Consider the following 53178-nt stretch of genomic DNA (forward strand, 5'->3'; position numbering starts at 1 on the left):
TCGAAGAACGCCAACGACGACGGCACCTTCAAGTCCGACGAGGAGCTCAAGGCCCTCTACGAGGACGAGCAGGTCGACCTCGCCAAGGACACGATCGCCTACTGCCGCATCGGTGAGCGTTCGGCCCTGACCTGGTTCGTCCTGCACGAGCTGCTCGGCCAGACCAACGTCAAGAACTACGACGGCTCCTGGACCGAGTACGGCTCGCTCGTCGGCGTGCCGATCGAGCTCGGCGCCGACAAGTAGGCCCCGCCCTCCCCCTTCCTCCCCCTCCCTTCCCCTTTCAGGCCCCTCAGGAGTACCCATGTGTGGAGCAAAGGCCGGCGGCCCCGACGCTTCGACGATCAAGCCCGGTGAGACCACGATCCAGGGCCAGGTGACCCGCGACGGCGAGCCCGTCACCGGTTACGTGCGCCTGCTCGACTCGACCGGCGAGTTCACCGCCGAGGTCCCCACCTCGGCCACCGGACAGTTCCGCTTCTACGCCGCCGAGGGCACGTGGACCCTCCGGGCGCTGATCCCCGGCGGCACGGCCGACCGTACGGTCGTCGCCCGGACGGGCGGTCTCGCGGAGGTCGCGATCGCGGTCTGAGGGATCCGGGACCGCGCGACGGACGGCTGAAGGGCCGCACCCCAGGGGGTTGGACGCCACTGGAACGGGGTGCGGCCCTTCGGCTACCGCCGGGGGCGCCCTGCGCGTCACCGCTTGCGTTTGCCGTCCAGCTCGTCCCACCACTCGTCGGACTTCGCGTCCCCGCTGGGATCGTCCCACCAGCGGTCGTCCGGGCCGCGCCGGTTCGCCGTCATCGCGGCCAGCGGCGGGATCACCATCGCCACGACGCACATCCCGACGGCCACGGGGACCGACCACAGCCGCACGACGCCCCAGGCCAGGACGAAGAGTCCGATGCAGGTCCCCATCATGGCGAAGTACACATGGCGCCTCCGCGCGTACATACACCCAGCGTACGCCGCGAGGGACCTCACAGAGAGGGACGGGCGCCGCCCGACTACAGTGGGAGCGGCTCTGATACCCGCCCCACCGCTCACCGAGGAGCACCCCGTGCTTGAGACCTTCTTCTCCGTCCTGCTGGTCCTCGTCTGCCTCGGCGTTCTCGCCTTCGCCGGCCTGACCGTGAAGAAGCTTTACCAGGGTCAGCGCTGAGCCCCGTACACTCCCGAGAGATCGCCTGAGCTTCCCATGATCGAGATTCCGTCCGACCTGAACCCCGACCTCGTCCCCCTCGCCTTCCTCCTCGGCAACTGGGCGGGCGCGGGCGTCACCGACTTCCCCGGCGCCGAGAAGGCGAATTTCGGCCAGGAGGTTTCCTTCACGCACGACGGCCGGGACTTCATCGAGTACCGCTCGTACACCTGGGTGCTCGACGCCGAGGGCAACAAGGTGAAGCCCCTGGAGTCCGAGTCCGGCTTCTGGCGGATCGACAAGGACCGCAAGGTCGAGGTCGTGATGGTCCGCGACGACGGTGTCGTCGAGGTCTGGTACGGCGAGCTGGCCGACAAGAAGCCGCAGATCGACCTGGCCACCGACGCCGTCGCCCGCACCGCCGCCTCCGGCCCCTACACCGGCGGCAAGCGTCTCTACGGCTATGTGAAGGGCGACCTGATGTGGGTCGGCGAGAAGCAGACCCCCGAGGTGCCGCTGCGGCCGTACATGTCGGCCCAGCTGAAGAAGGTCGTCACCCCCGAGGAGGTCGCCGACATGGCGCGCAACCTCGGCGATCTGCCCGACGACGGCATCGCTTTCTTCAAGTAGACCTAGACTTCTGGGTGTGGCGAGCACCGACTCCGACTGGAAGAGCGACCTGCGTCAGCGCGGCTACCGGCTGACGCCGCAGCGTCAGCTTGTCCTGGAGGCCGTCGACGCCCTGGAGCACGCGACCCCCGACGACATCCTCTGCCAGGTGCGGAAGACGGCGTCGGGGGTCAACATCTCCACGGTCTACCGCACCCTGGAGCTCCTGGAGGAGCTGGGCCTGGTCAGCCACGCCCACCTCGGGCACGGCGCGCCCACGTACCACCTGGCCGACCGCCACCACCACATCCACCTCGTCTGCCGGGACTGCACGGACGTCATCGAGGCGGACACCTCGATCGCGGCGGAGTTCACCGGCAAGCTGCGCGAGACCTTCGGCTTCGACACCGATCTCAAGCATTTCGCGATCTTCGGGCAGTGCGCGAAGTGCCGCGGCGCCGCGAGCGCCTCGGGCGGCGGGGACGGCGCGGACGGCGCGTCCCAGGAATAAGCGGGGCCGCGCGCAGGTCGTAGTCTTTGTGAACATGAAGAGCCCCCTGTTGTCCCTGCCCGGCGCCGTCCCCGCCGAGGGCGTGGACGAAGGCGTCGCCGCCCACTACGGCGAACTGTTCCGTGAGCAGCGCGCCCTCGCCGACGGTACCGGTTTCGTCGACCTCTCGCACCGCGGCGTGCTCACCGTGACCGGGTCCGACCGGCTGAGCTGGCTGCACCTGCTGATCACCCAGCACGTCAGCGAGCTGCCGACCGGCCAGGCCACCGAGGCGCTGATCCTCTCCGCCAACGGCCACATCGAACACGCCCTGTACCTCGTCGACGACGGCGAGACCGTCTGGGCACACGTCGAGCCCGGCACCCAGGACGCGCTCATCGCGTACCTGGAGAGCATGAAGTTCTTCTACCGCGTGGAAGTCGCCGACCGCACCGACGAGTTCGCCGTCGTCCACCTGCCGGCCGGTTCGATCGCCGCGGTCCCGGACGGTGTCGTCGTACGCGAGACCGCGCACGGCCGCGACCTGTTCCTGCCGCGCATCGACCTCGCCTCGTACGCCGCCGAGAACGGCCCCGCCGCCGGGCTCCTCGCCTACGAGGCGCTGCGCGTCGAGGCCCACCGGCCGCGCCTCGGCTTCGAGACCGACCACCGCACCATCCCGCACGAGCTGGGCTGGATCGGCACCGCGGTGCACCTGCAGAAGGGCTGCTACCGCGGCCAGGAGACGGTCGCCCGCGTCCACAACCTGGGGAAGCCGCCGCGCCGCCTGGTCTTCCTGCACCTGGACGGCAGCGAGGTGCACCTGCCGGTGCCCGGGACGCCGCTGCACCTGGCGAGCGAGGGGGCCGAGGGGCGCAAGCTCGGGTTCGTCACCACGGCCGTGCGCCACCACGAGCTGGGGCCGATCGCGCTGGGCCTGGTCAAGCGGAACGTACCGCTGGACGCCGAGCTGGTCGCCGGTGACACGGCGGCCGCGCAGGAGGTCGTGGTCGAGCCCTGAGACGGGCCCTGAGGGGTGGCGTGGGGGGTTGCGTGGGGGCCGGTCCCGGCCCCCGGGTTCCGGCTCCGGCCCCCGGGTTCCCGGCCCCGGTCACATCTCCAGGAGCACCGTGAAGGGGCCGTCGTTCGTCAGGCCCACCCGCATCTGCGCCCCGAACCGGCCCGTCGCCACCGTCGCGCCCAGCGCGCGCAGCTGGGCCACCACCTCGTCGACCAGGGGTTCGGCCACGTCGCCGGGGGCCGCCGCGTTCCAGGTGGGGCGGCGGCCCTTGCGGGCGTCGCCGTAGAGCGTGAACTGGCTGACGACCAGGAGCGGCGCGTCGATGTCGCTGCACGACTTCTCGTCGGCCAGTATGCGCAACGACCACAGTTTGCGGGCCAGTTGGGCCGCCTTCTCCTTGGTGTCGTCGTGCGTGACGCCCACCAGGACGCACAGTCCCTCGCCGCTGATCTCGCCGACGGTCTCGCCCGCGACCTCGACGCTCGCGCCGTCGACCCGCTGTACCACTGCTCGCATACGGCCCATCATGCCGTGACGCGTGGGGCGCCCGGGACGCGGCCCCGATCCCCCCATCTGGGGCCGATTCCGGGCACTCGCTCACATAGCGGCCACTCGGGGTGGCACCATGCTCACACGCGACGCACTCACGCGGTGCGCCGCGTCGGCCGGTCGAGGGGACGGTAGAGGCAGATGAGCACACCAAGTACGGGGCAGTCGCCCGGCCGTATCTCGCTGCGGCGCGCACAGGTCCCGCGGCCACCGACGCAGCGCACGGGGGCCCGGCCGCTCTCCGACGCGCCCGAGCACGACCTGACGGCGTTGCGCCTGCCCGAGCTCCGCGAGCTGCGCAGGGCGGCGCAGCAGGACGAGGCGGACCTCAGCTATCTGCGGCGGCTGCTGCAGGGGCGGATCGACATCCTGCGCGCGGAGCTCGCCGCGCGCTCGGCGGGGGCAGGTGGTGCCGGTGAAGCCGGTGCTGGTGCCGGCACCGGTGCCCGTACCAATGCGGTTGGTACGGGCGGCTCCCCCGACTCCTCCGACTCCCTCGGCTCTTCCGGCTCTTCCGGCTCCCCCGGCTCCCCCGGATCCGTCGGCTCCGCGGGGAAGGTCGTGAGCCGTCTTTCGGAGATCCTGACGGACGCCCCGGCCCGCCACCGCTCGTCCGCCCGGCACGTCACGCTGGGCACGCCGCACGGCGAGGAGTACCGCCTGCTGGCCACGGAGATGCTCGCCGAGGTGGAGCTCTCCGACCTGGCGGCGCGCACGGACGACGAACTGCACACGGCCATGGGCCGCCTGGTCCGCTACGAACAGCAGGTGTCGCGCCGCCGCCAGCTCCTGCAGCGCACCACGGACGAGTGCAGCGCGGAGATCGCCCGCCGCTACCGGGTGGGCGAGGCCCAGGTCGACGACCTGCTGTCGTAGACGCGGCGCCGCATGGCGAGCCCCGGCCCCCCGCAGCCGGGGACCGGGGCTCTTTTTGCGGCGACTGACCGGACTCCCGGCTCCCCTCCGGATGGGAGCCCGGTCAGCCGGGCCTGTGGGTGGGCCGGGCCTGCGTGCGGTCCGGGCCCGTGGGCCGGGCGGGTCAGCCCGACTGGGCGAGGAGGAGGACGAGGAGTCCGGCTCCCACCCCGCTGAGCTTCACGTTCTGCGCCTTGATGCCGACGGTCAGCAGGATGAAGGCGACGATCCCGAGCGGGCCGTACTTCCACTGGACGAGCTGCTCGAAACCGATGGCGAGGGCGGCTATGGCGATGGCGATGAGCGGCATGACGTTCCCTCCTTCGGGATCGGGGTGGCGGACCCCGTTCAGTCGGTGCCAACTGGCTTCCCCTGAGCGGTGGATCGTGGGGAAGCCGACGGCTGGTGGCCAACCCCGGGAGGGTCTGACCATGTCGCCGAAGTTGGCTACCAACTTCAACTGAGTTATCTCCGCAAGGAGTCGACTCATAACCACCTTTCTTACAACTCCCGTAAGATGGCGCGAAGTTGTACTGTTTGGTTGTGAGCACCGAACACGCCGCAGTCGACGGGCGCAAGCGGACGCAGCCGTCCCACCGCGAGGTGGCCGACGTGCTGCGCGACCGGATCAGGTCCGGATCGCTGCGGGCGGGGCAGCGCATGCCCACCCAGGCCGAGCTGGCCGACGAGTTCGGTGTGGAGCGAGGGGCGGTGCGGGAAGCGCTGCGCATCCTGCAGCGCGAGCATCTGCTGTCCAATGTGTCCAAGGGCAGCCCCGCCACGGTCGCGGAGGCCTCGGCGCGCGCGTCGGCCCGTCCCGGCGAGGTGCGCCCGCAGCCCACGATGGTCGGCCTGGCCCCACGCATCGCGGCCGCCTTCGACGTCCCGCACGTCGAGATAGACGCCCTGTGCCTGACGTCCATCTCCCTCACCATGGCCATCGGTGAACCGCTGCGGCAGATCCACGCGGGACAGCGGAAACCGGCCAAGGTCGATGTGCGGGTGCTGCTGCCCAGCCGGAACATCGACCTGGCCTTCCCCGCGCCGGTCGGTGGCGGCGAGGACGAGGCCGGCCAGGTGCACCGGCGCTGGCTCGCGCAGCGCAACGCGCAGGGCCAGGTGCTGCGCCACAACCTCCTCGCGCTGCGGTCCTCGCACGGCATCGACGTGTCGGTGCAGTTCCGCGCGCTGCCGTTCACGCCGCCGGTGAAGCTGTATCTGATCAATGGCGCGGAGGCGCTCTTCGCCTACTACACGCTCACCAAGCGGGACGAGGAGATCGGCCAGGAATCCCTGGAGATGTACGACGCGCAGGGCGCGCAGTCCATGCTGTTCCCGTTCCACCAGGGGGACGGGTTGCGGGACACGACCTTCGTGGAACAGTCCCACCTGTGGTTCAACGCGCTCTGGAACACGATCAGTCAGGACCTGGAGCTGGCGGCGGTCTGAGGTCCGCGAAGCGGGGCGGGCCCCGGTCCGCCGCCGGTTCGGTGCGCGGCCGTGTTCATGTGCGGCCGTGTCCGTGCGCGGCCGTCCGCCGGTCCGGTCAGCCGGCCGGGCCCGTCACCATCAGGGCGAGGACGACGGCACCGATGGAGCTGCAGGTGGGGTTCTTCGCCTTCAGTCCCACGGTCAGCAGGAGGAGGCCCACGATGCCCATCGGACCGTACTTCCACTGCACCAGCTGTTCCAGGGAGACGGCGACCACGGCTGCGAGGAGGGCTATGGCGGGCATGGTGGTTCCTCCTTCTGCCATCTTGAGTCAGTTGGCAACCAACTCTGCTTATGTTGTCCCCACTTGGTCGGAGAACTAAAACAACTTCCCATCAACTGCCCAGAGATGGCTGTCAGTTGTATCGTCTGGTCGTGACCCAGGAGAACGTGGCAGTGAACGGCAGCAGAAAACTCTCACCCCAGGACATCGCCGACACCCTCCGGGACCGCATCCGGGCGGGTGAGCTCAGAGCGGGAGAGCGCCTGCCGACCCAGGCCGAGCTGGCCGAGGAGTTCGGCGTCGAGCGCGGAGCGGTCCGGCAGGCGATGAAGAAGCTCCAGAGCGAGGGCCTCCTGTCCAACGTCAGCAAGGGCAGCCCGCCCCGGGTGGCCGAGGCGGGCCCCGCGGCGGCGAGCGTGGGGCCGCAGCCGTCGATGGTGGCGCTGGGCCCGCGCCTCGCGGACGCGTTCGCGAGGCCGCACGTAACCATCGACGTGGTGTCGTACACCGCGGAGACGCTGATGATCGCGATCGGCGAGCCGGTGCGGCTGATCCACGAGGGCCGGCTCCAGCCGCAGTCCATCAAGGTCCGCATCCTGCTGCCCAGCAGCGACATCAAGCTGGCGTTCCCGGTGCCGAGGGGGGACGGCGGGGCCGACGGGGACGACGACGAGGCGAACCGGGACCGTCTCCACCGGCGCTGGCTCGCGCAGCGCAACGCGCAGGGCCAGGTCCTGCGCCACAACCTCCGCGCCCTGCGCTCCTCGCACGGCATCGACGTCGACGTCACCTTCCGCGCGCTGCCGTTCACCACGCCGGTCAAGCTGTACCTCCTGAACGGCAGCGAGGCGCTGTTGGCGTACTACACGCTGACGGCCAACTCGGTGGAGCTGGGCGAGAACGGGAACGATCCGGAGGTGATGGACATCTGGGACGCGGGCGGCATCAAGGCCCCCGTCTTCTCCTTCGAGCGGGCCGGCGCCGGGTCCCGCGACACCCTGTTCGTCGACGAGTCGCAGAAGTGGTTCGACGCCCTCTGGGAAACCATCACGACTGACCTGACACTCTCTTAAATGACTCCAGACACGGATGAGAACGAGTGCATACGGAGAACGGTCGAGCGCGCTCGTTTTGTTCTGCTCGACTTCGACGGGCCCATCTGCCGGCTCTTCGCGGGCCTCTCCGCCGCGAAGATCGCCGACGAGCAGGTGCGCTGGCTGGCGGCCCAGGGCCTGCACGGCCTGCTCACCGACGACGTGCGCGAGGAGACGGACCCGTTCGCCGTCCTGCGCGCCGTCGCGGACCGGCATCCCAGCAGTGACCTGGTCACGGAGCTGGAGGAGCGGCTCACCCAGCACGAGCTGAGCGCGGTCCCGAGCGCCTGGCCCACCCCGTACGCCGACGCGGTCGTCCGCACCTGGACGGCCGTCGGCGTCCGGCTCGCCATCACGACGAACAACTCGGCCCGCACGGCCGAGCGTTACCTCACCTCCCGCGACCTGACGGCCTGCTTCGCCCCGCACATCTACGGCCGCACCCACGACCTCCACCTGCTGAAACCGCACCCGCACTGCCTGACGAGGGCCCTGCACGCGATGGGTGCGGCCCCGTCCGAGACGGTGATGGTCGGCGACGCCCCGACGGACTACTGGGCGGCCGAGGCGGCGGGCGTCGGCTTCCTGGGCTTCGCGCGCAACGAACGCAAGGCGAAGTCGCTGCGGGAGGCGGGGGTGCCGGACGCATATGTGGTCGCGTCATGGGAGAAGGTATTGCGGCTCCTGCGAAGCAAGGGGATGCCCGCAAAAGCGTAAATCTGTGCACAAAGCGACAACGGATGGAAGGTGACCTTCCATCGGATACCCTCAGCGCTCATGCCGTCACCTCCGCCTCGCACTTCCCACGAGGCGCCGAAGAGCGGTCGCCGCGAGTCGTGGATCCGACGCCTCGCCGACTCGCACCGGAACCACCCCGACCGCCAGGTCGTGGCCGGTCACCACAACATCAACTACGTCGTGCCGCTCGGCTGGTCGCTCGCCCTGCTGCTGCGCACGATGCCGTTCCGGGCCCGGGTGAAGTGCCGGATGCCCCGTGACGTGGTGGAGGTCGTGCCCCGCATCTGGCCGAGCGAGACCGAACTGCTCGCGGTGGTGAGCCGGCATCTTCAGGAAGTCCCGCGCTGTCTGCGCGACTTCGGCGACTGGGCGCTGCACTCCTACCGGGCCGGGCAGGCGCTCTCCGAGGAGCAGCCCACCGGGCCGGTAGGGGAGCGGATGCTGCGCTCGTTCGCCGAGTTCTTCGCCCGGGCCGCGTCCGTACCGGCGCAGGAGCTGCCCGCGCGGCCCGCCGGCTGGCCCGAGTCGGGGCAGAGCCGGGAGTTCCTCCACTGGCTGATCGACTACACCGACGGCCGGGTGCACGGACCCAACCGCTGGCGGTTCGAGGACCTCTTCACCGCCGTGGGGGTCCGCCGCGACGCCATAACGGCCTTCCGCGACGATCCGCGCTGCCACGACCTCGCCCCCCGGCCCTTCTGCCTCCTCCACACCGACGTGCACCGCGCCAATGTCGTCGTCGACCGCAAGCAGATCGCCGTCATCGACTGGGAGTTGGCGATGTACGGCGATCCGCTGCACGACCTCGCCACGCATCTCGTCCGGATGGAGTACGACAAGGACGAGCATCTGCGGATGCGGGAGTTGTGGACCGAGGCGATGGAGCAGGCCGGGCACGGTGCGATGACGCGGGGGGCGGAGGAGGACCTGCCCGTCTACCTGGACTTCGAGTACGCCCAGTCGGTCTTCCCCGACATCATGCGGGCGGCCCTCGACCTGGCCGAGGCACCGGAGGAGGCCGACGCCCCCGCCTTCGCGGGCGCGGCCGTCCGGGTCTGCCGCGCGCTGCGGCGCGCGGCCGAGCCGTTGCGGCTCGCGGAGGTGCCGGAGGAGGGGCGGGCTGAGGAGGCTCTGCGCGCCTGGTACGCGGGGCCGTTCGGCCGGGCACTGAGCCTGGCGGAGCGCCGCGGACCGCTCCCCGCCACCCGAACCGACCCCGCTGTCCGAGCCGCTTCGGCCGCTCCCGGAGCTCTCGTCGTCGACGAGGCCCGCGAACCGGACCGGGCCCGCGAAGGAACGTACACCCCGCCGGCGCACGAGCACGGAGCGCACGAGCCCGGCGCACGCGAACTGAGGCCGGTCGCCGACCTGTTGAGGGCGGCGCCCGACTGCTGTGTGCTCGTCGGCTTCGACGGCCCCCTCTGCCGTCTCTTCCCGGACGGGGCGTCGGAGCGCGTGGCCGACGAGCTCAGGAAGCACGTGCGAGCGAGCGGCTTCGAGGCCCTCCTCACACCGCAGGAAGAACGGACCTGCGACCCGCATGACGTGCTGCGCGCCCTGGACCGCGCCCGCCCGGGCAGCGAGGTGGTCGCCCGTCTCGAGGAACTCCTGACCGTGGGTGAGGCACGAGCGGCTCTCAGGGCGCCACGCACGCCGGGCGCCGCCGAGCTGGTGCGAGCGCTGCGCGGGCGGCAGGCGCGGATCGCCGTCGTCACCGACACCTCTCCCCGCGCCGTGGCGGCCCACCTCCACCGAGCCGGCCTGTCCACCGCCTTCGGACCGCACATCTACGGCAGGACGGACCGCCCGGGCCTCCTCAAGCCGCACCCCGACAGCCTGGAGCGGGCGCTGGGCGCGCTGGGTGTCGAGCCCGCCGACGCCCTCATGATCGGGGACACGGCGGCCGATGTGCTGGCAGCACGGAACGCCAAGGTCTTCTTCGTCGGATACGCCCACGACGAGGAGAGCGGGCGGGCGTTGCGCGAAGCCGGTGCCGAGGTGGTCGTCCCGTCCCTGGAGCCGCTGCTCGCACTGCTGGGGGCGGACCTCTCCTGACCGGATGAGGCGGCCCGACGGCCCCATGTGGTGGCTCGGCCGTCCTCGTGCCGCGGCTTGGCCCGTCCGTGCTCTTCCTGACCGGTGGGGCGCGAGGGAACATGTTCTCGCCGTTGCGCCGCCGGGCCAACGCACGGGATGTCAGGGGGGCTTGGTGATACCGAGCGTTCGTCGTACGGCACGGCAGCGGGCCGCGGAGCGGTGGGCGAACGCGGAAGGGACGGTGACCAAGGCGCTGCTGCTCGGGGTGGCCGTCCTGGGCCTGGTCGCGCAGTTCGTGCGGCCGGTCGGCGACGCGCTGGAGGACAAGACGTATCTGGGCGGCGCCATCCTCGGCCTCGTCGGGTTCGTGCTGTACAGCGAGGTGCGGAGGCTGAACGACGCGTTGCGGCCCGAGGTGCGGGACGAGGTGGCGACGGCTGATCTGGAGCCGTACTTCGATCAGGCTCTGCGGAGGACCAAGAGGCGGCCGCAGGTCCGGATCGATGCCATCGGCTTCACCGGCGAAACCGTGCTGTACCCGCTCGGCCGCAAGCTGGAGGGGCTCGACGAAGGGGCGCGGCGGGTGGTGCGCCTGCGCATCCTCGTCCCCGACTTCACCGCCCCGATGGCGATCCCCGGAATGCTGGACGGACGCGGGCGGGCCGTCGACGACCCCGGCTTCCGGGGCGAGTTGTTGCGCAAGGTCCAGGAGTACGAGGACGAGTGGCGGGCCCTGGCCCGGCGGCTGCGGCAGCACGAACAGGCCGAGCTCGACGCTCGGTTCCGCGTGCTGCGCATCACGCCGCTGCTGAAGTTCTGCCTGATCAACGGCGAGGAGCTGTTCGACGGCATCTACGACAAGGTCGAGCAGCGCCCGGCCCGGACGCCCCCGGAACGGCAGGTCCTGGACCTCATGGGCTACCAGGCGGTCCTCACGCGCTGGCGTGCCGAGACGGGTGCTGTGGGGCGGGCGAAGGTCGCCCAGCGCCAGGACCTCTTCGACACGCTGTGGCGGGTGGCCTCGCCGTCGAGTGACGGGCCGAACCCCTGACGTGGCGGCTAGGCGGAGGTCCGCCGTGCGAACAGGGTGCCGCTCAATGCCGCCGACGCCGTCAGGATTCCGGCGCACCACGCCAGCGCGATCCACGGAGTGTGCCCCACGGGCTGGTCCAGGAGGAGGCCGCGCAGCGACTCGATGACCGGGGTCACCGGCTGGTGGTCGGAGAAGGAGCGGAGCCAGGACGGCATCGTTCCGGTGGGGACGAAGGCGCTGCTGGGGTAGGGCAGGAAGCCGATGAAGAAGGTGAAGCCGCCCGCCGCCTCGGGGGACCGGGCGAGCAGGCCCACCGTCGCGGAGAGCCAGGACAGGGCGAGGATGTAGGCCAGGAGCAGGGCGAGAGCGGCGAGCGCACCCGCCGGGGTCGCCGCAGGGCGGAACCCGAGCGCCAGGGCGAGGCACAGGACCAGGGCCGTCGCGAGGAGGTTGCGCGCCGCGGAGGCCAGGACGTGGCCGGTCAGGATCGGGGTGCCGCCGATGTCCAGGGAGCGGAAGCGGTCGATGATGCCGCCCCTGAGGTCCTCCGTGACGGCGACGGCCGTGTTCGCCGAGCCGAAGCCGGCGCAGAGCAGCAGGACACCGGGGACGACGTAAGTGACGTACTCCGTGCCGGTGTTGATCGCTCCGCCGAAGAAGTACACGAAGATCAGCAGGAGCATGACCGGCAGCGCGAGCGCCGTGATCAGCGCGTCGGTGTTGCGGCGGCTCAGCCGCAGGGAGCGGCCGGTCAGGGTCAGCGCCAGAGCTCTGGGAGGTGTGCGGGGCAGGGCGTCAGAGGTGGGCATGGGTGGGGGCCTCCGTGGGATGCGGTTGGTCCGTCGTCGGCCGGGTCAGGGCGAGGAAGACGTCGTCGAGGGACGTCGTGCGCAGGGCGAACGTCGCCACGTCCGTGCGGTGCGGGTCGAGTCCGTCGAGGAGTTCCCGCACGTGCCGGGCCGTGCCGTCCGTCGGGATGCCGAGGGAGAGCGTCTCGGGGGAGCGGTGGACCGCCCGGTCCGTCAGGCGGAGGTAGGCGGCCCGCGTGGTGAGCGTCAGGTCCAGGCGGTGGCCCGCCACGCGTGACTTGAGCGTGGCCGCCGTGCCCTCGGCGACCACCCGGCCCTCGTGCAACACCGCGACCCGGTCGGCCAGTTGATCGGCCTCCTCCAGGTACTGGGTGGTGAGGAACACCGTCGTGCCGCGCTCCGCGAGGCCGCGGACGACCTCCCACATCTGACGCCGACCGCGCGGGTCGAGCCCCGTCGTCGGCTCGTCCAGGAAGATCACCTCGGGGTCGCCGACGAGACCCGCGGCCAGGTCGACGCGGCGGCGCATGCCTCCCGAGTACGTGGCGACCAGGCGGTGCGCGGCGTCGGTGAGCCCGAAGGCGTCGAGGAGCTCGGCAGCCCGGGCCCGGGCGGCGCGTCGGGACAGGCCCGTGAGGCGCGCCATCATCCGCAGGTTCTCCGCACCCGTCTGCTTCTCGTCGACCGCGGCGAACTGGCCGGTGAGGCTCAGCGCGTGCCGCGCCGCGCGCCGGTGGGCGCGGATGTCGTGGCCGGCGACGCGTGCCGTGCCCGCGTCGGGCTCGGTGAGCGTGGCGAGGATGCGGACGGTGGTCGTCTTGCCCGCGCCGTTCGGCCCGAGCAGGGCGAAGACCGTGCCGCGCGGCACGCGCAGGTCGATGCCGCGCAGGACGGGGACGGGGGCGCGGCCGGCGCGTGCCGCGTACGTCTTGGTGAGGCCGATCGCTTCGACGGCCGGGGTTTCGGTGGCTCGGGCTCCGGTGGCCGGGGCAGCGCCGGGTGCGGGGTCTCGGGGCGTGGGTGGCATGAGCGGCTCCCTCGGTGACTCGCTCTACTGCGTATGGCATACGCATTAATGCGTAAGGGTTACGCAGAACTACGATGTGCGTCAAGCGTCAGTGAGCGAGCGGCGAGCGACGAGTGCGGAAGCGGAAGGCGGCCGGGCATGGCGGCGGACGACGGCGGGGGCTCGGGGCTGCCCGTCAGCCTGGAGGCGGCCTGGGGGCTGCGGGAGCGCCCGGTGAAGGGGCCGAAGCGCGGACTCGGCGTGGACCGCATCGTCGCCACGGGGGTCGCCGTCGCGGACGCGGAGGGGATCGACGCGGTCTCCATGGGGCGCGTCGCGAAGGAGCTCGGTGTCTCGACGATGTCGCTCTACCGGTACGTCGCCGCCAAGGACGAGCTCTACGTCCTGATGCAGGACGCGGCGACGGGCCCGCCGCCCCCGCGGCCCGCCTCCGCGGTCGGCTGGCGGGCGGGACTGGAGTGGTGGGCGCGGGCGCAGCGCGAGATGTTCCGACGCAACCTCTGGCTGCTGCGCATCCCCATCAGCTCGCCGCCCGCGACGCCGCACGGGCTGGCGTGGATGGAGCAGGGCCTTGAGGTCCTCGACGGCTGCGGCCTCGACGAGGGCCGGAAGATCTCCGTGATGACGCTGGTCGGCGGCTACGTGCGCAACGTGGTCTCCCTCATGTCCGACCTCGACGCCGCAATGCGGGCGGAGGGGCTCGCGCCGGACGCGGTCATGCGGCGCTACGAACGCACCGTCGACGCGCTGACCTCGGCCCGCCCCGAGCGCTTCCCCGCCCTGCGCCGGCTGCTCGCCGCGGGGGTGCTCGGGGAGCCGGACGCCGAGGGCACGGAGTTCGAGTTCGGGCTCGCGCGGGTGCTCGACGGGGTGGCCGTGCTGGTGGACGGGGCGGGGGCCGGGGATTAGGCGGGTGTCCATCAGTACGGGTGCCGGTCGGGCGGTACGGGTGCTGGTCGGCGCCCCGGTCCCGGGGAAGGCTCACGCGTAGCGCGGTAGCCCCGCCCTGAGTTGGGCGTACGCCTCGTTCGCGGAGCTGAGCGCGTCGGGGGCCGCCTCCCGCGCGCTCTCGCCCGCCGCGATGCGGCGCCACGTCTCCTCGGCGAGGATCCGCTGCACGGCCACGATCTGGCCGGCGGCCAGGCGGGCCTGGAGCGGGGTGCCGCCGTGTGCCTCGGTCAGGGCGGCGGCCAGCGCCTGTTCGGAGCGGTCCTGGTAGCCGTACAGGCGGGCGACCAGGGACGGGGTGCCGTAGAGGAGGCGGTGGAAGGCACGGACGGCGGGGACATCGCACAGGCCCGTCACCGGGTCGTGGCGTTCGAGGCCGGCCAGGAAGTTGCGGTGCAGGGCGTCGAGCGCGGCCGTGCCGGCGGGGCGCGCGGCGACCACCCGGGCCGCCTCGTCCTCGTGGTCCGCGAAGCGGTGCAGGACCAGGTCCTCCTTGGACGCGAAGTACCGGAACAGGGTCGGCTTGGAGACCTCGGCCGCCTCCGCGACCTCCGCGACCGACACCTTCTCGAAGCCTCGCTCCAGGAAGAGCGCGATGGCCGTCTCGGAGATCTCCTCGTACCTGCGCTGCTTCTTGCGTTCGCGCAGGCCGCCGGGGGTGGGGAGGCCGGTCAGGGTCTTACCCGGCGCCCCGGGGGCCGGGCGGTCGTCCGTCCCGCGGGCGTGCTCGTTCGTCGTGCGTGCGTGCTCGTCCGTCCTGCGCGCGCTGCTCATGCGCACAGTGTACCCGCCGTCAAAACCCGGTTATGAATTTAACTCGGTTACATTATTCTCGACGTGTGACGTGACCGGTCGCCGAGGTCGCCGAGGTCACCGAACCCCTCGCCTCACCGGCGCGACCCCAGCACCGCCTCCATGACCGCCTTCGCGATCGGCGCGCCCAGCTTGCCGCCCGCGATCTCCGAGCGGGGGATGCTCATGTCGGACGGGTCGACGAAGACGGCCACCGCCACGGGTGACTCGCCCTTGCCGTTCTTGGCGTAGGAGACGAACCAGGCGTACGGGCGCTCGTCGTTGACGTCCGCGCCGTGCTGGGCCGTGCCGGTCTTGCCGCCGACCGTGACGCCGTCGATCCGCGCCTTGTTCGCGGTGCCGTTCTCGACGGTGTTCTCCATCATCTCCTGCACCGTCCGCGCGGTCTTCTCGGAGACCGCCCGGTCGAGCTCGCGCGGCTCGCCCTTCTCGAGCGCCGCGAGGTCGGGGCCGCGCAACTCCTCGACCAGGTAGGGCTTCATGACCTTGCCGTCGTTGGCGAGACCCGCGGTGACCATCGCCATCTGCAGCGGCGTGCTGGTCAGGCTGCCCTGCCCCATGCCGGTCAGCGCGGTCTGCGGTTTGTCGAGCTTCTCCGGATAGCTGCTCGCGACGGCCCGTACGGGAAGGAACTGCTCCTCGTTGAAGCCGAACTTCTCCGCCGTCTCCCGCATCCGGTCCTCGCCGACCCGCAGCGCGATGTCGAGGAAGACGTTGTTGCAGGACCACTGCATGCCGGTCTTCATGGACACCTTGTCGCAGTCGGCGCCGGGCACGTCGTTGCCGATGCGGGTGGAGCTGAGGGGGAGCTTGTACGGGGTCTCGGCGCCGGTCGGCTCGTCGATGTCCGTCACCACGCCGTGCTCCAGGGCGGCCGCGGCGGTCAGGATCTTGAAGGTGGAGCCCGGCGGGTAGATCTCGCGCAGCGCGCGGTTGCTGAGCGGCTTGTCCGCGCGCTCGCTGAGCTCCTTGAACTTCCTGCCCTCGGCGAGCGAGATCCCCGCGAAGACCGACGGGTCGTACGAGGGGGTGCTGGCGAGGGCGAGCACCTTGCCGGAGCGGGGGTCGAGGGCGACCACCGCGCCCTTGGCGTCGAGGTTCACCAGCCCCTCGTAGGCGGCCTTCTGCGCCTTGGGGTCGATGGTCGTGACGACGTCGCCGCCCTGCCGTTTCTTGCCGGTCAGCATGTCCAGGGTGCGCCGGATGAAGAGCCGGTCGTCGGTACCGCTGAGGATGCCGTTGTGGACGCCCTCCAGGAAGGTGCCGCCCTGGGCCTGCGAGAAGTAGCCGGTGACCGGTGCGTACATCGGGCCTTGTCTGAACACGCGCTTGTACGTGAAGTCGGAGCCCGGGGTCTCCCGCGAACCGGTGATCGACTTGCCGCCGACGATGATGTCGCCGCGAGGATGGGAGAAGGCCTCGATCTGTACGCGCCGGTTGTGCTTGTCGCTGCTCAGCTCGTCGTTCTGGGCGAACTGCACCCAGGTCGCCCGCAGGAGCAGGGCGAGCGTCAGGAGACCGCAGAAGACGGCGATGCGGCGCAGAGGACGGTTCATGGGTGGCTCCCCCCGGGGCCGGCGAACGAACTCCGCCCACCATCCTGTCCGCTTTCCCCCCGGCGTGCGGGAGAACGGGGATATGGGGGTGGGGGAGCGGGGGTTGAGGGGTGGGGGGGGGAGGGAGGGTGAGGGGGTGGGTGTCCGCCCGTCGGCCGTCCGTCTGCTCCGATCAGGCGTGAGCGCGGTGCCGGGCGCGGCGGACGCGTCGAACCGCACCCCTTTTCCGGCAGGCTGCCCGGAACAGCTCGCCGCCGACGGCCACGGAGTCCGCCCATGCCCCGCCCCGCCCCCGAACCGCAGGAACCCTCAGGGCTCTCGGGCCCCTCCGACCCCTCGCACCCTTCCGGCCCCTCGGACCCCTCTCACCCTTCCGGCCCCTCGGCACCGGAGACGGTACCGGCGACATGCGGGCACACCCACCTGTTCCCGGGTGCCCGCCTCCGCCTCCAGGGCCTGCCCGACCCGCACGCCTTCGCCGCCGCACCGCGGCCGGTCGGCGTCGACCTGCGCTTCTCCGACGGGGTGATCGTCGACGCGGAGCTGCGCGCCGGGGGCGAGGCGGGACCCGTACTCACCGTGCCGCCGTACACCACCGGCGCAGGCACCCGCGTCAGTGAACGTGCCTGGCTGGTACGGGAGTTCGCACCGGTCGGAACCGAGGTGGAGCTGACGGCCGGCAACCACGCGTGACTCAGCGCCGGCCGATCAGCTCCGTGATCCGGGTCGAGCCGTCGGCCCCGTGGCCCTCGCCGATGACGCGGCGGGCCAGGCCCTCGGCGGCCCGCATGACGCTCGCGTCGATGCCGTGGGCCTCGGAGGTGTGGATGATGTGGGCCATGGTGGAGGCCGCCGACGTGATCGGGTTGACCGCACCCGAGTAGGTGCCGGTGTCCACGTCCACCGCGAACTCCTCGAAGAGCGCCGGGAGGATCGCGCTGATCCCGGCCGCGAACGGCGCCAGCTCCCGCGCGGAGATCCCCTCGGCCTTCGCCACCGCCAACGCGTGCAGATAGCCGGTCATCGAGGTCCAGAAGACATCGAGGAGCGCGATGTCGTACGCCGCCGCCCGGCCGATGTCGTCGCCGAGGTGGGTGTGGGTACCGCCGAGCGCTTCGAGGACGGGGCGGTGCTCCTCGTAGAGCGCGGCGTCGCCGCTGTGGATGAACACCCCGTGCGGCGTGCCGATGGTCGTGGCCGGCGTCATGATCGCGCCGTCCAGGTACCGGATGCCGTGCGCGGCCGCCCAGTCGCCGGTGTCCCTGGCCCGGTGAGGTGTGTCGGCGCTGAGGTTCACGAGGGCCCGTCCCTTGAGGGCGCGGGTGACGTCGTCGCGGCGCAGTACGGCGTCCGACGCGTCGTAATTGACGACGCAGACGACGGTCAACGGGCTTGCGGAGACCGCCTCTTCGGCGGTGGCGGCGCTCACGGCGCCGAGCTCGACGAGCTCGCCGTCCCGTCCGGGAGTCCGGTTCCACACGGTGGTCCGCACCCCGGCGGCGAGGAAGGCGCGGGTGAGGGCTTGGCCCATGGGGCCCAGGCCGATGACGGTGACGCTGGTGGCGTCGGCGTCGGCGTTGGCGTTGGTCGTGGGCGGCTGGTGGGTGTGCTGAGGCATGATTCGACTTCCGTGTGCGCAGAAAAATGGACGCAGAAAATGGATGCAGAAGAATGGACGAGGCACAGCGGAGGGTGCAGTGAAGGGGGAGGGGACGTAGATGACGCGCAGCCGCGCCCATGACCCGAACGTCTGCGGGGTGACCGCCGCGATCGCCGTGATCGACGGCAAGTGGAAGACCGCGCTGCTCTGGACGATGGAGACCGGCCCGCGCCGGCCCGGCGAGATACGGCGCCTGCTGCCGGGGCTGACCGAGAAGGTGCTGACCCAGGCGTTGCGCGAGATGGAGGAGGACGGCCTCGTGCTCCGGGAGGTGCACGACGTACGGCCGTTGAAGACCGTCTACTCCCTCACGGAGTTCGGCCGGGACCTCTGCGAGGCACTGGCCCCGCTGTCCGACTGGGGACACCGGCGGCTGGACGCGATGGCGGCACGCGGCCCCGTCGAGTCCACTGTCCGGCAAGGCGCTTGACGCACCGTCACGATCCCCCTTCCGTTGTCGGCGCTGTCCGCCGCTGCCCCATCAGCTTCACCCGCCGGCCGGTGGCCCGCCAAGTACCCACTTAAAAGTGGCCATGCCGCGCCCGGCGGTGACGGACGCCTTTCCGTGGGGCGCCGCCCCCTGCCGGGCCGCCTCCGTCAGGCCGTCCCCGTCAGGGCGTTGTCGAGGAGGACCTCCGCCGCGGCCCGTGCGTGTCGTCCGTACTCCGCGTCGCCCAGCACCATGGCGCGGCTGGCGGCCCCGTCCGCGAGGGTCACGAGCTGTTCGGCGAGCGCGGCGGGCTCGCGGCAGCCCAGCTCCGTCACCAGCGCGGTGACCAGCCGCACCATCAGCAGCTTCTGGTCGCGGGCATAGGAGTGGACCGCGCTCCGCGGGTCCGGGAACTCCACGGCGGCGTCGATGAACGGACATCCGCGGACCGGAACCGCGTCCGGCGCGGGAAGGGTGAACAGTGCGAGGATGCGGTCCCGCGCGGGGACGTCCTCGCGGGCCAGCGCGCTCTCCAGGGTCCGGCCCGACGGACCGAGGTCCTGCAGATGGGCGATGACCAGGTCGCTCTTGGTCCGGAAGTGCGCGTAGAGGGTGCGCTTGGAGACCGGCGCCTGTTCCGCGACCTGTTCCATGCCGGTCGCGTTGATCCCCTGGGCCGCGAACAGCCGGGCGGCGGCGGCCAGGATCCGTTCGCGCCCGCCGCGCCCCTGCCGTCGAGGCGCCGTCGTCTCCGTGCTCATGGGCCAAGTATACGTTCTCGTTTACTTCAGGGAGAGGGGTGATTACAGTGACCGTATGTAAACGCACCTGTTTACTTAAGCGTTCTCAAGACGTGAGGTGAGTCCCATGAGCGGGCTGAGCGGACCTAATGAGCCGAGTCAGCTGAGTGAGCCGAGTGAGCCGAGTGAGCTGGATGGGCCGAGTGAGCCGAGTGAGCTGGACGGGCCGGTTCCGGCCGAGCCGAGCGGCTACGCGGAGAAGCTGATACGCGGCCGTCGCGCGACCCGCGCCTTCCGCCCCGAGGCCGTGCCCGACGCCACGATGCGTGCCATCTTCGCTCTCGCCGGCGCCGCGCCGTCCAACTCCAACGCGCAACCCTGGCGGGTCGAGGTGGTCAGCGGCCCGAAGCGCGAACGACTGGCGGACGCCCTGCAGGCGGCCCACGCCGCACACCGCACCTCGGCCGACTTCCCGTACTCCGAGGACATGTACACCCCCGTCCACCGGGAGCGGCGGGCAGCCTTCGGCGCCGGCCTGTACGGGGCGCTGGGCATCGGCCCCGATGACCACGCGGCACGCGCGGCCTACGACGCGCGGAGCCTGCGCTTCTACGGGGCCCCGCATGCCGCGTTCCTGTTCGTCACCGGCGACGGCGGGGCCCGGCTGGCCGCCGACGTCGGCGCGTACCTGCAGACGCTGCTCCTGGCCATGGCCGCCTACGGCGTGAACAGCTGCCCGCAGGGCCTGCTCAGCTTCTACGCCGACACCATCCGGGGCGAACTCGGCGTCACCGACGGAAAGTTGCTCGTGGGCGTCTCCTTCGGCTACGCCGACGGGAGCGCGCCGGTGAACCGGGTCACCACCGAGCGGGCCGCCCTCGGAACAACCACCGCCTTCCACGTCTAGGCGGTTTTGCGTCCTTGCGGCTCACGCTGCCGCCGGCCCGCGGTGACCGCCCCGGCCCGGGAGCTCCAGGACGTCGGCGACCACACAGCTGACGTTGTCGGGTCCGCCCAGGGAGTTGGCCAGCGCGACGAGTTCCCGTACGGCCTCGGCGGGATCGTCGACCGTGGCGACCACCCGTCGCACCTCCTCGGAGGGGACGACGGTGGACAGGCCGTCGGAGCAGAGCAGGTAGCGGTCCCCGGGCCGGGCGTCGTGCAGGCGTACGTCGGGGGTATCGTCCGGGCCGCCCGTCAAGGCCCGGCTCAGCAGCGCCCGTTGAGGGTGTGAGGACGCCTCCTCCGGTGTGATGCGGCCCTCGTCGAGCAGGGACTGCACCACGGTGTGGTCGTGGGTGATCTGGAAGAACTCCCCGTCGCGCAGGAGGCAGGCCCGGGAGTCGCCGATGTGCACGAGGGCGAGCTGCGAGCCGGTCAAGAACATCGCGGTGAGCGTCGTACCGGCGTCGTACGCGTGGTGCGCGCCGCACACCTCGTGCGCCTCGTGCGCCTCGTCCGCCTCCTCCGCCTCGTGTGCGGCGGCCGCTGCCGCTGCCGCTTCCGTGGCGATGCCCCGTACGGCCTGCCGGGCCGACTCGATGGAGTCCTCGAGGACGTCGAGGATCTGCTTGCCCTCCAGGGCTTGCGGGGTCTCCAGGTGCTTGAGCGTGTCGACGGCGGCGGTGCCGGCCCGCGCACCCGCGCGCCCGCAGCCGTCGGCGACGGCGAGCAGCCTGGTGCCCGCGTACGCGGTGTCCTGGTTGCTCTCCCGGACGAGGCCCGTGTCGGACAGGGCCGCGCCGCGGATGCCGAGGGGCCCGGTGGTCGAGGACGTCGAGGACAAGGTGGGGTCCTTCCGTGTCAGATGGTCGACGAGGAAGGTGGCGAGGTCCCGCCGGGCGGCGGTCTCGGCCTCGACCTGCGCCCAGTACGCGCGGACCTCCTGGGCGGCGGCCTCCGCGACACCCGTGCCCGTGCCCGTACCCATACCTGTGCCCGTAGCTGTACGCGTACGCGCACCCGGGCCCGCACCCGCCGCCCCCGCACCCGCTGCCACCTCCACCGCCGCCCCGGCCTCCGCGTCCGCCAAGGCGCACACGTGCTGGATGCGGGCGAGCGGCATGCCCAGGCGGCGGAGCCAGCCGACCAGGCGGGCCCGGTCCAGCTGGCCCGGCGCGTAGCGGCGGTAACCGGTCACCGGATCGACGTCGGCGGGGCGCAACAGGCCGAGCTCGTCGTAGAGGCGCAGTGCCTTCGGCGACAGCCGGGACGCCTTCGCGAACGCCCCGATGGTCAACAGCCTCATGGCCCGCCCCTCCCTCGTACCGGGCACCGCGCCCGGCCCCACCGATGCTGCGGCTTCCCCCAAGGTGAAGGTCAACAACCGCCTCCGGCCGCCCCGCGCGTGGCCGCTACTTCGCGCGTGGCCGCTACTTCCCGTGCGGTTGGACGAAGCGGAGCATGTTCCCGGCCGGGTCGCGGAAGGCGCAGTCCCGCACGCCGTACGGCTGGTCCACCGGTTCCTGGAGCACCTCGCCGCCCGCGGCGCGCACCCGCTCGAAGGTCGCGTCGCAGTCGGCGGTGCGGAAGTTGACGCCGCGGAGCATGCCCTTGGCCATCAGTTCCGCCGCCGCCCGGCGGTCGGCGGCCGGGGCGTTCGGGTCCGCGAGCGGGGGTTCGAGGACGATCTCCACGCCCGGCTGCGCGGGAAGCCCGACGGTCACCCACCGCATACCCTCGAAACCTACGTCGTTGCGCACCTCGAAACCGAGCACGTCACGGTAGAAGGCGAGCGCCTTGTCGTGATCGTCGACGGCGATGAAGCACTGCGCGAGTTCGATGTCCATGCCTTCCACGCTAGGCACTCGGGTCGGTCTTCGCTTCTCCGTTCCTGACCGGCCGGGTGCGCAGTTTGGCGACGCAGGCGGGGACGGCGGCGCCGTCGGCGTGGTCGCGGGCCCGGTAGGCGCTCGGGCTCTCCCCGACCAGCTCGGTGAAGCGCGAGCTGAACGAGCCGAGCGACGTACAGCCCACCTCGAAACAGACCTCCGTGACGCTGAGGTCACCGCGGCGCAGCAGCGCCTTGGCGCGCTCGATGCGGCGCGTCATGAGATAGCTGTACGGGGTCTCGCCGTACGCGGCACGGAAGCTGCGCGAGAAGTGGCCCGCCGACATCAGGGCGCCGCGCGCCAGCGCGGGGACGTCCAGCGGCTGTGCGTAGTCGCGGTCCATCCGGTCGCGGGCCTGGCGCAGCCGGACGAGGTCGGTGAGGGGGACGCTGGACGCACGGGGCACAGATCCACGGTACCGAGCGGGGCACCGCGGCGCCCCTCACGCCCCGACGTACTTCGCCAGGTGCTCCGCCGTGAGCGTGGAGCGCGCCGCGACCAGGTCGGCCGGTGTGCCCTCGAAGACGATCTTCCCGCCGTCGTGGCCCGCGCCCGGCCCGAGGTCGATGATCCAGTCGGCGTGGGCCATGACCGCCTGGTGGTGCTCGACGACGACGACCGACTTTCCCGCGTCGACGAGCCGGTCGAGGAGGCCGAGGAGCTGCTCGACGTCGGCGAGGTGGAGGCCGGTCGTCGGCTCGTCGAGGACGTAGACCCCGCCCTTGTCGCCCATGTGGGTGGCCAGCTTCAGCCGCTGCCGTTCACCGCCGGAGAGGGTGGTGAGCGGCTGGCCCAGGCTCAGGTAGCCGAGACCGACGTCCGCGAGGCGCCGCAGGATCCGGTGGGCGGCGGGGGTGTGCGCCTCCGCGTGTGCCTCCGCCTGGGCCTTCGCGCGAGCCCCCGTTTGCGCTTTCGCGTGAGCCCCCGCGTGTGCCTCGCCGCCGCCGAAGAACTCCGCGGCCTCGTCCACCGACATCGCGAGGACCTCGCTGATGTCGCGCCCGCCGAGCCGGTACTCCAGCACCGACGCCTGGTAGCGCCTGCCCTCGCAGTCCTCGCACGGGGTGGCCACGCCGGACATCATCGCCAGGTCGGTGTAGATGACACCGGCGCCGTTGCAGGTCGGGCAGGCGCCCTCGGAGTTGGCACTGAACAGCGCGGGCTTCACTCCGTTCACCTTCGCGAACGCCTTCCGGATCGGGTCGAGCAGTCCCGTGTACGTCGCGGGGTTGCTGCGCCGCGAGCCGCGGATCGGCGTCTGGTCGACGGTCACCACCTCCGCGCCGGCCGGCATCGACCGGTGCACGAGCGAGCTCTTGCCGGAGCCGGCGACGCCGGTCACGACCGTGAGCACCCCGAGCGGGATGTCGACGTCGACGCCGCGCAGGTTGTGCGTGTCCGCGCCGCGGATCTCCAGCGCCCCGGTGGGTTCGCGCACGGTCTCCTTCAGCGCCGCCCGGTCGTCGAAGTGGCGGCCGGTGACGGTGCCGGAGGCGCGGAGCCCCTCGACGGTGCCTTCGAAGCAGACGGTGCCGCCGGCGGTGCCCGCGCCGGGGCCGAGGTCCACGACGTGGTCGGCGATCACGATCGTCTCCGGCTTGTGCTCCACGACGAGCACGGTGTTCCCCTTGTCGCGCAGCCGCAGCAGCAGGCCGTTCATCCGCTGGATGTCGTGCGGGTGCAGGCCGATCGTGGGCTCGTCGAAGACGTACGTGACGTCGGTGAGCGAGGAGCCGAGGTGACGGATCATCTTCACGCGCTGCGCCTCGCCGCCGGAGAGCGTGCCCGCGGGGCGGTCGAGCGCGAGGTAGCCGAGGCCGATCTCCACGAAGGAGTCGAGGGTCTGCTGCAGAGCGGTGAGCAGCGGCGCCACGCTCTCGTACGAGGCGGCGCCCCCCTCTCCGGCCGCGGCGCCGGAACCGGTCCCGCCGCCCAGCCCCCGTACCCACTCGGCCAGGTCCCTGATCTCCATCGCGCAGAGGTCCGCGATGGACTTCCGCCCGATCTTCGAGGACCGGGCACCCTCGCTGAGCCGGGTGCCGTCGCACTCGGGGCAGACGGTGAAGGTGACCGCCCGCTCCACGAACGCCTGGATGTGCGGCTGCAACGACTCCTTGTCCTTGGAGAGGAACGACTTCTGGATCTTCGGGATCAGCCCTTCATAGGTGAGGTTCACGCCGTTGACCTTCACCTTGACGGGCTCCCCGTAGAGGAAGGCCCGCAGCTCCTTCTTCGTGTACGCGCGGATCGGCTTGTCCGGGTCGACGAACCCGGACTGGGCGTAGACCTGCACGGTCCACTGGCTGTCGGACTTCCAGCCGGGAATGGTGAACGCGCCCTCGGAGAGCGACTTGGTGTCGTCGTAGAGCTGGGTGAGGTCGATGTCGGAGACGCTGCCGCGCCCCTCGCAGCGCGCGCACATGCCGCCGGTGCGCTGGAAGGTCGCCTTCTGCGCCTTGGTCCTGGCGCCCCGCTCGACGGTGATCGCGCCGCTGGCCCGTACGGAGGCGGTGTTGAAGGAGTACGCGCTGGGCGGCCCGATGTGCGGTGTGCCGAGCCGGCTGAAGAGGATGCGGAGCATGGCGTTGGCGTCGGTGGCGGTGCCGACGGTGGAGCGCGGGTCGCCGCCCATCCGCTGCTGGCCGACGGTGATCGCGGTGGTCAGCCCGTCGAGCACGTCGACCTCGGGGCGCGCCTGCGTCGGCATGAACCCCTGGACGAACGCGCTGTACGTCTCGTTGATCAGCCGCTGCGACTCCGCGGCGATGGTGTCGAACACCAGTGAGCTCTTGCCCGAGCCGGAGACACCGGTGAACACCGTGAGCCGGCGCTTCGGGATCTCGATGCTGACGTCCCTGAGGTTGTTCTCGCGGGCGCCGTGCACCCGGATGAGGTCGTGCCGGTCGGCGGCGTGCGGGGCGGACCCGGTACCGGGGGCGGCGGGTGCGGGCGAGGCCGCCGCCCGCGGTGGGGTCTTCCGGGCCTTGCTCATGGTGGTCTCCGTCTGTCGGGCCCCGGACCGCCCGGCGGTCCTTCTCCGGCACGTGTCGTCGTGGGGGCCACGCTAACGGCGGCGCGGGGCGGACGCTTCTCGATTCCTGACCGGATCCGGGGGTTCCGCCGCGGGTTCCCAGACCGAGCAGTCATGGGCGAAGAGGACACGGCGCGGATCGAAGTCGGCGAGCCGGTCCAGCCAGTGCGGACGGGGCGGGAGCGGCTGCTCGACGCCGTGCAGGGCGGCGTGCCGGGCCAGCTGGGCGGAGGCGAAATCGGAGGCGAAGTCGTGTGCCTGACCCGCGAGGACCACGCTGCCGTCGTCCTGCCGCAGGACCAGCGACTGATGTCCCTCGGTGTGCCCGGGCGTCGGGACGACCCAGACCCCCGGCCGGATCTCGGCCTCGCCGCCGACCTCCTCGTAGGCCGCGCCGGGGAAGTCGATCAGCGCGTCGATGGTGTAGCCGCCGCGGCGGGCGGTGGCCAGTTCGACGTCCTGGACCAGGATGGGCACGCCGGGGAAGAGCGGATTCCCGCCGCAGTGGTCGAAGTGCAGGTGGCAGTTCACGACCATGGAGATGTCACCGATACCGACGCCGGCCCCCGCCAGGGCATCGGCCAACGCCCGCCTCCGGGGCCGGTAGTGGGCCTCGGTCCCGGGATCCGCCGCGCCGATCCCGGTGTCGAAGAGGATGAACCCCGCGTCGTGCCGCACCAGATAGGCGAGGGCGGGTTCGACACGGGGATGTGGCCCGCCGACCTCCGAGGCAGGCCGCACGAACCAACCGAGATCGAGCCGTCGCACCACCGGGTTCCTGACCATGCGGGCATTCTGGACGGGGGTGGGGGTGAGGCATAGGGGGCTCTGCCGACAGCAGACGCTGGACTCCGGGGGGGACTTCGGACTTCAGGGGCCGGACAGTGGGGTGTGCCCGGGGGAACGCCAGGTCTGCTGCCCGTTCGACGTCACTTGGATTCGCTGTCGGTGGGGTGGAGAACGGCTTCGGCGATGGCACGGACACGCTCCATGGTGATGCCGGTCCGCTGTTCGGCTGCGAGAGGGTGGTCGGTCGGCTCCAGTTCGATGAAGGGACGATGTCCGATGGGTCGGGTGTGGACGCGGGTCTTCAAGTTGATGGTGCTGGGCGCGTAGAGGAAGAGGTCGGTGGACAACCACCCGAAGTACGGCTCCTCGGCTTCACGTCCCGTGGTGTCCCAAAGATCCGCGCATCGGGCGAAGTTGTCCCGGCTGAGGGAGACCCAAGCGGCCCAGGAGAACACCTCGTCACTGCCGATGATCGGTATCTCGACCAGACCCTTGACGAAGTAGTGCTGTGCCTGGATCACGCACTGATCCGATGAGAGAAGGCAGTCCGCAGAGTCCGCGAAGCTCGGTTCCCATACGTACGGGGCGGTGGCCGAATAGTTCATCGGGAGCTCGGCGTGGTGGTTGCCGCAGCACGAGCAGGTGAATCCGGGGGCGCTGGTCATGAGCGGAGCCTAATGATCGACTCCGATGCGGCTGACGTCAGAGTCAACTGGCGTGATGTCCGGTCTCGCTGAAGGTGAGACAGGGCGGCGCGCTGACTTGAGGTGCCTCCGGTTGAGCGAGATGCGACGTGTTCGTCTGTCCCGCTCACCCTGAGGCAACTGGTCCCGATGCGTCGGGCTTGTGGGCGAGGAAGAAGGCTTGCCGGACCGACCGAGGCCTCTCGCTCTCGCCACGTTCGCGGATCAACCGAGCATCCACGACGAGGCCGGCGTTGTTCATCAGGCCGGCCATCAGATCAGGCGACATCCAGTGGACGTCGAGCGACAGCTCGTGGCCGTATCCCTTGTGCAGGTGCCGACGCTGGTTTCCGGCCTTGAACGCCAGGAGCATGTGGCCGCCTGGGGCCAGCACCCGGTGACATTCCGCGAACACGGTCGGCAGGAGCTCTGGCGGGGTGTGGACGGTCGAGTACCAGGCGACGATGCCGCCGAGTGCCCCGTCCGCCAAGTCCAGAGCAGTCATCGATCCTTCTTCGAACCGAAGGCCCGGATGGTAACTACTGCGGCCGATGGCGCGGCCATCGCCAAGTGATCGACTGATCGACGCAATCTTCACCGGCCGAGCACCGGAGCACAGTGGCGTGGCGCACTTTTGCAAGCGGTCGCTTGCAAAAGTTAGCAAGGGTGCTGCACCATCGACGGCATGGCATCGCTCAACGTCGGCAATCTCGGGGAGTACCTGCGCGAGCAGCGGCGCAACGCGCAGCTGTCGCTGCGGCAGCTCGCCGATGCCGCCGGGGTGTCCAATCCGTATCTGAGCCAGATCGAGCGCGGCCTGCGCAAGCCGAGCGCCGACGTCCTGCAGCAGGTCGCCAAGGCGCTGCGGATCTCCGCGGAGACGCTGTACGTGCGGGCCGGGATCCTCGACGAGAAGGAGCGGGACGAGCTGGAGACGCGCGCCGTCATCCTCGCCGACCCGTCCATCAACGAGCGCCAGAAGCAGGTGCTCCTCCAGATCTACGAGTCGTTCCGCAAGGAGAACGGCTTCGAGACCTCGTCGTACGCGGAGGATCAGGGCGATCAGCACGATCAGCACGATCAGGACGGCCGGGACCGCCAGGACGGCGCCGGCGACGACATCCGCGGAGCCGACGGACCTGCGTGATGCCCGTCCATACGAAGCACGAAGCACGAAGCACAGAGCACGGAGCTCGGGGCACGAAGTGCCGAGCCACAACCGCACCATCACCCTCAAGTGACAAGCTGACGCGATTCCGGGAGGACCATCGTCATGGCCATCACCGATGACCTGCGCAAGACCCTCAGCAACCCCACGCCCGCGTACTTCGTCGCCGGTTCCGCGGACCTCGCGTTCCAGCAGGCGAAGAAGGTGCCCGGCATCGTCGAGCAGCTGATCGCCGAGGCGCCGTCCCGCTTCGATGCGGTGCGCAACACCGACCCCAAGACCGTGCAGGACAAGGCCGCCACCCGCGCCAAGGAGGCGCAGGAGACCCTGCAGGCCAAGGTCACCGAGGTGCTCGGCACGCTCGACACCGACCTGAAGAAGCTCGGCGAGACCGCCCAGGACCTCGCGCTGCGCGGTGTCGGCGTGGCCGCCGAGTTCGCCGTCAAGGCGCGCGAGAAGTACGACGAGGTCGCCGAGCACGGCGAGCAGGCCGTGAAGGCCTGGCGCGGCGAGGCGGCCGAGGAGATCCTCGACCTGGCCGAGACGGTCGAGCCGGACGCCGAGCCGGAGACCGGCAAGACGGCCGGTGCCTCCACGACCTCCGGGACCTCCGGGACCTCCACGACCTCCACGGTCAGCCCCGTCACCCCCGTGACCCCCGTGACCCGTCAGCCGTCCGCGGCCACCGGGTCGCAGGGCGTGGCCGCCGCCCCGGCGAAGAAGCCCGCCGCGAAGAAGACCGCGGGCACGCCCCGCAAGACGGCCGCGAAGAAGAACACGCCGCCCGCCAAGTAGGCGGAACAGGCACGGTCGTGTCCATGGGGCGGGGCCGGGACGGGAGCGGGACGGGCACTACCGGCGTGCCCGTCCCGTTGACCGGGTAGCGGGTACCGTGGCCGCGTAATGATGAGCCGAGACTGGTGGTGGACGTTGTGCTGATGCAAGGGTTCGCGAACTTCATGTGGCTGCTGTCGCTGGCCCTGATCGTCTTCAGCGGATTCGCGCTCATCGACGCCGCCGTCCGGCGCGAGGACGCCTACCGCGCGGCGGACAAGAAGACCAAGCCGTTCTGGCTGATCATTCTCGGCCTCGCCTTCGTGGTGAACCTGATCTTCCCGATCCTGTCGTTCCTGCCGATCATCGGGCTCGTCGCCACCATCGTGTACATGGTGGACGTGCGTCCCGCGATCCAGCAGATCACCGGCGGCCGGGGCGGGCGCCGCGGCGGCTCCAGCAGCGACGGTCCGTACGGGCCGTACAACGGCGGTCGCTGACCCCGCACCGGGGACGGGTGACGACACCCGATGGCCGTGTGGGCCGTGCGGTCGTGACCCCGTGCGGTCGTGACCCCGTGCGGTCAGCCCGCCGGGTGGCTCACCGGCCGCCCGGCGTCCGGTCCAGGAGCAGGACCGCCACGTCGTCCGTCAGATCCCCGCCGTTGAGATCGCGCACCTCGTTCACGGCGGCTTCGAGCAGTTCGTCGCCCTGCAGCCCGGCGGCGATCTGGCGGCGGACCATCTCCACCATGCCTTCCTGCCCCAGCCGCTGATTGCCCCGGCCGATCCGGCCCTCGATCAGGCCGTCGGTGTAGAGCATCAGGCTCCATGTGCCGCCGAGCTCCACCTGGCGGCGCGGCCAGCGGGCGCGCGGCAGCAGTCCGAGCGCCGGGCCGCCGTCCTCGTACGGAAGCAGCTCGGCGAGCCGGCCCTCGCGGGCGATCAGCGGCGACGGGTGCCCGGCGAGGCAGAGCCCGGCCCGGCGGCCGTCGGGGGCTATGTCGACCGTGCAGAGCGTCGCGAAGATCTCCTCGTCCGCGCGCTCGTGTTCCAGGACCTTCTGAAGTGTGGAGAGCAGTTCGTCGCCGCACAGGCCCGCGAAGGTCAGCGCGCGCCAGGCGATCCGCAGCTCCACGCCGAGCGCGGCCTCGTCGGGGCCGTGCCCGCAGACGTCGCCGATCATGACGTGCACGGAACCGTCGGGCGTGCGCACCGTGTCGTAGAAGTCGCCGCCGAGCAGCGCGCGGGAGCGGCCGGGCCGGTACCGCGCGGCGAAGCGCAGCGGTGAGCCGTCCAGGAGCGGCGTGGGCAGCAGGCCACGCTCCAGGCGGGCGTTCTCCTGTGCCCGCAGCCGGGACTCGGACAGCTGGCGCTGGGCGACGTCGGCACGCTTGCGCTCCACCGCGTACCGGATGGCGCGGCTCAGCAGCCGGCCGTCCAGCTCCTCCCGGAAGAGGTAGTCCTGGGCGCCGACGCGCACGGCCTCGGCGCCGGCCTCGGAGTCGTCGTTCGCGGTGAGGGCGAGGACGGCGTGCCTCGGCGCGAGGCGCAGTACGTGCTTGAGGGCGGTGAGCTCGTCCTCGTCCGCCTCCGCGGCGCCCGGACCGGCCAGGGCCAGGTCGAGCAGGATGCAGTGCACGTCATCCGTGAGCAGCCGCTCGGCCTCGGTGAGGTTGCGGGCGGTGCGGATGCGGATGGGCTTGCCGGCGGAGTCCAGGAGCGCGGGGAGGCTCAGCGAGCCCGCGGGGTCGTCCTCAATCACGAGCAGGGTGAGCGCCCCGGAGTTGCCGCCGGTGCCAGTGCCGGTGCCAGTGCTGGTGCCGGTACCAGTGCCGGTGGTGCTGTCGCCGTAGCTGTTCTTTTGGGTGTGGCCGTTGTCGGTGGTTCCGGTGGTGCGGGTGGTGCTGGCGGATTCGGTGGTGGCCGCCGTGTCGTACGGGGGCGCCGCATGAGCCTGACCGCCTTCCGCGGCCGGGATCGCTCTCTGCCGCGGTATGGGTACGGGCATCGCTTGGTCCTTCCCTCCCCCCGAGGGCGTGGTGCCGCGCAGGTCGACGCAGCACCGACGGGGACCATAGCGGTAGCCGCGCCTCCATTGGAATGCCGCGCGGCAAACGGCCACCGTCATATGCCGCATCCAGGAACGCAATTGGGCACGGCAGGTCCCTGCGGGGGATGACGAACATCACGCCGTGCGGGTTGAGCGGACCGCCGCGGCGTGCACTGGGTCACACCGGGGTGCGGGGTGCGGGGGTGCTTGACCCTGTATGCCGGTCCGCGTGTCCACCGCGTATGCCGGTCCGCGTGCCCACCGCGTGCCCACTGCCCACCGCGTGCCCGCCGCGGTGCCCCCTACTTGTCCGGCCGTACGACCCCGAGGATCTGCATCGACCCCGCCCCCGTGATCGTCACGTCCCGGCCCGGCCGCGGCGCGTGCACGATCGCGCCGTCGCCCAGGTACATCCCGACGTGGCTGGCGTCCGAGTGGTAGATGATCAGGTCGCCGGGGCGCATGTTCTTCACGTCGACGTGCGGCAGCTGCTTCCACTGCTCCTGCGAGGTCCGCGGAATGCCGCGGCCCGCCGCCGACCAGGCCTTCGAGGTGAGCCCCGAGCAGTCGTACGACCCCGGGCCCTCGGCTCCCCACACGTACGGCTTGCCGATCTGGGCGGTGGCGAACGCGATCGCCTTCCTGCCCTGGGCCGACGCCTTGCCGTCGATGTCCTTCAGGACACCTGAACTCACCCACGCCGACTGCTTCTTGAGGGCGGCGGCCTCCTCCATCTTGCGCAGCCGCTCCCGCTCCTTCTTCTCCAGCGTCGACTCGAGCTTCTCGGCGGCGGCGATCTTCTTCTTGATCCGCTTCTTCGAGGCCGCCTTCGCCTTGCGGTTGGCCTCCAGCTTCTTCCAGCGGGCGGTGGCGTCCTTGGCGTAGATCCGCAGGTCCTCCTGCGTGCGCTCCAACTCGGTGAGCATGCCCTTGGCCGCCTTCTGGCCCTGCCGCATGCGCCCCGCGCCGTCGAGGAACTGGCCCGGGTCGTCGCTCAGCATCAGCCGGGCCTCGTCCGGCAGACCGCCGCCTCGGTACTGGGCGCGGGCCGCCGCGCCCGCGCGGGCCTGCAGCCTCTTGAGCTTCGCCTGGCCCTCGGCGATGTCCTTGGCCAGCTTCACGATCTGCTCGGACTGCTTGTCGGCCTTCTCCTCGGCGGCGTTGTACGCGTCCGTGGCCACGCCCGCGTCGTGGTAGAGGTCGTCGATGTCCTTGCGGACCTGCTCCAGCGACTTGTCCGATCTGGGGGCCGGGGCCGGGGCCGGGTCCGTGGGTCGTGGAGAAGGAGCCGGGCTCGCGTACGCCGCTCCTGGTGCGGTCACCACCACAGCCGCGCAGATCAGCGCCACAGTCGCCGCCGCCGAGTATCGCTTGCCGGTCACGTCCTGCCACCCCCAAAGCTGATTTACCGTCAGTAACTTACGGTCGCCAACGGGATGGTGCCACGCCGACGCCCGATCCGACAGAGCCCGGCGGCAACTCCGATCCCCCCACTCGCCCCATGTGACGTGCGGCACGTGGAGATCGTTCCCCGTCGGCTCCCCACACCGGACCATCTCCGGGTGACCTCCGGGTGGCCCCGGAGTGACCTCGGGGTTCACCCCGACGGAGGCAGCCGGGGTTCATCCCGACGGGGCAGCCGGGGGTTCATCTCGCCGGAGGTGTGCGGCACTCACTCCGCCCGAGCGTCCGGGACTCACTCCGCCCGAGAGGTCCACGACTCACCCCGCCCGAGGCGCCAACGCCCCCCACCGCACCGTCACTTCCCCCTGCCGCCACCGCGAAGCCCCGTCGAGCACCGGCCAGTCGGCGGTCAGGTCGCGGACCGCCCTGATCCACCGCTGCCGGGCGCCGTACGACGTGTACGGCGCCGCCGCCGCCCAGGCCCGGTCGAAGTCCCGCAGGAACGCGTGCACCGGCTCGCCCGGCACGTTCCGGTGGATCAGCGCCTTCGGCAGCCGCTCGGCGAGGTCGGAGGGCCGCTCCAGGGAGCCGAGCCGCGCCGCGAACGTCACCGTGCGCGGCCCCTCGGGCCCGAGCGCCACCCACACGTGCCGCCGTCCGATCTCGTCGCAGGTGCCCTCGACGAGCAGGCCGCCGGGGGAGAGGTGGGCGCACAGCCGCCGCCAGACGTCGGCGACCTGCTCCTCGTCGTACTGCCGCAGGACGTTCGCGGCCCGGATCAGGACGGGACCCGCGCCGGGCGGGCCCGGCAGCGGCACCTCGAAGCCGCCGTGCCGGAAGGTCAGGCCCTCGCGTTCGTAGGGCGCGGCCGCCGCGACCCGCGCCGGATCGATCTCGATGCCGACCACGCGCGCGTGCGGCGCGACGGAGCGCAGCCGCAGCAGCAGCTCGACGGCGGTCCAGGGGGAGGCGCCGTAGCCGAGGTCGACGGCGACGGGGTCGGGGGAACGGCGCAGCGCGGGGCCATGGACTGCGGCGATCCAGCGGTCCATGCGGCGCAGCCGGTTCGGGTTCGTGGTCCCGCGCGTCACCGTTCCCACGGGGCGGGAAGGGGTGCGTGGGGCCATGGGAGAAGGGTATGCGGGGACGACCGGTTGAGAGCTCCACGTAATGCTTTGGCAAAATAGGGCGCGCGGTGAGCGGGGTGGAAATGGAGCGGCGACGTCCGGTGTTCTCCCTCCGGAGGACCGTACGCCCTCCGCGTTGTCATGCCCGTACGCAAGGAGGACCGCCACGTGAGCCAGTACGTGTCCAGGCTCGGGCGTCGCTCCCCGGCGGCACCCTCCCGGCTCCGCATCCCCGGCTCCCCCCGGCGCCCGCGCCGCGTGGCCATGCTCAGCGTCCACACCTCGCCGCTGCACCAGCCCGGCACCGGGGACGCGGGCGGCATGAACGTCTACATCGTCGAGCTCGCCAAGCGTCTCGCCGCGATCAACATCGAGGTCGAGATCTTCACGCGCGCCACCACCGGCGGGCTGCCGTCCGCGGTGGAGCTCGCGCCCGGCGTCCTGGTGCGGCACGTGGACGCGGGCCCCTACGAAGGGCTCGCCAAGGAAGAGCTGCCGGCCCAGCTGTGCGCCTTCACCCACGGCGTGATGCAGGCCTGGGCGGGCCACCGCCCCGGCTACTACGACCTGGTCCACTCCCACTACTGGCTCTCCGGCCACGTCGGCTGGCTCGCCGCCGAGCGCTGGGGCGTCCCCCTCGTCCACGCCATGCACACCATGGCGAAGGTCAAGAACGCGGCGCTCGCCGAGGGCGACACACCTGAGCCCGCCGCCCGCGTCATCGGCGAGACGCAGATCGTGCGGGCCGCCGACCGGCTCATCGCCAACACCTCCGAAGAGGCCGACGAGCTCGTACGCCACTACGAGGCCGAGCCCGGCAAGGTCGCCGTCGTCCACCCCGGCGTGAACCTCGAACGTTTCCGGCCCGCCGACGGCCGCGCCGCCGCCCGGCACCGGCTCGGGCTGCCGCAGAACGCCCTCGTGCCGCTCTTCGCGGGCCGCATCCAGCCCCTGAAGGCCCCCGACCTGCTGCTCCGCGCGGTCGCCGTCCTCCTGGACGAGCGTCCCGCGCTGCGTTCGAACATCGTCGTCCCCATAGTCGGCGGCCCGAGCGGCAGCGGCCTGGCGAAGCCCGAGGGGCTGCAGAAGCTGGCGGCGAAGCTGGGCATCGCGGACGTGGTCCGCTTCCAGCCGCCGGTCGGCCAGGAGCAGCTGGCCGACTGGTTCCGCGCGGCGTCGGTCCTGGTGATGCCGTCCTACAGCGAGTCCTTCGGGCTCGTCGCGATAGAGGCGCAGGCGGCGGGCACGCCGGTCCTCGCGGCATCGGTGGGCGGTCTGCCGGTCGCCGTGCGCGACGCGGAGACCGGCTTCCTCATCCAGGGCCACGAACCCGCCCACTACGCGCGCGTGCTGCGCGATTTCGCCGACCACCCGCATCTCGTCGACCGCATGGGCGAGGCCGCCGCGCGGCACGCGGAGTCCTTCGGCTGGGACACGGCGGCGTCGGCCACGGCGGACGTCTATACGGCGGCCATGCACGACTTCCGGGCGTCGCAGCGTCACGTACGCTCGCACCATGGCTGAGCAGGCAGACACTCCTCCGGACACCGCGACGGTCATCGAACGGACCCTGGACGACGCGGAGCTCGAGTGGGAGAGCACCGGGCCCGGCTCGTACGTGGTGAAGCTGCCCGGCACGCGAAAGCTCTCCACCACGCTCTCGCTGCGCGTCGGCAACCACTCGCTCTCCCTGAACGCGTTCGTGATCCGGCACCCCGACGAGAACCACGAGGCGGTGCACCGCTGGCTCCTGGAGCGGAACCTCCGCCTGTACGGGGTCGGTTACGCGATCGACTCGCTCGGCGACATCTACCTCGCCGGCAAGCTGCCGCTCGCCGCGGTCACGCCCGCGGAACTGGACCGGCTCCTCGGGTCGGTCCTCTCCGCGTCGGACGACTCCTTCAACACACTGCTGGAGCTGGGGTTCGCGTCGGCGATCCGCAAGGAGTACGAGTGGCGGGTCGCCCGCGGTGAGTCGACGCGGAACCTGGACGCGTTCGCCCACCTGACGCGACCTCAGGCCTCAGGGCCGCGCGGGGGCGGACGGGGCTGAGGCGATGGCCTCCGCGGTGATGGACGGGGCGGAGGCGATGGCCTCCGCGGCGACCGCGGGGGCCGGAACGACAGCCTCCGCAGGAGCGGGCGTCTCCGGTACGCGCACCGGCTCCTCCTTGCGAACGAGTTCCTCCTGCACGCGCACCGGCTCCTCCGGAAGCGCCCGCATCAACCCCCAGTACCCCAGCGCCGCCACCGTCCCGAGCACCGCGCACGTCCCCCACAGCCACTCCGCGCCGAACCGGTCGATCGTGAAGCCCGACATCAGCGGGGCGACGAGCGCCGCCACGGACCAGGACATCGTGTACATGCCCTGGTAGCGGCCGCGACCGTGCGTGGGGGAGAGGCGTACGACCAGGCCCGTCTGGGTCGGCGCGTTGACGATCTCGGCGAGCGTCCACACGCACACTGTCATCGCGAAGGCGCCGACCGATCCGGCGAACGCGGTGAGCCCGAAGCCGTACCCGGCGAGGACCGAGGAGATCACCAACAGCCGTCGTGGGTCCCGGTGTTCGATGAACCGGGTGACGGGGATCTGCAGGGCAACGATCAGCACGCCGTTCACGGCGATCGCGATGCCGTAGTCGGAGGGGGCGAAGCCCGCCTCACCCATGGCGACCGGCAGCCCGACGGACCCCTGCTGGAAGATCAGCGCCACCAGGAAGGAGAGCCCGACGACCCCCATGAACCGCCCGTCCTTGAGGACCGTCCCCATGCCGACCGCCGGCTCCGCGGCCTTCTCCAGCGCCGTGCGCACGGGCCGGGACTCCGGCAGCTTCGCGAAGACGACGATCGCGCACGCCATGGTCATGGCGGCCTCGATCAGGAACCCGGCGCGGTAGCTGTACGAGGCGATGAACCCGGCGCCCGCCGACGAGACCGCGAAGCCGAGGTTGATGGCCCAGTAGTTGAGCGAGAACGCCCTGACCCGGTCCTCGGGCCGCACGATGTCGGCCATCATCGCCTGCACGGCGGGGCGCGAGGCGTTGCTGGCCATGCCCACCAGGAGGGCGACGCCCGCGATGGCGACCGGATGCTCCATGAAGCCGAGCACCGCCACGGACACGGCCGTCGAGGCCTGCGCGATCAGCAGCGTGGGCCGCCGCCCGAGCCGGTCCGTCATCACGCCGGCGCCGAGCGAGGAGATGACGCCGCCGAGCCCGTGCAGCGCGGCCACGAGCCCCGCGTACGAGGCGGAGTAGCCCCGCTCCAGGGTCAGGTACAGCGCCATGAAGGTGGCGACGAAGGCGCCGAGCCGGTTGATCAGGGTGCTGGTCCACAGCCACCAGAAGGCCCGGGGGAGCCCCGAGACGCTCTCGGTGACGGCGCGTCTCATGCGTCCTGTGGCGGCGTACGGCATGGAGGTCCCCCCGAAGGTGCAAGCGGCTGATGTGTAAGTGGCGAAGACGGCATGCACACGTTACGAGTCCCGCACCCGGGACCGCCACACAATTGACGAACGCCGTCAACTGTCCGCTCCCGCGCCCGCGCGCGCGAGGCCCCCCGGGGTTCGATTACGCTCAGAGGCATGGCCGACGCACCGTACAAGCTGATCCTCCTCCGCCACGGCGAGAGCGAATGGAACGCGAAGAACCTGTTCACCGGCTGGGTGGACGTCAACCTCAACGAGAAGGGCGAGAAGGAGGCGGTCCGCGGCGGTGAGCTGCTGAAGGACGCCGGCCTGCTCCCCGACGTGGTCCACACGTCGCTCCAGAAGCGCGCGATCCGCACGGCCCAGCTCGCCCTGGAGTCGGCTGACCGCCACTGGATCCCGGTCCACCGCAGCTGGCGCCTGAACGAGCGCCACTACGGCGCGCTGCAGGGCAAGGACAAGGCCCAGACCCTCGCCGAGTTCGGCGAGGAGCAGTTCATGCTGTGGCGCCGCTCGTACGACACCCCGCCGCCGCCGCTGGACCGCGACGCCGAGTACTCCCAGTTCGAGGACCCGCGCTACGCGACGCTCCCGCCCGAGCTGCGCCCGCAGACGGAGTGCCTGAAGGACGTCGTCGTCCGCATGCTCCCGTACTGGTTCGACGGCATCGTCCCGGACCTGCTGACCGGCAAGACGGTCCTGGTCGCCGCGCACGGCAACAGCCTCCGCGCCCTGGTCAAGCACCTGGACGGCATCTCCGACGCCGACATCGCGGGCCTGAACATCCCGACCGGCATCCCGCTCTCGTACGAGCTGGACACCGACTTCAAGCCCCTCACCCCGGGCGGCACCTACCTCGACCCGGAGGCCGCGAAGGCGGCGATCGAGGCGGTCAAGAACCAGGGCAAGAAGAAGTAAGCCCGCACAAGTAGCCCCCGGTCCACGCTTCGCTCGTGGGCCGAGGACCGTGTGGCGCGCGTCGGCCTGTGGGCATCTGCCCGCAGGCCGTTGCGCGTTCAGGACGGCCAGGCGTCGGCCATCCGGAAGCAGACCACGGTCCCGCCGAAGCGGCTGGGCCCGGCGTGCCAGGAGCCGGCGACGGAGTCGACGAGGAGCAGCCCGCGCCCGTGCGCGTCGTCGGCGTCGGGGCGTCTGAGCCGCACGGCGTCCGGCAGCCCCGGATTGTGCACCTCGACCCGGAGGGCGCCACCGTCGCGGAACCACTCCACCCGGACGACCCAGGGCGCGGTCGACCTGCCGTGGACGACGGCATTGGTCACGAGCTCCGAGATCATCAGGACGCAGTCGTCGACGGAGCAGGCGGGTTCGTACGGAGTGATCAGCTTCCGGAACCGGCGCCGGGCCCGGGGCACGGATTCCGCTACGGGCCGCAAGGTCATCGAACCGAGGCGCGGCGACTCCTCACAGGGATGGCGGCAGATCGTATAGGGCATCGGCGTTCCGCACCTCTCGCTCCCGAGTCACTCCCGAACCCGAGTCACTCCCGAGGCCGTCGGGCCTCTCTATACATCTCACTCTGGCCATCATCTCTAGAGATGTCAACCGAACGCCGGAAGGCACGACCGCCGCCAACCCGTGGCCTAAGGTGTCTAGAGAAGAGAGGGAGGAGACCTGCGGGATGGTCCACACCGAAGACGGCCCTCGGCCCAAGTACCAGCGGATCGCGGACGGCCTGCGCGAGGCGGTCCAGGCGGGTCGGTACGGTCCGGGTGACCGCCTGCCGGGGGAGAACGACCTCATGGCCGCACACGGCGTGGCCCGCATGACGGCCCGCCAGGCTCTGGGGGTCCTCAAGGACGAGGGCATCGCCGAAGCCCGCAAGGGAGCGGGCGTGTTCGTCCGCAGCTTCCGCCCGCTCAGGCGCCGAGCCGTCCAGCGGCTGGCCCGACAGCAGTGGGGCAGCGGCCGTTCGGTCTGGGCGGTGGACATCGAGGACCGTTCCCTCGAGGTCGATGAGATCGCCGTGTCCGAGGAGAGTGCACCCGAACACGTCGGTTCCGTCCTGGACTTGGCGGACGAACAGCCGGTGTGCGTGCGGCGCCGCCGTTTCGTGCTGGACGACAAAGCCGTCCTGCTCGCGACCAGCTACCTGCCCATGTCCCTGGTCGCCGGATCCGCGATCACCCGGCAGGACACGGGAGACGGCGGAACCTACGCCAGGCTCGCCGAACTCGGCCACGCACCGGCGCACTTCCGCGAAGAGATCCGCTCACGCATGCCCACGAAGGACGAGGCGGCGAGCTTGAGCATGCCGGCGGGCACCCCGGTCATCCTCATCTGCCGCACGGCGTTCACGACCGAGAGGCGCCCCGTCGAGTTCAACGAAATGACGCTGGACGCCGCCTCGTACGTTCTGGAATACGACTTCGACGCCTGACGTCACCCATGGGCACCGGCCCTCCATGGGCGCCGGCCAGCCATAGGCACGGGCCGTCCATAGGCACGGGCCATCCAGAGGAGGCCTTCCGCTCCCCGACCGCCTCAAGGGCTGCCCGAATCCGTGATCCCCTGGGCCAGGTTGCGGACCATCTCGAGGATCCACTGGCCGAAGCCCGTGGGGGCGATCAGTACGCCGAAGACCAGCACGATGGCCACCGTCAGCTGTTCGTCGTTGCGGCTGCGGGCCTGCGTTTTCCTGCGCAGGCGCAGGACGATGACGACAGCCAGCAGAACCGCCACGTTGATCGTCAGAACCACGGCCAGGCCCCCTCGGAAGAGAACGTCCCGGCTTTCCTGTGTAGCCCGAAAGCGGCCCTCCTGGGTCCGCCGTCACCCGTACTTGGCAGCAAACCGCTCTTCCGCGACCGAATCGGCACGTGCGGCACGTGTATGCCACCGCCACCTCCCGAGGGCGGCCCCGGGAGGCGCTCGTACGGCGGGAACGGCGCACGCGCGCGTGCGCCGTTGATGCGCCCGCCCCCGTGGGCATGCAATGGGCAACAGGCAGTACGTCGTACGCCCTTGAGGAGGAGACCATGCCCGAGTCCCCCATGCGCGAACCCGTCCCCGAGCAGCCGGTCGACACGCCGGGGTTGCCCGCCCTCGTACTCCTGGGCGCCTGCGGCTGCGGCTCGGGATGCGGCTGCGGCTGCCAGTCCGGCGGACCCTGCCAGTGCGGCGGCGGTTGCGGCTGACGCACGGACCCGAGGGGCCCCGCGCGCCCCGCACCGCCGTGCCCGTGCCCCGCGCGACACCTGACGTCGTCGTGCGGGGCCACCCGCGCGTGGGAGAGGGTTACGCGCCCTCCACCGGAGCCGGACCTGTCGTCGTCGCCCCAGCGGCACCCGTCGCGCCCGTCGCACCCGCCGCCTGGATCTCGTCCGCGTGCTCGCCCGTGACCAGGTACACGACCCGCTTCGCGACCGACACCGCGTGGTCCGCGAAGCGCTCGTAGTAGCGGCCGAGGAGCGTCACGTCGACGGCCGTCTCGATGCCGTGCTTCCAGCGGTCGTCCATCAGGTGCTGGAAGAGCGTGCGGTGCAGCTGGTCCATCTCGTCGTCGTCCTGCTCCAGCTGGAGCGCCAGGTCGACGTCCTTGGTGATGATGACCTCCGCCGCCTTTGCCATCAGGCGCTGCGCGAGCTGGCCCATCTCCAGGATCGTGGCGTGCAGGTCGCGCGGCACCGCCGACTCCGGGAAGCGCAGCCGCGCCAGCTTCGCGACGTGCTGGGCGAGGTCGCCCGAGCGCTCCAGGTCGGCGCTCATGCGCAGGGACGTGACGACGATGCGCAGATCGGTGGCGACCGGCTGCTGCCGCGCCAGCAGGGCTATCGCGCGCGCCTCAAGGTCGTGCTGGAGATCGTCGACCTTCTGGTCGGCGGCGATCACGCTCTCGGCCATCTTCAGATCGGCGTCGAGCATGGCCGTCGTGGCGCGCCCGATCGCGGACCCGACCAGGCGGGCCATCTCGACCAGGCTGTCGCCGATCGAGTCAAGTTCCTCGTGGTACGCGTCCCGCATGTGGCTGTCCCTCTCTCGTACGTCCAGGGGGCCGGCCCCTACCGCTCCGATACGTCGCAAGGGGCTGGCCCCTACGCTCCCACGGTGCGGGCCGCACGCGTCCGTTTCCGGCACCCCACATGAATCACCACCGTCGTCGAGGTGAACTGTGGGCGACGTACCGATCCGGCCCCGCGCGGGCCCGCCGCCGCCCGGCCGGGAGAAGTGAACCGGCGCCGTCCCCTCGGTGAACTCTGGGCGACGAGTGTTCGAGTCGGCACCCGTTTGGCTGTGGGCGGCACCGAACCGGCGCATAACCTGGAGACATGGACGTGAACGCGGCGGTCGCCGCAGCGGCAGCGATCGCCGGGGTGTGCACCGGCGTCATCGCCATGCTGGCGTTCCGATGGAGCGAACGCGACCAGAAACGCCCCACCCGGACCTCCCTGCACACCGACCCCGTACTGCCGCCCGGCGTGGACACGGTGCTCTCCGTGCTGCGCTCCTCCGCGGTCGTCCTCGACGAGGCCGACAGCGTGGTCAAGGCCAGCTCGGCGGCGTACGCGCTCGGACTCGTACGCGGCGGGAAGCTCGCCGTCGAGCCGATGCTGCAGATGGCCCGCGACACCCGCCGCGACGGGGAGATACGCCAGGTCGAGCTGGACCTGCCCCGGCGCGGCACCGGACGCGGCGAGGCCCTCGCGGTCTCCGCCCGGGTGGCGCCGCTCGGATCGCGCCTTGTGCTGCTCCTGGTCGAGGACCTCACCGAGGCCCGCCGCATCGAGGCGGTACGGCGCGACTTCGTCGCGAACGTGAGCCACGAGCTGAAGACCCCGGTCGGCGCCCTGAGCCTGCTCTCCGAGGCCGTCATGGACGCCTCGGACGACCCGGAGGCCGTCGAGCGCTTCGCGGGCCGCATGCAGATCGAGGCGACCCGCCTGACCAGCCTCGTCCAGGAGCTCATCGACCTCTCCCGGGTGCAGAACGACGACCCCCTGGAGGACGCCGAGCCCGTCCCGGTCGACGAGCTGGTGGCGGAGGCGATCGACCGCAGCCGGCACCAGGCCTCCCACAAGCAGATCACCATGGCCTCCGGAGGCACCGCCGACCTGCAGATCTGGGGCAACCGCGGCCAGCTCGCCGCCGCCCTCGGCAACCTCGTGGAGAACGCCGTTAACTACAGCCCGGCCCGCACCCGCGTGGGCATATCCGCCCGCCGGGTCGCCGCACCCGGCGGCGGAGGCGCCCTCCAGGCCTTCGGCTCCGGGGAGTTCATCGAGGTCGCCGTCACCGACCAGGGCATCGGCATCTCCGACAAGGACAAGGAGCGCATCTTCGAGCGCTTCTACCGCGTCGACCCGGCCCGCTCCCGGGCCACCGGCGGCACCGGCCTCGGCCTCGCCATCGTCAAGCACGTGGCCGCCTCGCACGGCGGGGAGGTCACCGTGTGGAGCTCCGAGGGACAGGGCTCCACCTTCACCCTGCGGCTGCCCGAGGCGGCCGCGCACCGCGACCGCGGAGCCGGCCGTGGCGGCGGAAACGGCGGCGGACTCGACGAGGAGACCGCCACCCCGCCCGACGGGGGCACGGCAACCGCCGCGACCACCACGTACGAACCCATTCCTGCCCCGGAGGTCCTTCCGTGACCCGAGTGCTCGTCGTCGAGGACGAGGAATCCTTCAGCGACGCCCTGTCCTACATGCTCCGCAAGGAGGGCTTCGAAGTCGCCATCGCGGCGACCGGCCCGGACGGACTCGACGAATTCGAGCGCAACGGCGCCGACCTCGTCCTGCTCGACCTGATGCTGCCCGGCCTGCCCGGCACCGAGGTCTGCCGCCAGCTGCGCAGCCGCTCCAACGTCCCGGTGATCATGGTGACCGCCAAGGACAGCGAGATCGACAAGGTGGTCGGCCTGGAGATAGGAGCCGACGACTACGTCACCAAGCCCTTCTCCTCGCGGGAGCTGGTCGCCCGCATCCGCGCGGTCCTGCGCCGCCGCGGGGAGCCCGAGGAGGTCACCCCGCAGGCCCTGGAGGCCGGCCCGGTCCGCATGGACGTGGACCGCCACGTGGTCACGGTCTCCGGCTCCAAGATCGACCTGCCGCTGAAGGAGTTCGACCTCCTGGAGATGCTGCTGCGCAACGCGGGCCGCGTCCTGACCCGCATGCAGCTCATCGACCGCGTCTGGGGCGCCGACTACGTGGGCGACACCAAGACCCTCGACGTCCACGTCAAGCGCCTGCGCGCCAAGATCGAGCCGGACCCGGGCGCGCCGCGCTACCTGGTGACGGTGCGCGGCCTCGGCTACAAGTTCGAGCCGTAAAGAGCGGACACCGACGCGAAGAAGGGCGGGACCCCGGTGGGGTCCCGCCCTTCGTGCCGCGCGTATCGCGTATACGGCGATCAGTGCTCGGCCACGGCGGTCAGTGCTCGGCGCCGGTCCCGGCGTCCGCACCGTGCTCGCCCGCGTCCGAGGCCTCGCCGGAGGCGTTGCCGGACGGCTTGCCGGAGGCCGTACCCGAGGGGTCCGTGCCGCCGCCACCGGGCTTGCCGGACTCACCGGGCTTGCCCGACTCGCTCGGCTCGCCCGACTCACCGGGCTTCGCCGACTCCGACGCCTTGCCGTTCGGCGCCTGCGGCACCTGGCTCGGGCCCCACTTGGTGAAGTAGCTGTCGGCGGGGACGACGAACGCCTCCATCTTCACGCTGCCGGTGCTGCTGAAGTCGAAGGTGACCCGCTGCGCGTTGCCGTCCTTGACCTCCTCGCCGGCGCCCGAGATGAGCGCGGAGGCGTTGTCCTTGCCGCCGATGACGAGGGAGCCGCCGGCCGGGATGGTCAGCGGGCCGTTCGGCTTGGAGGCCTTGTCGTCCTTGCCCCGGGCGAGCTTGGCCTTCTTGTCGGCGCCCTCGACCGAGATGGCGTTCAGGGTCTGGGGCTTGTCGCCGGCGTTGAAGATCGTCGCGGAGACCGCGGCAGGGCCCTGGGCCTCCTTGTCCGGCTGGGTGATGACCAGGGCGTTCTGGATCTTGATGTCGCCGACGGAGATCGCGGCGTTGTCCGGCTTGACCTCCATCGTCTGAGCGTTGTTGCCGGCTGCGCACGCGGAGAGCGAGGCAAGCGAGAACGCGATGGCGGTGGCGGCGAGGGCGCCGCGTCGAAGGCTGCGGCTCACGGCGGCGGCAACTCCTTGAACGTGGGCGGTACAGGACGGGCGGGCGGCCGTAAAGCCGTCCTAAGGGTGTGTCAGCGCGCTTAGGTTACCGAGCCGTTCCCGTGCCACCGCACCCGACCCGCCCCTTAGGGCCTGTCCGGCGGGTCTTGTCGCGGGCGCGGGGTCTGGCACGCCGATCTGCGGCGTTGTCGTCGGTTGCCAACGCTCCGCGTTGCCGCCCTCCTCCGCCTTGCATCTCGACGCACCAGACCCCGCTCACCGGCACCGAGACGTGCAGGCCGGCCGGATGCGACCTGACCCGCCGGACAGGCCCTAACGCGCCCGGCCGCCCTCCGGACGCCACACGCCCCGCCGGACGGCCCGCACCCCGCCCGTCCCCATGCCCCCTCGGCCGTCTTTCGGATATGTGCCGTCAAGGACTCGGGGTGCCCGCCCTGCGGATTTCCGGTAAGGAATGCATGGGGGCACGGAGAATTGATCACCCGGTGCCTTGATCAATTCAGGAATCGCTCCGGACGGCGCACAGCACACCTCTTCCGCCTCCGAACGGAGTATCGAAAGTTCACCGCTTGGAACCGCGCAAACCGGGACGTTCGGCCGCCCGGAGCGCTCTTGAGGGGCGCGTATCGGGCGCGTTTCCGGGTCCCCGGAGAGCCGCTCCGACCTGCGAATACCCCGTTCCGGCAGCCCTCCGCAGCACGTTCCTGTTGCTGTTGTCAAGCCCCGAGATATGCCCTGACCTGCGAAAACGCCATTCAGAAGAGGCGGTTCTCGTGTTAGGATGGATAGCCACGGAAGGGGTACCTGTCACATGACGTTCAAGGTTGGCGACACCGTGGTCTATCCCCATCACGGGGCCGCGCTGATCGAGGCTATCGAAACTCGCCAGATCAAAGGCGTGGACAAGACCTACTTGGTGCTGAAGGTCGCCCAGGGCGACCTGACGGTGCGTGTGCCAGCGGACAATGCGGAGTTCGTCGGTGTGCGTGATGTGGTCGGGCAGGACGGCCTCGACCGGGTCTTCGAAGTACTGCGCGCGCCGTACGCCGAAGAGCCCACGAACTGGTCGCGTCGCTACAAGGCAAATCTCGAGAAGCTCGCCTCCGGCGATGTCATCAAGGTCGCGGAAGTCGTGCGTGACCTGTGGCGTCGTGAGCGGGAGCGGGGACTGTCGGCCGGCGAGAAGCGCATGCTCGCCAAGGCCCGCCAGATCCTGGTGAGCGAGCTCGCCCTCGCGGAGAACACGAACGAGGACAAGGCCGAGGCCCTGCTGGACGAGGTCCTCGCGTCCTGACGCGGACGGTCCGGGGCAGCCGCCTCGGAAGTTCCGCGCTGAATTGGCGCAGCAATGCCGCGGTGCCCGCTGACCCTGATGGTGTCGCCGGGCGCTGCGGCATGTTCGTACCCGCATGTCCGTATTGGGTGATGGCGACCCCGAAGGGGCCGTGTTCGGCGTGCCGGGCCCGGGAAGCTCGCTCGACCGGATGTCACGGAAGGGTCCGGTCGAGGCGTCCCACCCGACACGGTGTGGCCATACCCACGTCGGTCGAGCACACAAACCTGAACGGAACCGATGTCTAGCGAATCCCGTACCGCGGTGGTCATTCCCGCGGCTGGGCGGGGCGTGCGCCTCGGCCCTGGCGCCCCCAAAGCACTGCGCGCGCTGAACGGCACCCCGATGCTCATCCACGCGGTGCGCGCGATGGCGGAGTCCCGCGCCGTCTCCCTCGTCGTCGTGGTGGCACCGCCCGACGGCGCCCCCGAGGTCAAGACCCTCCTCGACGACCACGCGCTGCCCGAGCGGACCGACTTCCTCGTCGTCCCCGGCGGCGAGAGCCGTCAGGAGTCCGTGCGGGCCGGTCTGGACGCGCTGCCGCCCGGCTTCGACGTCGTCCTCGTGCACGACGCCGCCCGCCCCCTCGTGCCGGTCGACACGGTCGACGGCGTCATCGAGGCGGTCCGCGACGGGGCGCCCGCCGTGGTTCCCGCGCTGCCGCTCGCCGACACCGTCAAGCAGGTCGAGCCGGCCGCGGCGCCGGGCGGGCCCGAACCCGTGGTGGCGACGCCCGAGCGGGCCCGGCTGCGCGCCGTGCAGACCCCGCAGGGCTTCGACCGGGCCACGCTGGAGCGCGCCCACGCGAGCGTCACCGGCCAGGTCACCGACGACGCCGGCATGGTCGAGCAGCTGGGCCTGCCCGTCGTGTGCGTGCCGGGCCACGAGGAGGCCTTCAAGGTGACCCGCCCCCTCGACCTCGTCCTCGCCGAGGCCGTCCTCGCCCGCAGGAGGGCCAACGATGGCTTCTGAGCCCCCCCAGCCCCAGCCGCAGCCCCAGGTGCTGCTGCCCCAGGTCGGCATCGGCACCGACATCCACGCCTTCGAAGAGGGCCGCGAGCTGTGGTGCGCGGGCCTGAAGTGGGAGGGCGAGGGCCCCGGCCTCGCCGGGCACTCCGACGCCGACGTCGTCGCGCACGCCGCGTGCAACGCGCTGTTCTCCGCGGCGGGCCTCGGCGACCTCGGCGCGCACTTCGGCACCGGCCGCCCCGAGTGGTCGGGTGCCTCCGGTCTGACGCTGCTCACCGAGGCCGCCCGGATCGTCCGGGGCGCCGGTTTCACCGTCGGCAACGTCGCCGTCCAGGTCATCGGCCCCCGCCCGAAGATCGGCAGGCGCAGGGAGGAGGCGCAGAAGGTGCTCTCCGAAGCGGCCGGCGCCCCCGTGACGGTCTCCGGGGCCACCACCGACGGCCTCGGCTTCCCGGGCCGCGGCGACGGCCTCGCGGCGGTCGCCACCGCGTTGGTGGTACGCACGTCGCACTGAGGCGCCGATGGGGTACTCGTACGCCTTGTAGAGGTGAACACCCACCCGACCGCCCTCACGAAGGAGTGAGATCCATGTCCGCCGCACTGTCCGACGACCTCAAGGCGCTGCTCGACACCCCCGTCTTCATCAACGTCGCCACCATCCAGCCCGACGGGAGCCCGCAGGTGTCACCGGTGTGGGTGAAGCGGGACGGGGACGAGGTGTTGTTCTCGACGACGATCGACCGGCGCAAGGAGAAGAACCTGCGGCGTGATCCGCGGGTGACCGTGCTGGTCCAGCCGTTCGACGCCCCCTACACCTATGCGGAGATCCGCGGCACGGCCACGATGACGACCGAGGGCGGTCAGGAGCTCATCGACGAGCTGTCGGTGAAGTACACCGGCAAGAAGTACGCGGAGTTCAACCCGTCCTCGAAGGACGACACCCAGCGGGTGGTCGTCCGCGTCTCGGCGCGCAAGGTCGTCGGCAGCATCTGAGGACGGCGTGCGCGGCCCCGCGCGGCGCGTGACGTCACAGTTCGGTGCCCTGTGGCCCAAGGGGGCGCAGGGCACTGCCCCGCGACCACTACCCTGGTGTGGTGACGATTCGCCTGTACGACACCAGCGCCCGGCAGATCCGTGACTTCAGCCCCCTCAACGACGGCTGTGTCTCGATCTACCTCTGTGGTGCCACGGTGCAGGCCGCCCCGCACATCGGGCACATCCGGTCCGGCCTGAACTTCGACATCATGCGCCGCTGGTTCGCCTACCGCGGGTACGACGTCACGTTCATCAGGAACGTGACCGACATCGACGACAAGATCATCAAGAAGTCGGCCGAGCAGGACCGCCCCTGGTGGTCCATCGGGTACGCGAACGAGCGCGCCTTCAACAGCGGATACGACGCGCTCGGCTGCCTCCCGCCCACCTACGAACCCCGCGCCACCGGCCACATCACCGAGATGATCGAGATGATGCGCGGCCTCATCGAGCGCGGCCACGCCTACGAGGCGGACGGCAACGTCTACTTCGACGTGCGGTCCTTCCCGGGCTACCTGGAGCTGTCCAACCAGGACCTCGACGACCTGCGCCAGCCGTCCGGCGAGGGCGAGACCGGCAAGCGCGACCCCCGTGACTTCGCCATGTGGAAGGCCGCCAAGGAGGGGGAGCCCAGCTGGGAGACCCCGTGGGGCCGCGGCCGCCCCGGCTGGCACCTGGAGTGCTCGGCGATGGCCCACAAGTACCTGGGCCGCGAGTTCGACATCCACGGCGGCGGGATCGACCTGATCTTCCCGCACCACGAGAACGAGATCGCCCAGGCCAAGGGCTTCGGCGACGTCTTCGCGCGGTACTGGGTGCACAACGCCTGGGTGACCATGAGCGGCGAGAAGATGTCGAAGTCCCTCGGGAACTCCGTCCTCGTCAGCGAGATGGTCAAGAAGTGGCGCCCCATCGTCCTGCGCTACTACCTGGGCACCCCGCACTACCGCTCGATGATCGAGTACAGCCCGGAGGCCCTGCAGGAGGCCGAGTCCGCGTTCGCCCGCATCGAGGGCTTCGTGCAGCGCGTGGTCGAGATGGCCGGCGGCGTCGTCGAGCCCGCCGCCCAGGTGCCGCCCGCCTTCGCCGAGGCCATGGACGACGACATGGGCGTCCCGCAGGCGCTCGCCATCGTCCACACCACCGTGCGGCAGGGGAACTCCGCCCTCGCCGCCGACGACAAGGAAGCCGCCGTCGCCCGCCTCGCCGAGGTGCGCGCCATGCTCGGCGTCCTCGGCCTCGACCCGCTCGACCCGCACTGGGCCGGCGCGGCGAGCGACCGCGGCGAGGATCTGAACGGCGTCGTCGACGCCCTGGTCCGCCTGGTCCTCGACCAGCGCGAGGCCGCCCGCGGCCGCAAGGACTGGGCCACCGCCGACGCCATCCGCGACCAGCTGGGACAGTCCGGTCTCGTCATCGAGGACAGCCCGAGCGGGCCCCGCTGGACGCTCGGTCCGCGCTGAGAGACCGGCGCTGATGTGCCGCCCGGCCTTCCGGGCGGCACACTTCATAGACGTACACCTCTGCGCGTACGCACGTACGCGCACACGCAACACGACAGACAGGTAGGTCATGGCCGCTAACAACCGCCGCATGTCCGGCAAGAAGGGCGCGCAGGTCGGCAGCGGCGGCAATCGGCGCCGCGGCCTCGAGGGCAAGGGCCCGACGCCGCCCGCCGAGGCACGCAAGGGGCATGTGAAGAACCGCATCGCCAACGCCAAGGCCAAGAAGGCCGCGGGCGGCCGCCGTCCCGCCACGCTCAAGGGGCGCGGCGGCAAGGGCACCTCCGAGATGGTCGTCGGCCGCAACCCGGTCTTCGAGGCGCTGCGCGACGGCGTGCCCGCCTCCACGCTCTACGTCCAGCAGTTCATCGACAACGACGAGCGGGTCCGCGAGGCGCTCCAGCTCGCGGCCGAGCGCGGCGGCATCCACCTCATGGAGGCCCCGCGCCCCGAGCTGGACCGCATGACGAACGGCCTCAACCACCAGGGCCTCGTCCTGCAGGTCCCGCCGTACGAGTACGCGCACGCCGAGGACCTCGCCGCCGCCGCGTACGACGCCGGTGAGGACCCGCTGATCGTCGCCCTCGACGGCGTGACCGACCCGCGCAACCTCGGCGCCGTCGTCCGCTCCGTCTCCGCCTTCGGCGGGCACGGCGTCCTCGTCCCCGAGCGGCGCGCCGCCGGCATGACGGCCGGCGCCTGGAAGACGTCCGCGGGCACCGCCGCCCGCACCCCGGTCGCGCGCTGCACCAACCTGACGCGCGCCCTGGAGGCGTACAAGAAGGCGGGCGTCGCCGTCGTCGGCCTGGCCGCCGACGGTGAGCACGAGGTCGGTGACCTCCAGGCGCTCAGCGGCCCGGTCGTCATCGTCGTCGGCAGCGAGGGCAAGGGCCTGTCCCGGCTCGTCGGCGAGACGTGCGACTTCCGGGTGCGGATCCCGATGCCCGGCGGCGCCGAGTCGCTGAACGCCGGTGTCGCCGCCGGTGTCGTGCTCTACGAGGCCTCGCGCCGCCGCGCCTGATCCGTCCCGATGTCCGGGCCGCGGTGATCTCTTGACGCGGCCCGGACATTTCCCCATGGTCAAGGCAGTGTCCTAAACACACATCACTCGGTTAGATGAGTGTGGACACCAGAACACCCCGCACTCCCACGGGGGGAAGCTCGTCAGGTTTCGACGATGCTCCCGCGCTGAGCATGGTGAAGGTGCCGAGCGACCCGGCGCAGGTCATCGTCAATCACGCGAGTTTCCGCGTGCAGCTTCCCGCCGCTGGGCGCACTCAATCCCCGCGTATCTCACGGCACTTGGGCACCCCCGACGAGACGGTGCGGATCCCCGCCGTCGGGGCGGCCGCCAGGCGTCGCGCGCCCGTCGTCTGGAGCGGGAAGTCCGATCCGGACGACACCGGCGCGATCAGACTGCTGCAGGCCGTCCGAGGCAGCAGCGTGCGCCGTTCGGCCGAGGAGGCCGGGCCCTTCGAAGAGGCCGGCGCCACGCAGGTCATCCCGCGCATCGACCTCGACGACGGCCCCGAGACCGCCGAGACGCCCGCCGTCATCGGACCGCGCGCCCCCGAATCCGGGACCCGGCTGCTGCCCCAGATGCGGCCGTCGGGCAGCGACTACGACGAACGGTTCGCCCAGGAGCGCGAGGACGCCGACGCGTACGGGTACGGACACGACGACGCGGACGGCGGCGCGGAACGGGGCCGCCGGCACGGCGCGGACCCGGTCCGGCACGCCTACTACCCCGGCCGCCGCATGAACCTCGGCGTCGTCCTGCTCCCGCTGCGCGTCTTCCTCGGCTTCATCTCCATCTACGCCGGCATGGGCAAGCTCTGCGACCCCGTCTACTTCGACGGCGGCCGGCGCGGCTCCATGGTCAAGTGGCTCACCTCGCTGCACCCCTGGGCGCTCGCCGAGCCACTGCGCGACTTCGCCCTCCAGCACCCGGTGGGCGCCGGCCTCTCCATCGCCTTCCTCCAGGTCGTCGTCGGCGTCCTGACGGTCCTCGGGCTCTGGCAGCGCGTCGCCGCCTCGATCGGCGTGCTGCTGTCGGCGGCGCTCATCGTCACGGTGAGCTGGAAGACCGTCCCCGCCTACGACGCGCCGGACATCATCTACCTCGCCGCCTGGTCGCCGCTGATCATCGCGGGTGCCCCCGTCTACTCCGTGGACGGACGCCTCGCGGGCGAGGCCTGGCGCACGCTCGGGCCGCGCGTCGACATCTGGGACCTGCGGCGGCGCGTGCTGCGCCGCGGTGCCCTGGTCGGGGCGGTCGTGGTCGGCCTCACGCTGCTCATCGGCTCGATGCTGGGCGGCGCCGTGCGGGACGCGGACCGCGTCACCGCGCCGGGACCCGGTGAGGCCCCGCGCAACGAACTGCCCGGCTCCCCGCTCCCCGGTGACCCCGCGAAGAAGCGGCAGCACCGTCAGGCGCAGAGCCCCACGGCCTCGACGGGCGCCCCCACGCAGGGCAGTTCGGCGAGCCCCACGCAGGGTGGCGCGGCGACGCCGGGGGCGGCCCGCTCCCGCGACACGGCCACGGTCGGCTCCACGCAGCCCAGCCAGACCCGGGGCAGCGGCACGTCGGGCCAGGCCCCGCCGCAGCAGTCGGCGCCGCAGCAGCCGTCGGCCACGACCGCGGGCCCGTCGACGACCGGAGGTTCCGGCACCACGGGCGGTACGGGCGGCGGCGCCGGCACGTCGGGCGGCACCGGGGGCGACGAGCCCGGCGGCCTGCTGGGCGGCGTCCTCGGGCGCTGACCCGGCCCCACCGCTCCCGCCGCACGGACGGGGCCCCGCACACCAGGTGTGCGGGGCCCCGTCGGCGTACCCGGAGGAAGAGTCGCGTGCGATGAGGATGAGCCCTCAACGGGCCTGTGCGGAGAGCTCCTTGGCGGCCTCGGTGAGGTCCTTGGCGGTGTCGATCGCGCGCCAGTAGGCGCCCTGCGGCAGCGGGAAGCCGGCCAGCCGCTTCGCCCGGGCGAGGCGGGGGAACGTGGTGCGCTCGTGGTCGCCGAGGTCCGGCAGGAGTTCGGTGAACGCGGCGGAGAAGACGTACACGCCCGCGTTGATGAGGTACGGGGACGGCGGGGCCTCGATGAAGTCCGTGATGTGGCCGAACGCGTCCGTCTCGACGGCGCCCCACGGGATACGGGGGCGGGCCAGGGCGAGGGTCGCGGTGGCGTCGCGCTCACCGTGGAAGGCCGCCATGTCGCGCAGCGAGAAGCGGGTCCAGATGTCGCCGTTCGTCGCGTACCAGGGCTGGTCCGCGTGCGGCAGGTGGCGGGCGGCGTACTTGAGGCCGCCGCCGCGGCCGAGGGGCTCCTTCTCGACGACCGTCGTGACGTTCAGCGGAAGGTCGGCGGAGTCCAGCCACTCCTGGAGGACCTCGGCGAGATGGCCGCAGGAGACGACGGCGTCCGTGACGCCCTCGGCGGCCAGCCAGGCAAGCTGATGGCCGATGATCGGGGTCCCCGTGCCGGGGATCTCGACCATCGGCTTGGGTCGGTCGTCGGTGTACGGGCGGAGGCGGGAGCCTTGGCCTCCGGCGAGGATCACGGCTTGCCGGGGCGGCGGGTCAGCAGTCATGCACTGCACGATAAGCGGACGCAGTGCGGCTGTGCCCCGGGCCCCGGCGCGGAGTCGTGTACGGGCGCGTGCGCGGGCTTGTGCGGGGGCGTGTGCGCGGGCTGCTGCCGGGTCCCGGGCCCGGGTGCGTGCCGGTGGCTCTGCCCGGGCCCTCGCCCTCGCTGCCGCCCTCGCTCGTTCCCCCGTCCTCGCCCTGGTCCGCGGGCGCCGGACGTCTCAAGAGGCGTACCGGGCCACGCCGGTGGCGTACGACGTGTCACAGACGGGCCTGGCGTACGACTGGGCGCGGCTCGGGCCGTACACCCGCACGGCGGCACGGCCGAGCGCACGGGCGATCGCGGCGCAGTGCCGGGCGAGCGAGGGGTGGCGGTTCACCTCCTGCTGGAGGTGGGTGAGGGCGACGCCCGGGTTCTTCTCCTGGAGCTCCAGGAGAAGCCGGTCGCGCACAATGTCCTGTGGGGCGCGCGACTTGGCGGGCTTGGAGAGGTTGTCGGCGGATGCGGTGAGCATCGAGTCCGAGGAGTTCCCCGACCAGTTGACGCTGGTGACCGCGAGGGTCCCGGAAAGCACCAGCATCACGGGCAGGACGAGGGCGAGCGTGCGGCCGATGCGGCGGGCGGGGCCCCGGTGGGCTCGGCGCGGCTTCTGGGTGTAGTTGGCGGAGTGCGTCACGCGAGTGAGCGTAGCGCTAGGTGATGATTTGGCGACATTTAGTCACTCGGTCGAGCGACACGGAATCAGGTTTCTCTGGACCGGTGTTGACGTGGCCGCGGCGAAATGCCCGATGTGCCGGGGTATTTGTCGACAACGTGGCCGCACGCGCAGGGCCCCGCACCGAAGTGCGGGGCCCTGCGCGTCGCTGGTGAGCGGGGTGCGGTCGGGGTCAGTCGCTGAGGCGCTCGCCCGTCGAGGTCGAGAACACATGGGTCTCACCCGGACGCGGTACGACGTGCAGCTGGGCGCCCTTCTCCGGGACGCGGCGGCCGTTCACGCGGACCACGA

60 protein-coding genes (2 of these 60 only partly in view) are annotated in these 53178 nt (G+C 71.4%); 32 read left to right on the plus strand and 28 right to left on the minus strand.

Annotated elements, in window-relative coordinates:
- Both ACZ6B8_RS36280 and ACZ6B8_RS36285 read left to right on the plus strand, forming a co-directional pair.
- A protein-coding gene (locus ACZ6B8_RS36280) for a sulfurtransferase (RefSeq protein WP_471610002.1) crosses the window boundary here: on the plus strand, window positions 1-246 show its end. 600 nt of this gene lie to the left of the window's left edge; only the last 246 of its 846 coding nucleotides appear in the window; its start codon lies off the left edge, out of view; its stop codon occupies window positions 244-246.
- A gap of 58 nt (window positions 247-304) precedes the next feature.
- A complete protein-coding gene (locus tag ACZ6B8_RS36285) occupies window positions 305-592 on the plus strand; it encodes a DUF1416 domain-containing protein (RefSeq protein WP_355819315.1) in 288 nt (95 codons plus the stop codon).
- 107 nt (window positions 593-699) lie between these two features.
- Here ACZ6B8_RS36285 and ACZ6B8_RS36290 read toward each other — a convergent pair whose 3' ends face one another.
- Entirely contained in the window at window positions 700-957 is a 258-nt protein-coding gene (locus ACZ6B8_RS36290; protein ID WP_469251960.1) for a DUF3099 domain-containing protein, read from the minus strand.
- Between the two features lie 244 nt (window positions 958-1201).
- On the opposite strand from ACZ6B8_RS36290, the gene ACZ6B8_RS36295 reads away from it, so the two are divergent.
- The 3 genes from ACZ6B8_RS36295 to ygfZ are packed head-to-tail and all read left to right on the plus strand — an operon-like array spanning window position 1202 to window position 3264.
- Entirely contained in the window at window positions 1202-1774 is a 573-nt protein-coding gene (locus tag ACZ6B8_RS36295) for a heme-binding beta-barrel domain-containing protein (protein WP_355819309.1), read from the plus strand.
- Between the two features lie 16 nt (window positions 1775-1790).
- Window positions 1791-2264, plus strand: a complete 474-nt coding sequence (locus ACZ6B8_RS36300) for a Fur family transcriptional regulator (RefSeq protein ID WP_471088203.1) — start codon at window positions 1791-1793, stop codon at window positions 2262-2264.
- A gap of 34 nt (window positions 2265-2298) precedes the next feature.
- A complete protein-coding gene (ygfZ, locus tag ACZ6B8_RS36305; protein ID WP_471088201.1) occupies window positions 2299-3264 on the plus strand; it encodes a CAF17-like 4Fe-4S cluster assembly/insertion protein YgfZ in 966 nt (321 codons plus the stop codon).
- Window positions 3265-3354: 90 nt separating this feature from the next.
- Here ygfZ and dtd read toward each other — a convergent pair whose 3' ends face one another.
- Complete coding sequence (dtd, locus tag ACZ6B8_RS36310; RefSeq protein WP_471610003.1) at window positions 3355-3780, minus strand: D-aminoacyl-tRNA deacylase; 426 nt, start codon at window positions 3778-3780, stop codon at window positions 3355-3357.
- Between the two features lie 174 nt (window positions 3781-3954).
- Between dtd and ACZ6B8_RS36315 the strand changes: the two genes are divergently transcribed.
- Window positions 3955-4689, plus strand: a complete 735-nt coding sequence (locus ACZ6B8_RS36315; RefSeq protein WP_471610004.1) for an RsiG family protein — start codon at window positions 3955-3957, stop codon at window positions 4687-4689.
- A gap of 163 nt (window positions 4690-4852) precedes the next feature.
- Here ACZ6B8_RS36315 and ACZ6B8_RS36320 read toward each other — a convergent pair whose 3' ends face one another.
- Complete coding sequence (locus ACZ6B8_RS36320; protein ID WP_471088195.1) at window positions 4853-5038, minus strand: hypothetical protein; 186 nt, start codon at window positions 5036-5038, stop codon at window positions 4853-4855.
- 227 nt (window positions 5039-5265) lie between these two features.
- On the opposite strand from ACZ6B8_RS36320, the gene ACZ6B8_RS36325 reads away from it, so the two are divergent.
- Entirely contained in the window at window positions 5266-6177 is a 912-nt protein-coding gene (locus ACZ6B8_RS36325; protein WP_471610005.1) for a winged helix-turn-helix domain-containing protein, read from the plus strand.
- A 97-nt stretch (window positions 6178-6274) separates the two neighbouring features.
- Here the strand turns inward: ACZ6B8_RS36325 and ACZ6B8_RS36330 are convergent, their stop codons facing one another.
- Window positions 6275-6463: a hypothetical protein gene (locus tag ACZ6B8_RS36330; RefSeq protein ID WP_362372117.1), complete on the minus strand. Its 189-nt coding sequence runs from the start codon at window positions 6461-6463 to the stop codon at window positions 6275-6277.
- A 125-nt stretch (window positions 6464-6588) separates the two neighbouring features.
- Between ACZ6B8_RS36330 and ACZ6B8_RS36335 the strand changes: the two genes are divergently transcribed.
- The 4 genes from ACZ6B8_RS36335 to ACZ6B8_RS36350 all read left to right on the plus strand — a co-directional run bounded on the left by ACZ6B8_RS36335 (window position 6589) and on the right by ACZ6B8_RS36350 (window position 11362).
- Window positions 6589-7515, plus strand: a complete 927-nt coding sequence (locus ACZ6B8_RS36335; protein WP_471610096.1) for a winged helix-turn-helix domain-containing protein — start codon at window positions 6589-6591, stop codon at window positions 7513-7515.
- A complete protein-coding gene (locus ACZ6B8_RS36340; protein ID WP_471088191.1) occupies window positions 7516-8253 on the plus strand; it encodes an HAD family hydrolase in 738 nt (245 codons plus the stop codon). It abuts the gene before it with no gap.
- A gap of 60 nt (window positions 8254-8313) precedes the next feature.
- The gene (locus ACZ6B8_RS36345; RefSeq protein WP_471610006.1) at window positions 8314-10329 is read left to right on the plus strand and encodes an HAD-IA family hydrolase; all 2016 of its coding nucleotides are present in this window, start codon (window positions 8314-8316) and stop codon (window positions 10327-10329) included.
- A gap of 154 nt (window positions 10330-10483) precedes the next feature.
- A complete protein-coding gene (locus ACZ6B8_RS36350; RefSeq protein WP_471610007.1) occupies window positions 10484-11362 on the plus strand; it encodes a hypothetical protein in 879 nt (292 codons plus the stop codon).
- A gap of 8 nt (window positions 11363-11370) precedes the next feature.
- Here the strand turns inward: ACZ6B8_RS36350 and ACZ6B8_RS36355 are convergent, their stop codons facing one another.
- Together ACZ6B8_RS36355 and ACZ6B8_RS36360 are read right to left on the minus strand one after the other, a co-directional pair.
- On the minus strand, window positions 11371-12153 hold the full coding sequence (locus ACZ6B8_RS36355) for an ABC transporter permease (protein ID WP_471610008.1): 783 nt from the start codon (window positions 12151-12153) through the stop codon (window positions 11371-11373).
- On the minus strand, window positions 12140-13180 hold the full coding sequence (locus ACZ6B8_RS36360) for an ABC transporter ATP-binding protein (protein WP_471610009.1): 1041 nt from the start codon (window positions 13178-13180) through the stop codon (window positions 12140-12142). Before ACZ6B8_RS36360 ends, ACZ6B8_RS36355 begins: the two co-directional genes overlap by 14 nt.
- A 138-nt stretch (window positions 13181-13318) precedes the next feature.
- Here ACZ6B8_RS36360 and ACZ6B8_RS36365 point away from each other — a divergent pair, with 138 nt between their 5' ends.
- Window positions 13319-14089 carry a TetR/AcrR family transcriptional regulator gene (locus ACZ6B8_RS36365; protein ID WP_471088181.1) on the plus strand — a complete coding sequence of 257 codons (771 nt, stop codon included), beginning with the start codon at window positions 13319-13321 and terminating at the stop codon, window positions 14087-14089.
- Between the two features lie 72 nt (window positions 14090-14161).
- Here the strand turns inward: ACZ6B8_RS36365 and ACZ6B8_RS36370 are convergent, their stop codons facing one another.
- Both ACZ6B8_RS36370 and ACZ6B8_RS36375 read right to left on the minus strand, forming a co-directional pair.
- On the minus strand, window positions 14162-14902 hold the full coding sequence (locus ACZ6B8_RS36370) for a TetR/AcrR family transcriptional regulator (RefSeq protein ID WP_471610010.1): 741 nt from the start codon (window positions 14900-14902) through the stop codon (window positions 14162-14164).
- Window positions 14903-15015: 113 nt separating this feature from the next.
- Window positions 15016-16497, minus strand: coding sequence for a peptidoglycan D,D-transpeptidase FtsI family protein (locus ACZ6B8_RS36375; protein ID WP_471088177.1), 1482 nt, complete (start codon window positions 16495-16497; stop codon window positions 15016-15018).
- 276 nt (window positions 16498-16773) lie between these two features.
- Here ACZ6B8_RS36375 and ACZ6B8_RS36380 point away from each other — a divergent pair, with 276 nt between their 5' ends.
- Window positions 16774-17190 (plus strand): hypothetical protein, encoded by a 417-nt coding sequence (locus tag ACZ6B8_RS36380; RefSeq protein ID WP_471610011.1) that lies wholly within the window; start codon window positions 16774-16776, stop codon window positions 17188-17190.
- Between the two features lies 1 nt (window position 17191).
- On the opposite strand, the gene ACZ6B8_RS36385 is transcribed toward ACZ6B8_RS36380, so the two are convergent.
- Entirely contained in the window at window positions 17192-18115 is a 924-nt protein-coding gene (locus tag ACZ6B8_RS36385) for an NAD(P)-dependent oxidoreductase (RefSeq protein WP_471610012.1), read from the minus strand.
- A 100-nt stretch (window positions 18116-18215) separates the two neighbouring features.
- Here ACZ6B8_RS36385 and ACZ6B8_RS36390 point away from each other — a divergent pair, with 100 nt between their 5' ends.
- The gene (locus ACZ6B8_RS36390; protein WP_471088174.1) at window positions 18216-18587 is read left to right on the plus strand and encodes a winged helix-turn-helix transcriptional regulator; all 372 of its coding nucleotides are present in this window, start codon (window positions 18216-18218) and stop codon (window positions 18585-18587) included.
- A gap of 167 nt (window positions 18588-18754) precedes the next feature.
- Here ACZ6B8_RS36390 and ACZ6B8_RS36395 read toward each other — a convergent pair whose 3' ends face one another.
- Window positions 18755-19348 (minus strand): TetR/AcrR family transcriptional regulator, encoded by a 594-nt coding sequence (locus ACZ6B8_RS36395; protein ID WP_471610013.1) that lies wholly within the window; start codon window positions 19346-19348, stop codon window positions 18755-18757.
- Window positions 19349-19454: 106 nt separating this feature from the next.
- Here ACZ6B8_RS36395 and ACZ6B8_RS36400 point away from each other — a divergent pair, with 106 nt between their 5' ends.
- Window positions 19455-20234: a nitroreductase gene (locus ACZ6B8_RS36400; protein WP_471610014.1), complete on the plus strand. Its 780-nt coding sequence runs from the start codon at window positions 19455-19457 to the stop codon at window positions 20232-20234.
- Window positions 20235-20255: 21 nt separating this feature from the next.
- On the opposite strand, the gene ACZ6B8_RS36405 is transcribed toward ACZ6B8_RS36400, so the two are convergent.
- The 7 genes from ACZ6B8_RS36405 to ACZ6B8_RS36435 all read right to left on the minus strand — a co-directional run bounded on the left by ACZ6B8_RS36405 (window position 20256) and on the right by ACZ6B8_RS36435 (window position 27166).
- Window positions 20256-21575 carry a MerR family transcriptional regulator gene (locus ACZ6B8_RS36405; RefSeq protein ID WP_471610015.1) on the minus strand — a complete coding sequence of 440 codons (1320 nt, stop codon included), beginning with the start codon at window positions 21573-21575 and terminating at the stop codon, window positions 20256-20258.
- Between the two features lie 124 nt (window positions 21576-21699).
- Window positions 21700-22116 carry a VOC family protein gene (locus ACZ6B8_RS36410; protein WP_471088167.1) on the minus strand — a complete coding sequence of 139 codons (417 nt, stop codon included), beginning with the start codon at window positions 22114-22116 and terminating at the stop codon, window positions 21700-21702.
- Between the two features lie 10 nt (window positions 22117-22126).
- On the minus strand, window positions 22127-22501 hold the full coding sequence (locus tag ACZ6B8_RS36415; protein ID WP_471088331.1) for a helix-turn-helix transcriptional regulator: 375 nt from the start codon (window positions 22499-22501) through the stop codon (window positions 22127-22129).
- A gap of 99 nt (window positions 22502-22600) precedes the next feature.
- Window positions 22601-25150 carry an ATP-binding cassette domain-containing protein gene (locus ACZ6B8_RS36420; RefSeq protein ID WP_471610016.1) on the minus strand — a complete coding sequence of 850 codons (2550 nt, stop codon included), beginning with the start codon at window positions 25148-25150 and terminating at the stop codon, window positions 22601-22603.
- A 72-nt stretch (window positions 25151-25222) separates the two neighbouring features.
- Complete coding sequence (locus ACZ6B8_RS36425) at window positions 25223-25975, minus strand: MBL fold metallo-hydrolase (protein WP_471088163.1); 753 nt, start codon at window positions 25973-25975, stop codon at window positions 25223-25225.
- A gap of 143 nt (window positions 25976-26118) precedes the next feature.
- Window positions 26119-26583 (minus strand): DUF2199 domain-containing protein, encoded by a 465-nt coding sequence (locus ACZ6B8_RS36430; protein WP_471088329.1) that lies wholly within the window; start codon window positions 26581-26583, stop codon window positions 26119-26121.
- Between the two features lie 205 nt (window positions 26584-26788).
- Window positions 26789-27166, minus strand: a complete 378-nt coding sequence (locus ACZ6B8_RS36435) for a hypothetical protein (RefSeq protein WP_471610017.1) — start codon at window positions 27164-27166, stop codon at window positions 26789-26791.
- A gap of 180 nt (window positions 27167-27346) precedes the next feature.
- On the opposite strand from ACZ6B8_RS36435, the gene ACZ6B8_RS36440 reads away from it, so the two are divergent.
- From ACZ6B8_RS36440 to ACZ6B8_RS36450, 3 genes are all read left to right on the plus strand, one after another.
- Window positions 27347-27808, plus strand: a complete 462-nt coding sequence (locus ACZ6B8_RS36440; protein WP_471088159.1) for a helix-turn-helix domain-containing protein — start codon at window positions 27347-27349, stop codon at window positions 27806-27808.
- A gap of 126 nt (window positions 27809-27934) precedes the next feature.
- Window positions 27935-28624 carry a hypothetical protein gene (locus tag ACZ6B8_RS36445; protein ID WP_471610018.1) on the plus strand — a complete coding sequence of 230 codons (690 nt, stop codon included), beginning with the start codon at window positions 27935-27937 and terminating at the stop codon, window positions 28622-28624.
- Between the two features lie 143 nt (window positions 28625-28767).
- Window positions 28768-29103, plus strand: a complete 336-nt coding sequence (locus tag ACZ6B8_RS36450; protein WP_358712350.1) for a DUF2516 family protein — start codon at window positions 28768-28770, stop codon at window positions 29101-29103.
- Window positions 29104-29203: 100 nt separating this feature from the next.
- Here the strand turns inward: ACZ6B8_RS36450 and ACZ6B8_RS36455 are convergent, their stop codons facing one another.
- The 3 genes from ACZ6B8_RS36455 to ACZ6B8_RS36465 form a co-directional block, all read right to left on the minus strand.
- Entirely contained in the window at window positions 29204-30613 is a 1410-nt protein-coding gene (locus ACZ6B8_RS36455) for a PP2C family protein-serine/threonine phosphatase (RefSeq protein ID WP_471610019.1), read from the minus strand.
- A 344-nt stretch (window positions 30614-30957) separates the two neighbouring features.
- On the minus strand, window positions 30958-32037 hold the full coding sequence (locus tag ACZ6B8_RS36460; protein ID WP_471610020.1) for a C40 family peptidase: 1080 nt from the start codon (window positions 32035-32037) through the stop codon (window positions 30958-30960).
- A gap of 339 nt (window positions 32038-32376) precedes the next feature.
- Window positions 32377-33186, minus strand: a complete 810-nt coding sequence (locus ACZ6B8_RS36465; protein ID WP_471610021.1) for a class I SAM-dependent methyltransferase — start codon at window positions 33184-33186, stop codon at window positions 32377-32379.
- 168 nt (window positions 33187-33354) lie between these two features.
- Here ACZ6B8_RS36465 and mshA point away from each other — a divergent pair, with 168 nt between their 5' ends.
- Window positions 33355-34710: a D-inositol-3-phosphate glycosyltransferase gene (gene mshA / locus ACZ6B8_RS36470; protein ID WP_471088149.1), complete on the plus strand. Its 1356-nt coding sequence runs from the start codon at window positions 33355-33357 to the stop codon at window positions 34708-34710.
- Window positions 34703-35239 carry a type III secretion system chaperone family protein gene (locus ACZ6B8_RS36475; protein ID WP_471088147.1) on the plus strand — a complete coding sequence of 179 codons (537 nt, stop codon included), beginning with the start codon at window positions 34703-34705 and terminating at the stop codon, window positions 35237-35239. Before mshA ends, ACZ6B8_RS36475 begins: the two co-directional genes overlap by 8 nt.
- On the opposite strand, the gene ACZ6B8_RS36480 is transcribed toward ACZ6B8_RS36475, so the two are convergent.
- Window positions 35210-36577, minus strand: a complete 1368-nt coding sequence (locus ACZ6B8_RS36480) for an MDR family MFS transporter (protein ID WP_471088145.1) — start codon at window positions 36575-36577, stop codon at window positions 35210-35212. The genes ACZ6B8_RS36475 and ACZ6B8_RS36480 overlap by 30 nt on opposite strands.
- Window positions 36578-36769: 192 nt before the next feature.
- Here ACZ6B8_RS36480 and ACZ6B8_RS36485 point away from each other — a divergent pair, with 192 nt between their 5' ends.
- A complete protein-coding gene (locus ACZ6B8_RS36485; protein ID WP_471088143.1) occupies window positions 36770-37531 on the plus strand; it encodes a phosphoglyceromutase in 762 nt (253 codons plus the stop codon).
- 98 nt (window positions 37532-37629) lie between these two features.
- Here ACZ6B8_RS36485 and ACZ6B8_RS36490 read toward each other — a convergent pair whose 3' ends face one another.
- Window positions 37630-38067, minus strand: a complete 438-nt coding sequence (locus ACZ6B8_RS36490; RefSeq protein WP_471610022.1) for an ATP-binding protein — start codon at window positions 38065-38067, stop codon at window positions 37630-37632.
- A gap of 185 nt (window positions 38068-38252) precedes the next feature.
- Between ACZ6B8_RS36490 and ACZ6B8_RS36495 the strand changes: the two genes are divergently transcribed.
- The gene (locus tag ACZ6B8_RS36495; protein WP_471610023.1) at window positions 38253-39011 is read left to right on the plus strand and encodes a GntR family transcriptional regulator; all 759 of its coding nucleotides are present in this window, start codon (window positions 38253-38255) and stop codon (window positions 39009-39011) included.
- A gap of 104 nt (window positions 39012-39115) precedes the next feature.
- On the opposite strand, the gene ACZ6B8_RS36500 is transcribed toward ACZ6B8_RS36495, so the two are convergent.
- On the minus strand, window positions 39116-39331 hold the full coding sequence (locus tag ACZ6B8_RS36500; protein ID WP_471610024.1) for a hypothetical protein: 216 nt from the start codon (window positions 39329-39331) through the stop codon (window positions 39116-39118).
- A 278-nt stretch (window positions 39332-39609) separates the two neighbouring features.
- Between ACZ6B8_RS36500 and ACZ6B8_RS36505 the strand changes: the two genes are divergently transcribed.
- Entirely contained in the window at window positions 39610-39768 is a 159-nt protein-coding gene (locus ACZ6B8_RS36505; protein ID WP_471088109.1) for a hypothetical protein, read from the plus strand.
- Window positions 39769-39868: 100 nt separating this feature from the next.
- Here the strand turns inward: ACZ6B8_RS36505 and phoU are convergent, their stop codons facing one another.
- Complete coding sequence (gene phoU / locus ACZ6B8_RS36510; protein ID WP_471088107.1) at window positions 39869-40594, minus strand: phosphate signaling complex protein PhoU; 726 nt, start codon at window positions 40592-40594, stop codon at window positions 39869-39871.
- 305 nt (window positions 40595-40899) lie between these two features.
- Here phoU and phoR point away from each other — a divergent pair, with 305 nt between their 5' ends.
- Together phoR and phoP are read left to right on the plus strand one after the other, a co-directional pair.
- On the plus strand, window positions 40900-42219 hold the full coding sequence (gene phoR / locus ACZ6B8_RS36515; protein ID WP_471088105.1) for a two-component system sensor histidine kinase PhoR: 1320 nt from the start codon (window positions 40900-40902) through the stop codon (window positions 42217-42219).
- Window positions 42216-42896 carry a two-component system response regulator PhoP gene (gene phoP / locus ACZ6B8_RS36520; RefSeq protein WP_362372203.1) on the plus strand — a complete coding sequence of 227 codons (681 nt, stop codon included), beginning with the start codon at window positions 42216-42218 and terminating at the stop codon, window positions 42894-42896. The genes phoR and phoP overlap by 4 nt, the downstream gene beginning before the upstream one ends.
- A gap of 100 nt (window positions 42897-42996) precedes the next feature.
- On the opposite strand, the gene ACZ6B8_RS36525 is transcribed toward phoP, so the two are convergent.
- Entirely contained in the window at window positions 42997-43746 is a 750-nt protein-coding gene (locus tag ACZ6B8_RS36525) for a copper chaperone PCu(A)C domain-containing protein (protein WP_471088103.1), read from the minus strand.
- 811 nt (window positions 43747-44557) lie between these two features.
- On the opposite strand from ACZ6B8_RS36525, the gene ACZ6B8_RS36530 reads away from it, so the two are divergent.
- The 7 genes from ACZ6B8_RS36530 to ACZ6B8_RS36560 all read left to right on the plus strand — a co-directional run bounded on the left by ACZ6B8_RS36530 (window position 44558) and on the right by ACZ6B8_RS36560 (window position 51348).
- A complete protein-coding gene (locus tag ACZ6B8_RS36530) occupies window positions 44558-45040 on the plus strand; it encodes a CarD family transcriptional regulator (RefSeq protein WP_003953493.1) in 483 nt (160 codons plus the stop codon).
- A gap of 279 nt (window positions 45041-45319) precedes the next feature.
- Complete coding sequence (gene ispD / locus ACZ6B8_RS36535) at window positions 45320-46051, plus strand: 2-C-methyl-D-erythritol 4-phosphate cytidylyltransferase (protein ID WP_471088101.1); 732 nt, start codon at window positions 45320-45322, stop codon at window positions 46049-46051.
- A complete protein-coding gene (ispF, locus tag ACZ6B8_RS36540; RefSeq protein ID WP_471610025.1) occupies window positions 46041-46562 on the plus strand; it encodes a 2-C-methyl-D-erythritol 2,4-cyclodiphosphate synthase in 522 nt (173 codons plus the stop codon). Before ispD ends, ispF begins: the two co-directional genes overlap by 11 nt.
- Window positions 46563-46636: 74 nt before the next feature.
- Window positions 46637-47041 carry a PPOX class F420-dependent oxidoreductase gene (locus ACZ6B8_RS36545; RefSeq protein ID WP_471088097.1) on the plus strand — a complete coding sequence of 135 codons (405 nt, stop codon included), beginning with the start codon at window positions 46637-46639 and terminating at the stop codon, window positions 47039-47041.
- A gap of 101 nt (window positions 47042-47142) precedes the next feature.
- Window positions 47143-48546 (plus strand): cysteine--tRNA ligase, encoded by a 1404-nt coding sequence (cysS, locus tag ACZ6B8_RS36550; protein WP_471088095.1) that lies wholly within the window; start codon window positions 47143-47145, stop codon window positions 48544-48546.
- A gap of 109 nt (window positions 48547-48655) precedes the next feature.
- Window positions 48656-49606, plus strand: coding sequence for a 23S rRNA (guanosine(2251)-2'-O)-methyltransferase RlmB (gene rlmB / locus ACZ6B8_RS36555; protein ID WP_471088093.1), 951 nt, complete (start codon window positions 48656-48658; stop codon window positions 49604-49606).
- 95 nt (window positions 49607-49701) lie between these two features.
- A complete protein-coding gene (locus ACZ6B8_RS36560) occupies window positions 49702-51348 on the plus strand; it encodes a DoxX family membrane protein (RefSeq protein ID WP_471610026.1) in 1647 nt (548 codons plus the stop codon).
- Between the two features lie 105 nt (window positions 51349-51453).
- Here the strand turns inward: ACZ6B8_RS36560 and ACZ6B8_RS36565 are convergent, their stop codons facing one another.
- The 3 genes from ACZ6B8_RS36565 to ACZ6B8_RS36575 form a co-directional block, all read right to left on the minus strand.
- A complete protein-coding gene (locus ACZ6B8_RS36565; protein WP_471088089.1) occupies window positions 51454-52176 on the minus strand; it encodes a nucleotidyltransferase family protein in 723 nt (240 codons plus the stop codon).
- A 216-nt stretch (window positions 52177-52392) separates the two neighbouring features.
- Window positions 52393-52848: a hypothetical protein gene (locus tag ACZ6B8_RS36570; protein ID WP_362372224.1), complete on the minus strand. Its 456-nt coding sequence runs from the start codon at window positions 52846-52848 to the stop codon at window positions 52393-52395.
- A 211-nt stretch (window positions 52849-53059) separates the two neighbouring features.
- Window positions 53060-53178, minus strand: the final stretch of a protein-coding gene (locus tag ACZ6B8_RS36575) for an ABC transporter ATP-binding protein (protein WP_358712291.1). It continues 1018 nt past the right edge of the window; only the last 119 of its 1137 coding nucleotides appear in the window; its start codon lies beyond the right edge, outside the window; the stop codon is at window positions 53060-53062.

Source organism: Streptomyces sp. NPDC041122, assembly GCF_055592445.1.

Excerpts from the sequence above, each read along its gene's own strand:
- ACZ6B8_RS36285 (WP_355819315.1), top strand. The coding sequence starts at position 305 with ATGTGTGGAGCAAAGGCCGGCGGCCCCGACGCTTCGACGATCAAGCCC.
- ACZ6B8_RS36290 (WP_469251960.1), bottom strand. The coding sequence starts at position 957 with ATGTACGCGCGGAGGCGCCATGTGTACTTCGCCATGATGGGGACCTGC.
- ACZ6B8_RS36295 (WP_355819309.1), top strand. The coding sequence starts at position 1,202 with ATGATCGAGATTCCGTCCGACCTGAACCCCGACCTCGTCCCCCTCGCC.
- ygfZ (WP_471088201.1), top strand. The coding sequence starts at position 2,299 with ATGAAGAGCCCCCTGTTGTCCCTGCCCGGCGCCGTCCCCGCCGAGGGC.
- dtd (WP_471610003.1), bottom strand. The coding sequence starts at position 3,780 with ATGCGAGCAGTGGTACAGCGGGTCGACGGCGCGAGCGTCGAGGTCGCG.
- ACZ6B8_RS36315 (WP_471610004.1), top strand. The coding sequence starts at position 3,955 with ATGAGCACACCAAGTACGGGGCAGTCGCCCGGCCGTATCTCGCTGCGG.
- ACZ6B8_RS36320 (WP_471088195.1), bottom strand. The coding sequence starts at position 5,038 with ATGCCGCTCATCGCCATCGCCATAGCCGCCCTCGCCATCGGTTTCGAG.
- ACZ6B8_RS36330 (WP_362372117.1), bottom strand. The coding sequence starts at position 6,463 with ATGCCCGCCATAGCCCTCCTCGCAGCCGTGGTCGCCGTCTCCCTGGAA.
- ACZ6B8_RS36340 (WP_471088191.1), top strand. The coding sequence starts at position 7,516 with ATGACTCCAGACACGGATGAGAACGAGTGCATACGGAGAACGGTCGAG.
- ACZ6B8_RS36345 (WP_471610006.1), top strand. The coding sequence starts at position 8,314 with ATGCCGTCACCTCCGCCTCGCACTTCCCACGAGGCGCCGAAGAGCGGT.
- ACZ6B8_RS36355 (WP_471610008.1), bottom strand. The coding sequence starts at position 12,153 with ATGCCCACCTCTGACGCCCTGCCCCGCACACCTCCCAGAGCTCTGGCG.
- ACZ6B8_RS36360 (WP_471610009.1), bottom strand. The coding sequence starts at position 13,180 with ATGCCACCCACGCCCCGAGACCCCGCACCCGGCGCTGCCCCGGCCACC.
- ACZ6B8_RS36365 (WP_471088181.1), top strand. The coding sequence starts at position 13,319 with ATGGCGGCGGACGACGGCGGGGGCTCGGGGCTGCCCGTCAGCCTGGAG.
- ACZ6B8_RS36370 (WP_471610010.1), bottom strand. The coding sequence starts at position 14,902 with ATGAGCAGCGCGCGCAGGACGGACGAGCACGCACGCACGACGAACGAG.
- ACZ6B8_RS36375 (WP_471088177.1), bottom strand. The coding sequence starts at position 16,497 with ATGAACCGTCCTCTGCGCCGCATCGCCGTCTTCTGCGGTCTCCTGACG.
- ACZ6B8_RS36380 (WP_471610011.1), top strand. The coding sequence starts at position 16,774 with ATGCCCCGCCCCGCCCCCGAACCGCAGGAACCCTCAGGGCTCTCGGGC.
- ACZ6B8_RS36385 (WP_471610012.1), bottom strand. The coding sequence starts at position 18,115 with ATGCCTCAGCACACCCACCAGCCGCCCACGACCAACGCCAACGCCGAC.
- ACZ6B8_RS36390 (WP_471088174.1), top strand. The coding sequence starts at position 18,216 with ATGACGCGCAGCCGCGCCCATGACCCGAACGTCTGCGGGGTGACCGCC.
- ACZ6B8_RS36395 (WP_471610013.1), bottom strand. The coding sequence starts at position 19,348 with ATGAGCACGGAGACGACGGCGCCTCGACGGCAGGGGCGCGGCGGGCGC.
- ACZ6B8_RS36400 (WP_471610014.1), top strand. The coding sequence starts at position 19,455 with ATGAGCGGGCTGAGCGGACCTAATGAGCCGAGTCAGCTGAGTGAGCCG.
- ACZ6B8_RS36405 (WP_471610015.1), bottom strand. The coding sequence starts at position 21,575 with ATGAGGCTGTTGACCATCGGGGCGTTCGCGAAGGCGTCCCGGCTGTCG.
- ACZ6B8_RS36410 (WP_471088167.1), bottom strand. The coding sequence starts at position 22,116 with ATGGACATCGAACTCGCGCAGTGCTTCATCGCCGTCGACGATCACGAC.
- ACZ6B8_RS36415 (WP_471088331.1), bottom strand. The coding sequence starts at position 22,501 with ATGGACCGCGACTACGCACAGCCGCTGGACGTCCCCGCGCTGGCGCGC.
- ACZ6B8_RS36420 (WP_471610016.1), bottom strand. The coding sequence starts at position 25,150 with ATGAGCAAGGCCCGGAAGACCCCACCGCGGGCGGCGGCCTCGCCCGCA.
- ACZ6B8_RS36425 (WP_471088163.1), bottom strand. The coding sequence starts at position 25,975 with ATGGTCAGGAACCCGGTGGTGCGACGGCTCGATCTCGGTTGGTTCGTG.
- ACZ6B8_RS36430 (WP_471088329.1), bottom strand. The coding sequence starts at position 26,583 with ATGAACTATTCGGCCACCGCCCCGTACGTATGGGAACCGAGCTTCGCG.
- ACZ6B8_RS36435 (WP_471610017.1), bottom strand. The coding sequence starts at position 27,166 with ATGACTGCTCTGGACTTGGCGGACGGGGCACTCGGCGGCATCGTCGCC.
- ACZ6B8_RS36440 (WP_471088159.1), top strand. The coding sequence starts at position 27,347 with ATGGCATCGCTCAACGTCGGCAATCTCGGGGAGTACCTGCGCGAGCAG.
- ACZ6B8_RS36445 (WP_471610018.1), top strand. The coding sequence starts at position 27,935 with ATGGCCATCACCGATGACCTGCGCAAGACCCTCAGCAACCCCACGCCC.
- ACZ6B8_RS36450 (WP_358712350.1), top strand. The coding sequence starts at position 28,768 with ATGCAAGGGTTCGCGAACTTCATGTGGCTGCTGTCGCTGGCCCTGATC.
- ACZ6B8_RS36455 (WP_471610019.1), bottom strand. The coding sequence starts at position 30,613 with ATGCCCGTACCCATACCGCGGCAGAGAGCGATCCCGGCCGCGGAAGGC.
- ACZ6B8_RS36465 (WP_471610021.1), bottom strand. The coding sequence starts at position 33,186 with ATGGCCCCACGCACCCCTTCCCGCCCCGTGGGAACGGTGACGCGCGGG.
- ACZ6B8_RS36475 (WP_471088147.1), top strand. The coding sequence starts at position 34,703 with ATGGCTGAGCAGGCAGACACTCCTCCGGACACCGCGACGGTCATCGAA.
- ACZ6B8_RS36480 (WP_471088145.1), bottom strand. The coding sequence starts at position 36,577 with ATGAGACGCGCCGTCACCGAGAGCGTCTCGGGGCTCCCCCGGGCCTTC.
- ACZ6B8_RS36485 (WP_471088143.1), top strand. The coding sequence starts at position 36,770 with ATGGCCGACGCACCGTACAAGCTGATCCTCCTCCGCCACGGCGAGAGC.
- ACZ6B8_RS36490 (WP_471610022.1), bottom strand. The coding sequence starts at position 38,067 with ATGCCCTATACGATCTGCCGCCATCCCTGTGAGGAGTCGCCGCGCCTC.
- ACZ6B8_RS36495 (WP_471610023.1), top strand. The coding sequence starts at position 38,253 with ATGGTCCACACCGAAGACGGCCCTCGGCCCAAGTACCAGCGGATCGCG.
- ACZ6B8_RS36505 (WP_471088109.1), top strand. The coding sequence starts at position 39,610 with ATGCCCGAGTCCCCCATGCGCGAACCCGTCCCCGAGCAGCCGGTCGAC.
- phoU (WP_471088107.1), bottom strand. The coding sequence starts at position 40,594 with ATGCGGGACGCGTACCACGAGGAACTTGACTCGATCGGCGACAGCCTG.
- phoR (WP_471088105.1), top strand. The coding sequence starts at position 40,900 with ATGGACGTGAACGCGGCGGTCGCCGCAGCGGCAGCGATCGCCGGGGTG.
- ACZ6B8_RS36530 (WP_003953493.1), top strand. The coding sequence starts at position 44,558 with ATGACGTTCAAGGTTGGCGACACCGTGGTCTATCCCCATCACGGGGCC.
- ispD (WP_471088101.1), top strand. The coding sequence starts at position 45,320 with ATGTCTAGCGAATCCCGTACCGCGGTGGTCATTCCCGCGGCTGGGCGG.
- ispF (WP_471610025.1), top strand. The coding sequence starts at position 46,041 with ATGGCTTCTGAGCCCCCCCAGCCCCAGCCGCAGCCCCAGGTGCTGCTG.
- ACZ6B8_RS36545 (WP_471088097.1), top strand. The coding sequence starts at position 46,637 with ATGTCCGCCGCACTGTCCGACGACCTCAAGGCGCTGCTCGACACCCCC.
- rlmB (WP_471088093.1), top strand. The coding sequence starts at position 48,656 with ATGGCCGCTAACAACCGCCGCATGTCCGGCAAGAAGGGCGCGCAGGTC.
- ACZ6B8_RS36560 (WP_471610026.1), top strand. The coding sequence starts at position 49,702 with ATGAGTGTGGACACCAGAACACCCCGCACTCCCACGGGGGGAAGCTCG.
- ACZ6B8_RS36565 (WP_471088089.1), bottom strand. The coding sequence starts at position 52,176 with ATGACTGCTGACCCGCCGCCCCGGCAAGCCGTGATCCTCGCCGGAGGC.